This window comes from Flavobacterium hercynium (assembly GCF_002217285.1).
Taxonomy (GTDB): Bacteria; Bacteroidota; Bacteroidia; order Flavobacteriales; family Flavobacteriaceae; genus Flavobacterium; species Flavobacterium hercynium.
In genome coordinates, this window is the sequence record NZ_MUGW01000022.1 from 1 (window position 1) to 57,671 (window position 57,671).

At 33.5% G+C, this 57,671-nt stretch carries 50 protein-coding genes (1 of these 50 running past the window's edge); 34 read left to right on the forward strand and 16 right to left on the reverse strand.

What is annotated here, in order from left to right; translation table 11 throughout:
* Positions 1-18 precede the first annotated feature (18 nt).
* Complete coding sequence (locus B0A66_RS11165; RefSeq protein ID WP_089049923.1) at positions 19-1,119, reverse strand: DNA alkylation repair protein; 1,101 nt, start codon at positions 1,117-1,119, stop codon at positions 19-21.
* Positions 1,120-1,312: 193 nt separating this feature from the next.
* Here B0A66_RS11165 and nadC point away from each other — a divergent pair, with 193 nt between their 5' ends.
* The 5 genes from nadC to priA all read left to right on the forward strand — a co-directional run bounded on the left by nadC (position 1,313) and on the right by priA (position 6,874).
* A complete protein-coding gene (gene nadC / locus B0A66_RS11170; protein WP_089049924.1) occupies positions 1,313-2,170 on the forward strand; it encodes a carboxylating nicotinate-nucleotide diphosphorylase in 858 nt (285 codons plus the stop codon).
* Between the two features lie 81 nt (positions 2,171-2,251).
* Complete coding sequence (locus B0A66_RS11175; protein WP_089049925.1) at positions 2,252-3,178, forward strand: YihY/virulence factor BrkB family protein; 927 nt, start codon at positions 2,252-2,254, stop codon at positions 3,176-3,178.
* On the forward strand, positions 3,175-3,606 hold the full coding sequence (locus tag B0A66_RS11180) for a DUF2147 domain-containing protein (RefSeq protein ID WP_089049926.1): 432 nt from the start codon (positions 3,175-3,177) through the stop codon (positions 3,604-3,606). The genes B0A66_RS11175 and B0A66_RS11180 overlap by 4 nt, the downstream gene beginning before the upstream one ends.
* A 16-nt stretch (positions 3,607-3,622) precedes the next feature.
* Complete coding sequence (gene bla-B1-FLAV / locus B0A66_RS11185; RefSeq protein WP_089050054.1) at positions 3,623-4,369, forward strand: subclass B1 metallo-beta-lactamase; 747 nt, start codon at positions 3,623-3,625, stop codon at positions 4,367-4,369.
* A 24-nt stretch (positions 4,370-4,393) separates the two neighbouring features.
* Positions 4,394-6,874, forward strand: coding sequence for a replication restart helicase PriA (priA, locus tag B0A66_RS11190; protein ID WP_089049927.1), 2,481 nt, complete (start codon positions 4,394-4,396; stop codon positions 6,872-6,874).
* Between the two features lies 1 nt (position 6,875).
* On the opposite strand, the gene B0A66_RS11195 is transcribed toward priA, so the two are convergent.
* Positions 6,876-7,574, reverse strand: a complete 699-nt coding sequence (locus B0A66_RS11195) for a LytR/AlgR family response regulator transcription factor (RefSeq protein WP_089049928.1) — start codon at positions 7,572-7,574, stop codon at positions 6,876-6,878.
* Between the two features lie 178 nt (positions 7,575-7,752).
* Between B0A66_RS11195 and rpsF the strand changes: the two genes are divergently transcribed.
* The 10 genes from rpsF (at position 7,753) to B0A66_RS11250 (ending at position 28,075) form a co-directional block, all read left to right on the forward strand.
* On the forward strand, positions 7,753-8,094 hold the full coding sequence (gene rpsF, locus B0A66_RS11200; RefSeq protein WP_089049929.1) for a 30S ribosomal protein S6: 342 nt from the start codon (positions 7,753-7,755) through the stop codon (positions 8,092-8,094).
* Positions 8,095-8,099: 5 nt separating this feature from the next.
* Positions 8,100-8,396, forward strand: coding sequence for a 30S ribosomal protein S18 (rpsR, locus tag B0A66_RS11205; protein ID WP_002987043.1), 297 nt, complete (start codon positions 8,100-8,102; stop codon positions 8,394-8,396).
* Between the two features lie 65 nt (positions 8,397-8,461).
* The gene (gene rplI / locus B0A66_RS11210) at positions 8,462-8,902 is read left to right on the forward strand and encodes a 50S ribosomal protein L9 (protein WP_007810573.1); all 441 of its coding nucleotides are present in this window, start codon (positions 8,462-8,464) and stop codon (positions 8,900-8,902) included.
* Positions 8,903-9,002: 100 nt separating this feature from the next.
* Positions 9,003-12,173, forward strand: a complete 3,171-nt coding sequence (locus B0A66_RS11215) for a TonB-dependent receptor (protein ID WP_089049930.1) — start codon at positions 9,003-9,005, stop codon at positions 12,171-12,173.
* Between the two features lie 123 nt (positions 12,174-12,296).
* Positions 12,297-12,770 (forward strand): DUF6495 family protein, encoded by a 474-nt coding sequence (locus tag B0A66_RS11220; protein ID WP_089049931.1) that lies wholly within the window; start codon positions 12,297-12,299, stop codon positions 12,768-12,770.
* 1,166 nt (positions 12,771-13,936) lie between these two features.
* Positions 13,937-22,210, forward strand: a complete 8,274-nt coding sequence (locus tag B0A66_RS11230; protein WP_089049933.1) for an Ig-like domain-containing protein — start codon at positions 13,937-13,939, stop codon at positions 22,208-22,210.
* Between the two features lie 46 nt (positions 22,211-22,256).
* Complete coding sequence (locus B0A66_RS11235; protein ID WP_089049934.1) at positions 22,257-23,189, forward strand: PorP/SprF family type IX secretion system membrane protein; 933 nt, start codon at positions 22,257-22,259, stop codon at positions 23,187-23,189.
* A gap of 11 nt (positions 23,190-23,200) precedes the next feature.
* The gene (locus B0A66_RS11240; protein ID WP_089049935.1) at positions 23,201-25,141 is read left to right on the forward strand and encodes an OmpA family protein; all 1,941 of its coding nucleotides are present in this window, start codon (positions 23,201-23,203) and stop codon (positions 25,139-25,141) included.
* Between the two features lie 248 nt (positions 25,142-25,389).
* Entirely contained in the window at positions 25,390-27,396 is a 2,007-nt protein-coding gene (gene ligA / locus B0A66_RS11245) for an NAD-dependent DNA ligase LigA (protein ID WP_089050055.1), read from the forward strand.
* Positions 27,383-28,075 carry a hypothetical protein gene (locus tag B0A66_RS11250; RefSeq protein ID WP_089049936.1) on the forward strand — a complete coding sequence of 231 codons (693 nt, stop codon included), beginning with the start codon at positions 27,383-27,385 and terminating at the stop codon, positions 28,073-28,075. The genes ligA and B0A66_RS11250 overlap by 14 nt, the downstream gene beginning before the upstream one ends.
* Here B0A66_RS11250 and B0A66_RS11255 read toward each other — a convergent pair.
* Both B0A66_RS11255 and B0A66_RS11260 read right to left on the reverse strand, forming a co-directional pair.
* Complete coding sequence (locus B0A66_RS11255) at positions 28,065-28,976, reverse strand: bifunctional metallophosphatase/5'-nucleotidase (RefSeq protein WP_089049937.1); 912 nt, start codon at positions 28,974-28,976, stop codon at positions 28,065-28,067. The genes B0A66_RS11250 and B0A66_RS11255 overlap by 11 nt on opposite strands.
* Before the next feature lie 54 nt (positions 28,977-29,030).
* Entirely contained in the window at positions 29,031-29,810 is a 780-nt protein-coding gene (locus B0A66_RS11260; protein WP_089049938.1) for a 5'-nucleotidase C-terminal domain-containing protein, read from the reverse strand.
* Between the two features lie 62 nt (positions 29,811-29,872).
* Between B0A66_RS11260 and B0A66_RS11265 the strand changes: the two genes are divergently transcribed.
* The 17 genes from B0A66_RS11265 (at position 29,873) to B0A66_RS11345 (ending at position 46,612) form a co-directional block, all read left to right on the forward strand.
* On the forward strand, positions 29,873-30,370 hold the full coding sequence (locus B0A66_RS11265) for a DUF6913 domain-containing protein (RefSeq protein ID WP_394335252.1): 498 nt from the start codon (positions 29,873-29,875) through the stop codon (positions 30,368-30,370).
* Positions 30,371-30,385: 15 nt separating this feature from the next.
* Positions 30,386-31,279, forward strand: coding sequence for a 4-hydroxy-tetrahydrodipicolinate synthase (dapA, locus tag B0A66_RS11270; RefSeq protein ID WP_089049940.1), 894 nt, complete (start codon positions 30,386-30,388; stop codon positions 31,277-31,279).
* A 125-nt stretch (positions 31,280-31,404) separates the two neighbouring features.
* Complete coding sequence (locus B0A66_RS11275) at positions 31,405-32,199, forward strand: outer membrane protein assembly factor BamD (RefSeq protein WP_089049941.1); 795 nt, start codon at positions 31,405-31,407, stop codon at positions 32,197-32,199.
* Between the two features lie 9 nt (positions 32,200-32,208).
* Positions 32,209-32,526, forward strand: a complete 318-nt coding sequence (locus B0A66_RS11280) for a DNA-directed RNA polymerase subunit omega (RefSeq protein WP_007807938.1) — start codon at positions 32,209-32,211, stop codon at positions 32,524-32,526.
* A gap of 9 nt (positions 32,527-32,535) precedes the next feature.
* Positions 32,536-33,744: a bifunctional phosphopantothenoylcysteine decarboxylase/phosphopantothenate--cysteine ligase CoaBC gene (gene coaBC, locus B0A66_RS11285; RefSeq protein ID WP_089049942.1), complete on the forward strand. Its 1,209-nt coding sequence runs from the start codon at positions 32,536-32,538 to the stop codon at positions 33,742-33,744.
* A gap of 73 nt (positions 33,745-33,817) precedes the next feature.
* Positions 33,818-34,705 carry a type IX secretion system protein PorD gene (gene porD, locus B0A66_RS11290; RefSeq protein ID WP_089049943.1) on the forward strand — a complete coding sequence of 296 codons (888 nt, stop codon included), beginning with the start codon at positions 33,818-33,820 and terminating at the stop codon, positions 34,703-34,705.
* 53 nt (positions 34,706-34,758) lie between these two features.
* The gene (recN, locus tag B0A66_RS11295) at positions 34,759-36,411 is read left to right on the forward strand and encodes a DNA repair protein RecN (RefSeq protein ID WP_089049944.1); all 1,653 of its coding nucleotides are present in this window, start codon (positions 34,759-34,761) and stop codon (positions 36,409-36,411) included.
* A 10-nt stretch (positions 36,412-36,421) separates the two neighbouring features.
* Positions 36,422-36,949, forward strand: a complete 528-nt coding sequence (locus B0A66_RS11300) for a tetratricopeptide repeat protein (RefSeq protein ID WP_089049945.1) — start codon at positions 36,422-36,424, stop codon at positions 36,947-36,949.
* Positions 36,950-36,960: 11 nt separating this feature from the next.
* The gene (gene fabV / locus B0A66_RS11305; RefSeq protein WP_089049946.1) at positions 36,961-38,151 is read left to right on the forward strand and encodes an enoyl-ACP reductase FabV; all 1,191 of its coding nucleotides are present in this window, start codon (positions 36,961-36,963) and stop codon (positions 38,149-38,151) included.
* A 126-nt stretch (positions 38,152-38,277) separates the two neighbouring features.
* Positions 38,278-39,276, forward strand: coding sequence for a glycosyltransferase (locus tag B0A66_RS11310; RefSeq protein ID WP_089049947.1), 999 nt, complete (start codon positions 38,278-38,280; stop codon positions 39,274-39,276).
* Position 39,277: 1 nt separating this feature from the next.
* Complete coding sequence (coaE, locus tag B0A66_RS11315; protein ID WP_089049948.1) at positions 39,278-39,874, forward strand: dephospho-CoA kinase; 597 nt, start codon at positions 39,278-39,280, stop codon at positions 39,872-39,874.
* Between the two features lie 59 nt (positions 39,875-39,933).
* Positions 39,934-41,520, forward strand: a complete 1,587-nt coding sequence (locus B0A66_RS11320; protein ID WP_089049949.1) for a sensor histidine kinase — start codon at positions 39,934-39,936, stop codon at positions 41,518-41,520.
* Positions 41,521-41,523: 3 nt separating this feature from the next.
* Positions 41,524-42,240, forward strand: coding sequence for a response regulator transcription factor (locus B0A66_RS11325; protein WP_089049950.1), 717 nt, complete (start codon positions 41,524-41,526; stop codon positions 42,238-42,240).
* A gap of 916 nt (positions 42,241-43,156) precedes the next feature.
* Complete coding sequence (locus tag B0A66_RS11330) at positions 43,157-43,903, forward strand: hypothetical protein (protein ID WP_089049951.1); 747 nt, start codon at positions 43,157-43,159, stop codon at positions 43,901-43,903.
* Positions 43,904-43,906: 3 nt separating this feature from the next.
* On the forward strand, positions 43,907-45,298 hold the full coding sequence (locus B0A66_RS11335) for an RtcB family protein (protein ID WP_089049952.1): 1,392 nt from the start codon (positions 43,907-43,909) through the stop codon (positions 45,296-45,298).
* Positions 45,299-45,310: 12 nt separating this feature from the next.
* Positions 45,311-46,000 carry a peptide chain release factor H gene (gene prfH / locus B0A66_RS11340; RefSeq protein WP_089049953.1) on the forward strand — a complete coding sequence of 230 codons (690 nt, stop codon included), beginning with the start codon at positions 45,311-45,313 and terminating at the stop codon, positions 45,998-46,000.
* Positions 46,001-46,075: 75 nt separating this feature from the next.
* Positions 46,076-46,612 carry a tetratricopeptide repeat protein gene (locus tag B0A66_RS11345; RefSeq protein WP_089049954.1) on the forward strand — a complete coding sequence of 179 codons (537 nt, stop codon included), beginning with the start codon at positions 46,076-46,078 and terminating at the stop codon, positions 46,610-46,612.
* A 79-nt stretch (positions 46,613-46,691) separates the two neighbouring features.
* Here the strand turns inward: B0A66_RS11345 and B0A66_RS11350 are convergent, their stop codons facing one another.
* The 8 genes from B0A66_RS11350 to B0A66_RS11385 all read right to left on the reverse strand — a co-directional run bounded on the left by B0A66_RS11350 (position 46,692) and on the right by B0A66_RS11385 (position 53,963).
* A complete protein-coding gene (locus B0A66_RS11350; RefSeq protein WP_089049955.1) occupies positions 46,692-47,438 on the reverse strand; it encodes an acyl-[acyl-carrier-protein] thioesterase in 747 nt (248 codons plus the stop codon).
* 79 nt (positions 47,439-47,517) lie between these two features.
* Complete coding sequence (miaA, locus tag B0A66_RS11355) at positions 47,518-48,441, reverse strand: tRNA (adenosine(37)-N6)-dimethylallyltransferase MiaA (RefSeq protein ID WP_089049956.1); 924 nt, start codon at positions 48,439-48,441, stop codon at positions 47,518-47,520.
* A gap of 154 nt (positions 48,442-48,595) precedes the next feature.
* Entirely contained in the window at positions 48,596-49,435 is an 840-nt protein-coding gene (locus B0A66_RS11360) for an ion transporter (RefSeq protein ID WP_089049957.1), read from the reverse strand.
* A gap of 22 nt (positions 49,436-49,457) precedes the next feature.
* Entirely contained in the window at positions 49,458-50,825 is a 1,368-nt protein-coding gene (locus B0A66_RS11365; protein WP_089049958.1) for an exonuclease domain-containing protein, read from the reverse strand.
* 101 nt (positions 50,826-50,926) lie between these two features.
* Positions 50,927-51,274 carry a four helix bundle protein gene (locus tag B0A66_RS11370; protein ID WP_089049959.1) on the reverse strand — a complete coding sequence of 116 codons (348 nt, stop codon included), beginning with the start codon at positions 51,272-51,274 and terminating at the stop codon, positions 50,927-50,929.
* A 59-nt stretch (positions 51,275-51,333) separates the two neighbouring features.
* Complete coding sequence (locus B0A66_RS11375) at positions 51,334-52,005, reverse strand: YggS family pyridoxal phosphate-dependent enzyme (RefSeq protein WP_089049960.1); 672 nt, start codon at positions 52,003-52,005, stop codon at positions 51,334-51,336.
* Between the two features lie 13 nt (positions 52,006-52,018).
* Entirely contained in the window at positions 52,019-52,912 is an 894-nt protein-coding gene (locus B0A66_RS11380) for a 3-hydroxyacyl-CoA dehydrogenase family protein (protein ID WP_089049961.1), read from the reverse strand.
* A gap of 85 nt (positions 52,913-52,997) precedes the next feature.
* Positions 52,998-53,963 (reverse strand): Gfo/Idh/MocA family protein, encoded by a 966-nt coding sequence (locus B0A66_RS11385; protein ID WP_089049962.1) that lies wholly within the window; start codon positions 53,961-53,963, stop codon positions 52,998-53,000.
* Between the two features lie 143 nt (positions 53,964-54,106).
* Here B0A66_RS11385 and B0A66_RS11390 point away from each other — a divergent pair, with 143 nt between their 5' ends.
* Complete coding sequence (locus tag B0A66_RS11390) at positions 54,107-54,748, forward strand: protein-L-isoaspartate(D-aspartate) O-methyltransferase (protein ID WP_089049963.1); 642 nt, start codon at positions 54,107-54,109, stop codon at positions 54,746-54,748.
* Between the two features lie 111 nt (positions 54,749-54,859).
* On the opposite strand, the gene smpB is transcribed toward B0A66_RS11390, so the two are convergent.
* Positions 54,860-55,315 (reverse strand): SsrA-binding protein SmpB, encoded by a 456-nt coding sequence (gene smpB / locus B0A66_RS11395; protein WP_089049964.1) that lies wholly within the window; start codon positions 55,313-55,315, stop codon positions 54,860-54,862.
* Positions 55,316-55,484: 169 nt separating this feature from the next.
* Between smpB and B0A66_RS11400 the strand changes: the two genes are divergently transcribed.
* On the forward strand, positions 55,485-55,712 hold the full coding sequence (locus tag B0A66_RS11400; RefSeq protein ID WP_089049965.1) for a VF530 family protein: 228 nt from the start codon (positions 55,485-55,487) through the stop codon (positions 55,710-55,712).
* Positions 55,713-55,718: 6 nt separating this feature from the next.
* Here B0A66_RS11400 and B0A66_RS11405 read toward each other — a convergent pair whose 3' ends face one another.
* From B0A66_RS11405 to B0A66_RS11415, 3 genes are all read right to left on the reverse strand, one after another.
* Positions 55,719-56,273, reverse strand: coding sequence for a DUF3575 domain-containing protein (locus B0A66_RS11405; RefSeq protein ID WP_089049966.1), 555 nt, complete (start codon positions 56,271-56,273; stop codon positions 55,719-55,721).
* 134 nt (positions 56,274-56,407) lie between these two features.
* Complete coding sequence (locus B0A66_RS11410) at positions 56,408-56,956, reverse strand: GNAT family N-acetyltransferase (protein WP_089049967.1); 549 nt, start codon at positions 56,954-56,956, stop codon at positions 56,408-56,410.
* An 8-nt stretch (positions 56,957-56,964) separates the two neighbouring features.
* Positions 56,965-57,671, reverse strand: the 3' portion of a protein-coding gene (locus B0A66_RS11415; protein ID WP_089049968.1) for an aldose 1-epimerase family protein. It continues 145 nt past the right edge of the window; only the last 707 of its 852 coding nucleotides appear in the window; its start codon lies beyond the right edge, outside the window; it ends in the stop codon at positions 56,965-56,967.

A 57,671-nucleotide genomic window follows, 5' to 3' on the forward strand; every position in this document is an offset into this window, starting at 1 on the left:
AATTCGTGAAATTCGTGTTTAATTTACCAATTCAAAATTCAGAGGATCACTTTCCGTTCCGTTAATAATAATGGATACCTTATGGATTCCGGTATGAAAAACGCGGGTTGTAATAATTTTAAAAGACTGGTTTCTTTCGATCTTAGTTAACTGATTGGGCTGATATATTTTTTCACTTATTTTGAAAACTTTTTTTGCCAGATGTCCTTTTGATTTTTTGTAATGAATAGCATATTCTAAGCGAATGGTTTTTGCTTCGTCATTTTTATTGTTCAAATGAAATTGAAACTGTAAATAATCACCAATTTTCACAATCGGTGTTTTAACTTCAAAAGAAGAAAGCTCAATGTTGGTGCTTTCCAGTCCGTAATGACTTAAGATTTCCGGATGTCCTTGTTTAAGCAAAGTTCGACAGCCATGTTTAATGATTGCATCAGTTTCTTTGCTGATACCACGCCATTTTGAAGCTATCTCTAAAACGATCTGGGGATTGTCTTTTACAATATCATTTAAGTTATTGGCAACACTTCTGCGGACATATTCTGAAGGATCATTTTTAAGGTTTTCTAAAATAGGCAGGATAGAAGCGGGGTCTTTTTTTAGAAACGGAATCGCCATTGCCCAGGGTAATCTTGGTCTTGAACCTTCGCTTGCTAATCTGCGTACGTGATGGTTTTTATGCAAAGACCATATTGTCATTTCTTCGATCATTTGTTCCTTGTACTTTAAAATAAATGGACGAACAGCAAATTCACAACTTATAAATTGAGTAATAGAAACAAAGGCTTTTGCTGAAGTTTTAAAATCATCTAAACCATACATTTCGATATAATCAGCAAAGAAAATAAAAGCCAGATTGCCATCTGTAAATTTGTTTTTTCTAAGATTTATAATGATTTTGTCAATCAAAGCAACAGCTTCGGGAAAGTTTTGAGGCATAAATTGATGCAAAACTACTGTTGTATGTTTCATGCGTTCTTTCCACTCTTTTTGAGCAAAATTGCCTTCGTAAATCGTTGCAATAAATTGCTGCTTGTCAAAAGCCGGATGGACTTCGGCTACAGTCTGACCAAAATTTTCGTAAAAAGCAACTGAGTAAATATCTTTTATTAATCCCATGATTTAGTTTGAATGAACTTCAAAGATATTTAATGTTCTTTAATTATCTGAACCATTATGATATTAAGTTTTATTAAGAGTAAAAGCCTGATTTTGCTCTCTATTTTAATGTTTTTTAAATTTTAAAATCAAAGCGAAACTTTTAAATCCACAAAATATATCCTACTTTAGCATCTTATAAAAAAATAATAAAATGATTAGCGAAGTACAATTTCAAACCGAGTTACAACTGTTAATTAGTAATGCAATTCGCGAAGATGTGGGCACAGGTGACTACAGTTCATTAGCTTGTATTCCTGAAACGGCACACGGACAAGCTAAATTATTAGTAAAAGATCAGGGAATTATTGCGGGTGTTGCACTGGCAAAAATGATTTTTGAATATGTTGATCCAAAATTAAAAATCACAAATTATATAGAAGACGGAACGCATGTAGAATACGGAGATGTTGTATTTGAAGTTTCCGGCAGTTCTCAATCTATTTTGAAAGCAGAACGTGTGGTTCTGAACACCATGCAGCGTATGTCTGCTATTGCTACAAAAACAAATCAGTACGTGCAGCTTTTAGAAGGAACAAGTGCTAAAATATTAGATACCCGAAAAACAACACCTAATTTTAGAGCTGCTGAAAAATGGGCTGTAAAAATTGGAGGAGGCGAGAATCATCGTTTTGCACTTTACGATATGGTGATGCTAAAAGACAATCATATCGATTTTGCTGGAGGCATTACGCTTGCCATAAAAAAAACAAAAGAATATTTGAAAGCCAATAATTTAGATCTTAAAATTATTGTAGAAGCAAGAGATTTAGACGAAATCCGTGAGATTCTTTTGAGTGATGGTGTACACAGAATCCTGATTGATAACTTTAATTATGAAGATACCAAAACAGCAGTTCAATTAATTGGAAGCAAATGTCAAACGGAATCTTCCGGTAACATCAACGAAAAAACAATTCGTGAATACGGTTTATGTGGTGTAAATTATATTTCATCAGGCGCTTTGACGCATTCTGTTTATAACATGGATTTGAGCTTGAAAGCTTTTTAATTTAGTTGTGAATTGTGAATTGTTAGTTAGTTGGATCTAAAATCTAAAGTCTAAAATCTAAAATCTGAAATAAATAAATATATGTCTAAAGAGATAGAAGATCGGATTGAAAGAATTCCTGTTGTACGTTCTTTTGCTAAGTTTTTAAAGAGAATACATTTGCCTTGGTTAGAAGGTTTTTCGCTTTATGACTTGGTAGAAATGTATACGCTTGGTATTCTGGAAGGAGCTTTTTCCTATCATGCCAGTGCGGTTTCGTTTAGTTTTTTCATGGCCTTGTTTCCTTTTGCATTATTTATTCTGAATTTAATTCCTTTTATTCCAATAGAAGGATTTCAGGCTGATTTTCTTTTGTTTGTTCAGCAGGGAGTTCCTCCAAACACTTACGATGCAATTAATAAAATTATCAGTGATATTTTAAATAATAGTCACTCGGGATTATTATCATCTGGTTTTTTGCTTTCTATTTTTTTGATGGCAAATGGAATTAACGGGATTTTAAGTGGGTTTGAATCTTCTAAGCATGTTTTTGATAAACGTGGTTTTTTTAGTCAATATCTGGTAGCCTTGGCGATTTCGTTATTAATGACAGTTATATTGTTTGTGACGGTTGCAACCATTGTAGTTTTTGAGGTATTTATTCAAAAAACGATTATTCAGGATGTTTTGAGCGATCGTATTCCGCTGATTATTTTGGGTCGATATTTGTTTGTTGTTTTGATGATTTTGATCACAACTTCAATATTATTGCGTTTTGGAACAAGGCAGTATAATAAAGTACCATTTATAAGTATCGGATCTGTTTTTACGACTATTTTAATTGTTATATCTTCGTTCTTTTTTGGAATTTGGGTAATAAAATTCTCAAAATATAACGAACTTTATGGTTCTATTGGGACATTATTAATTCTAATGTTTTATATTTGGATAAACTGTATGATTCTGCTTTTAGGATTTGAACTGAATGCCAGTATCAGAAAATTAAAACAAAAAAAAAATAAAGTATGAAAAATTTAATGTTAACGGTTGGTGTTTTTTTCCTTACGCTGGGTTCAATTCAGGCTCAGGGTGTTCTTGGAAAATGGAAAACAATCGATGATGCAACCGGTGAAGCGAAATCAGTTGTAGAGATTTATGAAAAATCAGGGAAATTATATGGTAAAGTAGTAGAGATACTTCGTGCCGATCATAAAAAGGATGTTTGTGTTAAATGCGATGGAGCAGATAAAAACAAACCAATCCAGGGTTTGGTAATCATTAACGGTTTGCAAAAAGACGGAGATGAATATAGCGGAGGAACAATTTTAGACCCTACAAACGGTAAAAAATACAAATGTTATATTACACTTGAATCTGCAGATAAGTTAAAACTTCGTGGTTATGTAGGGATCTCTATTATGGGAAGAACTCAATATTGGACCCGAGTAAAAAATTAAATTTATAAGTATGAAAATACGAAAATTAGCTTCGGTACTTTTATTCTTAGTAGCATTATTACCAGGCTTTGCACAATCAAAAAAATCGCCATTACAAATAAGTCATCTTACGGATGACTTTTATGTTTATAAGACGTTTCATGATTATAAAGGACAATTAATTTCAGCAAACGCTTTGTATCTTGTTACTAATGAAGGTGTTGTTTTGTTTGATGCTCCTTGGGATGTATCACAGTTTCAGCCATTATTAGACAGTATAAAAGCAAAACACAATAAAGAAGTTGTGATGCATTTTGCTACGCATTCTCATGAAGACAGAGCGGGAGGTTTGGGTTTCTATAATCAAAAAGGAATTAAAACCTATACGATACAATTAACCGACGCTATTCTTAAAAAAGAAAATAAAAAAAGAGCTAAGTTTGTAATTCCTAATGATACCACTTTTACAGTTGGTCAGCATAACTTTGAAGTTTTTTATCCTGGTAAAGGACATGCTTCAGATAATATCTTAGTTTGGTTCGACAAAGAAAAAGTGCTGTATGGCGGTTGCTTTATTAAAAGTACCGAAGCAACAGATCTTGGATATTTAGGAGATTCAGATGTAAAAGAATGGGCGAAATCAATTAAAAAAGTTCAGGCAAAATTTAAAAATCCTAAGTATATCATTACGGGTCATGATGACTGGAAAGATTTAAACTCTTTAAATCATACTTCAAAATTGGTTCAGGAATATAATACTGCAAAGGCTTCGGCTAAAAAATAATTTTCAAATCTTATAAGTAATTACATGTTTTTTGTCGAAGTAGTGCTGCCTCTTTCTCTGGCTAAAACCTTTACGTACCGTATTTCAGAATCTGAATTTCATTTTATTAAAAAAGGAATGCGGGTAGCTGTACCTTTTGGAAAAAACAAAATTTACACCGGTTTGGTGATTGATATTCATCAGAACGAACCTGGTTTATACGAAGCTAAAGAAATACATCAGATACTGGACGAAAAACCAATTGCAACCGAAGTTCAAATAAAACATTGGCTTTGGGTGGCTAATTACTATATGTGCGGTATTGGTGATGTATATCGTGGTGCATTTCCAAGTGGGTTGTTGTTGGAAAGTGAAACTATTATTTCGCACAAAACAGATGTTTCTGTAAACCAAAATGAACTCTCCGATGATGAGTTTTTGGTGTATGAAGCTTTACAGCATCAGAGTTCTTTAAAAGTTCAGGATATTATTTCGATATTAAATAAAAAAAATATTTTTCCCGTTCTTCAAAAAATGATAGCTAAAGATGTTATTGTTTTAGAAGAAGAAATAAAAGAAAGTTATAAGCCAAAATTGGTTCGTTACGTACGATTGCACTCTAAATACGAATCGAATAATGGTTTAAGTGAATTGCTTGAAGTATTGAAAAATGCTGCTAAGCAAAAAGAAATTGTAATGACCTATTTTCAGATTACAGCTTCTGAAAAAACAAGAGATGAAAACGGTCAAAGCGCACCTAAGCCTGTCACGGTAAAAAAACTGGTTGAGGCTTCTAATTCTACTTCGGCTGTCGTAAAAGCTTTAATTGACAAAGAAATATTTGAAGAGTATCTTTTACAGCAAGACCGCGTTTCGTTTAGCGGACAAGCAACGGACAAACAATTAATTCTGAGTGAAGCGCAGGATGCTGCTTTTTCGGCAATTAAGAACAGTTTTTTAGAAAAAGAAGTTTGTCTGCTTCATGGTGTTACATCAAGTGGAAAAACTGAAATTTATATTAAGTTAATTGAAGAATACTTAGTCACAGGAAGACAGGTTTTGTATTTGCTTCCTGAGATTGCACTTACGACACAATTAGTAACCAGATTGCGACTTCACTTTGGTGATAAAGTAGCTGTTTTTCATTCTAAGTACAGTAATAACGAAAGAGTTGAGGTTTGGAAACAAACGCTTGAAAGAGCAGAGAAAGCACAAATTGTGATAGGAGCCAGGTCGGCCTTGTTTTTACCTTTTAGTGATTTAGGTTTGCTGATTGTTGATGAAGAGCATGAACAAACATTTAAACAAACAGATCCTGCGCCAAGATATCACGCAAGAGATGCGGCTATTGTTTTGGCTAATTTTCATAATGCTAAAGTGCTTCTGGGGTCAGCTACACCAAGTATTGAAACTTACTTTAATACCCAAGCCGATAAATATGGTTTGGTTACGATAACGGAACGTTATAATAATGTTCGCATGCCTGAAATTGTTTTGGTCGATCTAAAAGACAAGCATTTCAGAAAAAGAATGACGGGACATTTTAGCGATCTTTTAATTGAAGAAATTGCTGAAGCAGTTGCATTGGGGGAGCAAGTAATTTTGTTTCAAAACAGACGAGGTTATTCTCCGGTAATCGAATGTATTACCTGTGGTCACGTGCCGCACTGTCAGCAATGCGATGTGAGTTTAACTTTCCATAAACATAAAAACCAGCTGCGATGTCATTATTGTGGTTATTCGATTGCAAAGCCTACGCATTGTCATAAATGTTCCAGTATTGATCTGACTACTAAAGGCTTTGGAACGGAGCAGATTGAGCAGGAATTGGCGTCTCTTTTTCCGAATGTAAAAACCGGAAGAATGGATCAGGATACAACGCGTGGGAAGTTTGGTTTTGAAAAAATTATAGATTCATTTAAAAATCGGGAAATCGATATTTTAGTGGGAACGCAAATGCTGGCTAAGGGATTAGATTTTGATAATGTGAGTCTGGTTGGAATTATGAACGCAGATAATATGCTTCATCATCCTGATTTTAGAGCTTTCGAGCGTAGTTTTCAAATGATGACACAAGTAGCAGGAAGAGCAGGAAGAGCAGAGAAACAGGGTAAAGTTGTGATACAAACCTATAATCCAAATCACAATACGATTCAGCAGGTTACAATGAATAATTATATAGGAATGTATAAGGAGCAATTGTATGATCGCCAGATTTACAAATATCCGCCTTATTTTAGAATTATAAAGCTGACATTGAAACACCGTGAATTCGAAAAATTAAAAGAAGGTTCTATGTGGTTGTATCAGGTTTTAAGTCAGAACCTGAATGTTCCGGTTTTAGGACCGGAAGAACCCGCAATCAGCAGAATCAGAAATGAATATATCAGAACGATATTGATTAAGATTCCAAACAATCTGCCTTTGGGGGCAACAAAAAAAACTATTCAGAAAATGTTGAATAGTTTTGAGGCTGTTGCTCAGTACCGAGCGATCAAAGTTGTTGCCAACGTTGATTTTTATTAATTTATGACGATGTCGAAAGTGCGCGCACTAAATCTTCTTTTTTGTTTCGGCTTAATGGAATTTTTGTAATTCCTATTTCAGCAAATTTACTGTTGAAGCGTTCTACTTTATCGATGTTGATAATGTAGGACTTGTGAACACGAATAAATTTTTCTTTAGAAAGATCGTTTTCAAAAGACTTCATAGTCGAAAGTACTAAATTACTGTCGTCTTCTGTGACAACTCTCACATAATCTCCAAAAGCTTCAATCCATTTGATTTTAGCCGTAAAGATTTTTAGTTTTTTAAGATTGCTTTTAATGAAGATGTGTTCGCCTTCTTCTTCTTTTACTTCTTTTTTAAGCAAATGCATGTCTATTGCTCTTTTTACAGAAGCATTAAAACGATCTACAGCAATAGGTTTCTGAAGGTAATCTGTAGCATCATAATCAAAAGCTTTTAAAGCGTATTCGGCTTTAGAAGTAATAAATATAATCTGCGGTTTTGATTTTAATCCGTCAAGAAAATCAAATCCGTTGATGACAGGCATTTCAATATCAAGGAAAATTAGATCAACATTATTTAGAGAGATACAACTTTTAGCTTCGATTGCGTTAGAAAAGTCACCTATTAAATGCAAACCTGGGTGATTATTGACTAATTTTGCAATAATTGTCCTCTGTATAGAACTATCATCTACAACAACACAATTTAGTTTCATAACATTCAAATTTAAAGTAAATTCAGGATAGCAATAGTAAATATATTATTTTTTTAGAACAAAAAGCTAAATTTGAACTTTATTTTTTACCATACATCGAATAAATGTAAAAAAGTGTTGTGTATATAAAAATTATCACTACTTTTGCACCCAATTTTAACAAATAAATATTGTATTTATGAATCATTATGAAACTGTTTTCATTTTAAATCCCGTTTTATCTGAGGTTCAGGTGAAGGAAACAGTAACGAAATTTGAAGAATTTCTTACTAGTAGAGGAGCTGAAATGGTATCAAAAGAGGATTGGGGTCTTAAAAAAATGGCTTACGAAATCCAAAACAAAAAAAGTGGTTTTTATCACTTATTTGAATTCAAAGTAGCTGCAGAAGTTCTGCTTGCTTTTGAAACTGAATTTAGACGTGACGAAAGAGTTATGCGTTTCTTAACTGTAAGTTTAGATAAACATGCTATTTCTTGGGCTGAAAGAAGAAGAGCCAAATTAAAATCTACTAAAGCTTAATTATTATGTCTACAATAGAGCAATCTGCAAAAGGAAAAAAAGACGGGGATATCAGATATCTTACGCCTTTGAACATTGAAACTAACAAAACTAAAAAATACTGTCGTTTCAAAAAATCAGGAATCAAATATATCGATTATAAAGATGCTGATTTCTTATTGAAATTCGTTAATGAGCAAGGAAAAATTCTTCCTCGTCGTTTAACTGGAACTTCATTAAAATACCAAAGAAAAGTTTCTGTAGCTGTGAAAAGAGCTCGTCACTTAGCTTTAATGCCATACGTGGCCGATTTATTAAAATAATATTAAACTAAAGTTGTTGGTTTCCCGTCAAAAGGAACCTAACTTCTAAATATAAGGACAACAACATGGAACTTATTTTAAAACAAGACGTACAAAACCTAGGATTTAAAGATGATGTAGTATCTGTAAAACCTGGTTACGGTCGTAACTTCTTAATTCCTCAAGGTTTTGCTGCTTTAGCAACTCCTTCTGCTAAAAAAGTTTTAGCTGAAAACCTAAAACAAAGAGCACACAAAGAAGCTAAAGTTGTTGCTGATGCTAAAGCATTAGCTGAAACTTTAAAAGCTCTTGAAATTAAACTTACAGCAAAAGCTGGTGGTGAGAAACTTTTTGGTTCTATCACTAACATCGACATCGCTGAAGCTTTAGAGAAATCAGGTAACGCTATTGATAGAAAATTCATCACTAGTGGTATCGTAAAACGTACAGGAAAATATTCTGCTAGCATCCGTTTACACAGAGATGTTATCGTTGATTTACCATACGAGATTATCGCTGAAAAATAATATTTTGTTAACTTATTGTTAATAAGATTTGAAAATCACTCCTAGGAGTGATTTTTTTTTGACTAATTTTGAATGAAATAACTCACTCAAAATCAGTAAAATGAAAAAAATCTTTGTATTACTATTATGTGTCTTTGGTCTTACTGTTGCTGTAGGACAAAGTACCACCTCTAGTATTAAGGGAATAGTAAAAAGTTCATCAGGAGAACTTCTGCCAGGCGCAACCATCTTGGCAGTTCACACCCCTACCGGTTCAAAATATTCTTCGCTCTCCAACGAAGATGGCAGGTTTAATATTCTTAATATGAGAATTGGAGGGCCTTATAAAATTGAAGTTACTTTTGTGGGATATCAAAATCAGGTATACGATGATGTATATCTTGATCTAGGAAAGGTCTTTACACTTGATGTTGTCATGAATGATGCAAGTCAGACCTTAGAAGAAGTAAAAGTAGTTTCAAAAAATAAAATTTTCGAAAGCGGAAGAACGGGTGGCGAGACAACGATTGGAAGAAAAGAACTAACAGCTTTACCAACCATTTCAAGATCAGCTGAAGATTTTACCCGATTAGATCCAACTGCAAGTGGAGGTTCTTTTGGAGGTAGAAATGATCAATACAATAGTTATTCTTTAAATGGAGCTGTATTTACCAATCCGTTTGGATTAGATGCTGCTACTCCGGGCGGGCAAACAGGTTCTCAGCCTATTTCTTTAGATGCAATCGAACAAATTCAGGTAGCTACTGCACCTTATGATGTTACTTTATCCGGTTTTACAGGAGCTTCTGTAAATGCCGTTACCAAATCCGGAACAAATGAAATTCACGGAACTGCTTATGCATTTTACCGAAATCAGGATTTGACAGGAAGCAAAATAAAGGGCGAAAAAATATTTGTACCTTCATTAGAGCAAACTCAGGCAGGATTTAGTTTAGGAGCACCTATCATTAAAGATAAATTGTTCATTTTTGGAAACTTTGAAATTGATAAAAGAAGCGACTTAGGCTCTAATTTTGTTGCGAATAATAATGATGGTATTATAGGAATAAATGAATCACGCGTTTTAGAATCTGATTTAATTGCAGTTTCTAATGCTTTAGCAAATTTAGGATACGACACGGGTGGGTATCAAGGGTACAAACACGAATCAAATTCGACTAAAGGGATTATTAAACTAGACTGGAATATCAGTGACGATCATAAATTAGCGGTTATTTATAATTTTCTGGATGCTTCAAAAGACAAACCAGCGCATCCTACAGCTTTAGGTTTTAGAGGTCCAAATGCTTCTATTTTACAATTTAGAAATTCAGGTTATCAAATTAATAATAAGCTTAGCTCATTTTTGGTAGAATTGAATTCAAAGTTTAGCGAAAAAGTATCCAATAAACTACAGGCAGGATATACGCATTTTGATGACTTTAGGGTTCCGTTCTCTAGTCCGGCTCCGGTAATTAATATTCAGGATGGTGCGGGCGCAAATTATATTATTGCGGGTCACGAACCTTTTTCGGTTAATAATACATTGGATCAAAAAGTGATTCAGATTACAGATAATTTGACTTATTCTGTAGGGAAACATGCTTTTACCTTTGGAACTGCTTTCGAAAAATTTCAATTTGCTAATTCCTTCAATTTAGGAGGTTATGACAATTTTGGAAATCCAAATGGTTATGCAGGAACATTTTTTACACCTTATTTTACAACACAGGATTTTCTTAACGATGCTGCGCAGCCTTATGCAACAAGTATGATAGCTCAAAACCTGCAATATGCACAAGATGTTAATGCAGCGAGAAATAGCAATGGTGTTGGTGCAGATAACGGATGGAAATTATCAGAACTAAATGTTGGGCAAATTGCACTTTATACTCAGGATGAAATTAGTGTAAACGACAATTTCAAATTGTCTGTAGGTTTAAGAGTAGATAAGCCTTTGTATTTTAATACTCCTGATTTAATTGAAAAATATATCGGTACGGCCAATGGTGGTTCCGGAAGAGATAATGCAGTAGATTATTTTGATCCTAAAACGGGTCAGGCGGTAAAATTAATTTCTACTGATATGCCAAGTAACAGAATATTGTGGTCGCCAAGAGTTGGTTTCAACTGGGATGTGACAGGTAATGCTACTTCTCAGCTACGTGGAGGATCAGGAATTTTTACAGGTAGAATTCCGTTTGTATGGTTAGGAAATCAGGTAAGTGGTGCAGATGATAGCTTTTTTCAAATTATGGATCCTAATTATAAATGGCCACAGGTTTGGAGAACAAGTCTGGGATACGATCATAAATTTGAGAACAATTATATCGTAACTGTTGATGTGTCTTATAATAAAGATATTAATGCGGTACATGTACAGAATTGGGGTTTAAAATCGCCTACCGGAGTTTTAGGTGGTGTGGATAACAGAGTTATTTATACAGCGGCAGACAAAGGAGCGAACAATGCTTTTGTAATGTCAAATTCTGATAAAGGAAGTGCTTTTAATTCTTCTGTAAAAGTGCAAAAGACATTTGATAATGGACTATATGCAAGTTTAGCTTATAACTATTTAAAATCTCAGGATGTTAACTCTATAGAAGCAGAAATTACAGGTGATGCATTCGCATTTAATCCTTCGTTAGGAAATGTAAATAACGATGTTCTTTCGAATTCTAAATATGGCGATAATCATCGTTTTATTGGTGTAGGTTCCAAAAAATGGAAATACGGAAATGATAAGTGGGCAACAACAGTTTCTACTTTTTTCGAATATGCAAGAGGAGGTCGTTTTAATTATACGTATGGTGGAGATATTAATGGAGACGGTTCTGCTGTAAACGATTTGATTTACATTCCAACAAAAGCAGAAATTGGTCAAATGGCATTTAGTGGTGCAGGACAGGCTGAAGCTTTTGACAGATATATTGATCAGGATGATTATATGAAAGACAGAAGAGGGCAGTATGCAGAGCGTTATGGAGCTGTATCGCCATGGAGAGGCAGATGGGATATAAAATTATTACAGGATTATAATTTTAAAGTATCATCTGCATCTGAAAAAAAGAATACAATTCAATTTAGTATCGATGTTTTGAATTTCGGAAATTTATTAAATTCTAATTGGGGAGTTGTGCAAGTGCCTACAAGTGTACAGCCAATTGGTGTAACAGTTGTTGGAAATACGCCAACGTATACTTTTACGAATACAGAAACCAAAACCTTTAGTTATGATGCCAGTTTAAATTCAAGATGGCAGGCGCAATTTGGTATACGATACATTTTCTAGTAAAGCAAAAAAAGTTATAAATTTGCCCTCGCATTCGTGAGGGCTTTTTTTATGGATTAACGGAATGAATTAAGGTACATTCCTGTTCGTTTGAAGCTTCTTTTAATTAGAAAAATAATAATAATGAAATACGCAAGATTAACAAAAGAGCAATTTGATGAATTGCATGCAGAATTCTCTAATTTTTTGGCAACCCAGGCAATTGATAAAGGAGAGTGGGATTCTATTAAAATAAACAAACCAGAAGTAGCAGAACAGGAGTTAGATGTATTTTCAGATCTAATTTGGGAAGGAGTTTTGTCAAGAGCAGAATTTTTAGAGCATTTTTCTAAAAACCATATATTTTTATTTCAATGTTTTGAATCACATGTTCAGTCTATTGTATTAAAATCATTAGTTCCTGAAACGGATTTTTTGACTAAAGAAGGATTACAATGGTTAAGTGATAATATGTTCACGGAAACTATTGAAATGAAAGTTGGAAAGAAAGTGTTTACTGAAGAAAGAAATACTTCAATTTTTGAATTGATTCAGCAAGGTGCTTTTTTGAGCGATGGTCAACTTTTCAAACAAATTAACACTATCATAGAATCATAATAAGAAAATAAAACTTTTAAAAAGGTAAATAGCTTATTTTTAGTTGTTTGCCTTTTTTTAGCCTTTTTAACATTTGTTTAAACTTTTATGTTTTTTAGCACCCGTATTTTTACCCGTTTTTTTGGAATTCTCTAAAGAAATGCCTTTTCTACACTTTTTTATAAGTTTTGTATGGTATTTTATGATTTTTATACTGTTATTAACTTAATTTTGGCTTATTTGTGTAGGTTAAATATTACTTTTTAATATTTAGTCTAAAATACAATTTTTATTTTTTTGTAATTCTAAATGCTCTTTTCACTTGTAAAATGTTGTTTTACCTGATATTCAGGCAGTTTTTTAAGTTTTTATTTTTTGCTTTATTTTAAAAAATAAGAATTTTACATTTGTTTTATATTCTAGTTTTTTATAATTTTAGGTAAGGAAGTTAAACAAAACGATTTCTTGATTTTAAAGTTAATAAGATATATAGAACCTCAAATTATGCTGCTTATGGAATTGACAATTACTTTTTTCGTCAAGTTTGTATTAGGTGCTAAAATACTTTTAGCTTTTCATTATTTTACTTTTAATAAAATACTAAAATTTAATTCTAAATTGAATTTCAGTTTGTTTAATACTTATTTGTATAAATTTCAAAATTCCAAGATTATTTCTTTTTCATTATCAAAATCAAGTCAATTGATGTTTGTTAATGAAAAATTTTCTTGTGATTGAGTCTTGTGAAATTTATAAAGTAGGTTGAAGTAAAAAAATTATAAATCAATTTTTAGTTGGTAATTCTAAATAAAAAGAAACAGCAGAGCGCCTAATCAACATTCTGTAACTATTAATTGATTCGACTAAATATATAAATTTTCTGAAATCCCTCATTTTCAGATTTTAATTTTCGATTATGAAAATTGATTACTACAAATCATACTACATCGAATATTGACTTAAGTTAATATTCTTCAAAAGTTTTGGAACAATTATTTATCCGAATGGGATAACTATTTTTTATAACAAAGCAAAAAAATATTTTTTAAGAAATCTACTTAATTGACTTATTGCCGAGTCTTTAAGTTTAATTCTAACCAATTGATTATTAACGTTTTTTTAATTGCCTAAGTATTCGTACTTATCGCAACAAGTATTTTATTGTCCATTTTCTAATCTTCCAAATTATGAAAAAAATCTTTACTTTTTCTAATCTCAACTTTAAGGAGAGATTGTTCGGACTATTATTTTTAATGTTTTTATCTGGTACTTCATTTGCGCAAACTGTTTGTAGACCAAGTTCTCAAACTAATTCGCAAGGTGGATTGCTATGTGTGGGCTTAAATGTAGATAGTCCCGGGAATGCCTTTGATACCGGAGGCTTAACCACTTTTGCTACACTGACTAATGCAGTTGGAGTAGGATGTTTCGTAGAGGAAACATTGACACTAGGTCAAACTGCGAGAGCAGGCGATCAGATTGTTATTTACTTTGGTACAGGAAATTCTGTACTGGATGTAGGATTACTGTCAAATGCAACTATTCAACCTAAATTGTCATCAGTAAATTCAGGTACTAGCTTAGCATTAAACAGTCCGCTCCTGAACTTAAATCTGTTATCCGGAAATAATATTGCTGAGGCAAGATATACGTTGACCGGAGATACCAATCAGGTTCAAATTCAGGTAGGAGGACTTTTAAGCTTATTAGTTAGTTTAAGGATATATGATGTTCGTTTAGAATTTGCACAACCGACCGTAACAGGAGGATTAAATCAGACAATTTGCGCTGGTACTTCAACAACACTTGTAGCTACTCCGTCAGCAGGAACTACCTTAGCATGGTATAGTTCACCAACTGCTACAACTGCTTTACAAATAGGAAACAGTTATCCGACACCAATTTTAACAGCTAATACTACCTATTATATTGGGGTATCAAGAGGCGGAACTTGTGAGAGTAATTCACGAGTACCTGTTGTAGTAAATGTTGCAAATCCTGTTGCACCTAGTTTAAGTACTACAGGAACTGCAATATGTTCTACAGGAGCTACGCAACAAACAACTTTATCTGTTTCAAATCCGGTTGCAGGAACAACATACAATTGGTATTCAGTTGCAAGTGGAGGCGTTTCATTGGCATCTGGTACAACTTACTCGCCTACTGTTTCGGTAGGAACAACTCCATTTTTTGTAGAAGCTGTAATAGGTGGCTGTGTTAGTCCGGCTCGTACAGGAATTAGTGTGGTATCTGTGGCAGTGCCTGCGTTACCAACTTTATTAACTCAAAGCGCTACTATTCAGGCTGGGCAAAACGCTACTTTAAGTGCTGCTGCTTCTCCGCCGTCTTCCGGAGCAACTTTAAACTGGTATGACGTCCCTACTGGCGGAACGGCTCTTGCTACAAATTCACCAACATTTACTACACCTATATTAAACGCTACAAAAACATTTTATGTTGAGGCTCAAAGTACTACAGGAAATTGCGTAAGCGCAACAAGAGTTCCTGTAGTAGTTACAGTTTTACCATCTCCATTAGGAGGATGTTTAGAAGCCAATAGCCAGCAAACAGCTCAAAATGGTTTATGTTTATTGTGTAGCACAACAACACCTAATAATTCTGTTGATGGAAATCCGACTACGGCAGCCAGACTTACTGTTCCTGCCGGGTTATTAAATGCAGGAATAGTACAAACATTACAATTTAGTAATCCTGGTAAAGCAGGAGATATTGTAGATGTAGATTTAGGCTTGCCAGGCGGCATTGCTGATGTTGTGTTATTAGGAGGAGTAAGTTTAGCCACTTATAATGGAGCTACTTTTAATAATGATAGAGTTTTAATTACTAATCCTTTAGTAACATTACAAGTATTATCAGGAGATCGTTTTAGAGCCAGTATAGTTGCTGGTGCGAATTTTGATCGTGTCGAAATACGATTTGGAGGATTAGCCACGCTTTTATCAAATTTAGATATTTATCAGGCAACGTACAGATATAAAGCGCCAACAATTACGGGTAATACAACTATTTGTGCAGGAACTGCCGCTACAGTAGTGGCTAGTTTGGGAGCAGGTGAAACAGTGGGCTGGTATGCTGCTCCGGCAGGAGGTACAGCCATCGTTAGTACAGCTTCTTTTACCACTCCAAATTTAAATGCTGCAACAACATATTATGTTCAAATTACCAGAAATGGATGTGTAAACAGTGAGAGAACTCCCGTTTTAATAAATGTTACCAGTCCGGTAACGCCGGTTATTAGTCCGGCTTCTGCAACTATTTGTAGCGGACAAGGTACTGTATTTGCGGTTCAGGCACCCGTTACAGGTACCGTTTATAATTGGTACGATGCTGCTACGGGAGGAAATTTAGTTTTTACAGGTACTTCATTTTCAGCACCAGCTTTGACAGCAAATACGACATATTATGTTGAAGCTTCAATAGGAAGCTGTATTAATGCTACCCGTACTCCTGTAAGCATTACAGTAAATCCTTTACCAGCAACAGCAACACCGGTTTCTTCCAATGTAATTATTCAATCTGGACAAACTGTTGCGTTGCAGGTTTCAAATTCCGTACCTGATGTAACGTATGATTGGTTTGATGTACCTACAGGAGGAACAGCTATAGCTACCAATACAGCGACATATACGCCAAATCCGGCGCTGATGCAAAGTAAAACATATTATGTGCAGGCGAGAAATACAATAACAAATTGTGTAAGCGGTACAAGAGCCGTTATAGACGTAACTGTTATTACTACCGTTAATGGTTGTTTACAGCCTAATTTTCAGGCTACAAGTCTTAACCCTGTTGTAATATGTGTTGGGTGTACAAGTACAAATCAAAATGGTTCTGTTGACAATGATATAAATACATTTGCTAATCTTTCTATGCCGGTTGGCGTGGGAAGTTATATTCAACAGCGTTTAACATTTCCTACTCCTGGTCAGGCTGGGGATATTATAGATGTAGAATTAGAAGTTCCTGTTGGAACTCTTGATATCAGTCTTGTGTCTAATATTACCTTAGCGACTTATAGTGGTGGAGTTTATAATAATGACCGAACTGCAGTTAATAACAATGTATTAAATGTTCAGTTATTATCAGGAAATAGATTTAAAGTTAGCTTTACTGCAGCAGCTTCATTTAATGAACTTGAAATCAGATTAAGCGGCTTAGCTACAGTTGTAGCCAGTGTAAATATTTATGGAGCTTCTTACAGATTTCCAAATGCTGTTATAACAGGAAATGCAACTCCAATTTGTGCAGGAGGAAGTGCGACATTGGGAGCAACAGCTTCGGGAACAGAAACTTTTACCTGGTATACTGTCCCAACAGGAGGTACTCCGGTATCTGTAACTCCAACAGCGCAATTGAATGCTACAACAACATTCTACTTGCAGGCGACGAGAGGAACTTGTGTTAATACTATTAGACAGGCTGTTACAGTAAATGTTTTACCAGTTCCAACGGCAGCAAATATTATTATTGCAAGTCCTGTAGAAGCTACTTGTACCGGTGGTGCTGTTTTAACTCCGACATCTACTATAGCCGGAGCAACATTCAGATATTATACAAGTCAGACAAAAGCTCAGGAAATAACCACCGGAACTATTGGAGGAGTAACGTATGTAAAAGATGCTACAACGGGAGCACTAACAATTAGTGGTCTTACCCTTTCATCAGCACCATTCAGTTATTTTATTTCAGCTACTAATGGTGGAATTTGCGAAACTGCAGCTCAGGCATTAAAAGAAGTTGTTATAAATGCTCCGGCTCTAACACCTTTAACAGTAATACCAACTCCGTTAGCAGGTTGTGGAACTGTAGATTTAAGAAATGCAATTTCTCCTTTGGATACTACAGGAAATACAACGTATACTTTTTACGATTCATTAAATAATGTTATTCCTCCGGCTGCGGCAGGAAATATAAATACAAGTGGTGTTTACTTCATTCAAGCTCAAGGTAACGGTGTTACATGTCCATCTGCAAGACTTCAGGTGACAGTTAATGTTAATCCGTTACCAAGTTTGACTGTACCGCCATCTATCTCAGTAAATGTGGGTACATCTGTTCCGCTTACTGCAACATCAAACGGAACGGTAACCTGGTATGATCCAGCAGGTAATCAGGTAGTAGGTTCTACAGGAGCATTAAATACTCCGGGAGTTTATACCTATACAGCCGTTGCAACAAATGCAAGTTGTTCCATAACTGCTACTTTCTCGATCAATGTAATTTCAGTAACTGCTTGTCAGTTATTAACAGAAAGAGTATATGCTACAACACAAACTTCAGGCTCGCTTTTAACAGGTACTGTAACCAATGGCGGAAACGCTGTTGATGGTAATACGAGAACTTATTCTACAATTACAACAGGAATTGGACTTTTAGGAATTGGAAGCGCGTGGCAAAATTTACAATGGCCAACAACTATTCCAAAAGGAACTCCAGTAAAAGTAAAATTAGGTTCTGAATACAGTGCAGTAGCCGTAGGTCAAAATTTAAGTGTGATTGGAACTAAACGTGACGGATTAGGAAATCCAGTTGATATTGGAGTTTTACAATCTGTTTCAGGATCATTATTGAATTTATTATCTGGCGAGAATGCTTATGAATTTACTTTTGTTCCTTCAAATACAGGAGGACCTCAGGATTATGACGGAATAAGAATTCAATCCGCAGCTATTGTTGGTGTTCTTCAAAACACAAGAGTTTACGATGCTCATTACAGCATTCAGGTACCAACTATAGCTTGTACACCGGGAGATATTCAGGATATTTACCATGGTGCGACAGATTTAGGTCTGCCTATAGGAGCAGTAACAGCAACAGTAGGTGTTACAGACCCTTATAACGTATCAGATAATGATATTGCAACTTTTGCAACCATGTATAGTGGTATTAATGCACTTGCTGCAGCAGATTTGACTGTGGTATTCAAAACGCCATCAATAGCTACTGATAGTATAAAAATTGTGATTTCTAAGCCTGCTGTGCTTTTAGATGTAACAGCACTTACAGGATTAAGTATTCAGCGATATCTTGGTAATGTACCGGTTGGAGCTCCAATATTAAATACAGATTCATTATTGAGTATTAGATTATTACCGGGAAATACTATGGCAACAGTACTTATAGAATCTCAACCAGAACCTTTTGATCGCATCAGAATTCGTTTAGGAGGTGCTGTAGGAGTATTGGATTTTTTAAGAGTTCATACTGTAGAGCGAGTAGCCAACACGAAAGTCATAGATAGTGATATTAATAATAACATAACAGTTTGTCCTGGCAGTAGTGTTATACTTGAAGTCCCTGCGGAAAGCTGCTCGACTTATGTATGGTATGATGCACCTACAGGTGGTAATGTTGTAGCAAATGGCGGAACATTTAATATTCCGGCTACATTAGCACCAGGAACGTATAAATATTATATACAACCGGTACGTTATGACTGTGAAGTTTATGCAAGAGGAGAAGTAACCGTTACTATTGATGATTTAAGCCCTGCAACAACTTTAACAGATATAACTTTAAACGGAGGATCAGATACAAGTATTTGTTCTCCAACAGGTGCAGTAACTTTAGCAACAAGCTTAAGTGGAAATCCAGCATTGACAAATCCAATTTATTACTGGTATGTTTTTGATGGAACAACAGATCAGTTAGTTGCAGGACAAACTAATTCTCAACTGCCTTTAACAGGTTTGGCTCCGGGAACTTATACTTATTCTGTTGGCGTTAGCGGAACTGAGTTTTGTCAGACTGCAGAAGCAGATAGAAAAAAAATAACATTTACTATACTTAAAGCATCAATCGCAAGTGATATTACGGTTAATGATGTAGCGGTATGTCACGATGTTCCGGCTACTTTAACACCAACAGCATCGGTTACATTTACCAATCCGGTTTTTACCTGGTATTTTGATGCTGCTAAAACACAACCTATAGTAAATGGAGCTGTTGTAGGTACTGTAACGTATAACATAAGTGCTACAGGTGCTTTAACAGTAACTGGATTAACTCGTGCAATGAGCCCAAGTACTTATTATGTAGCGGTTGCAAGTGATGTTTCATGTGAGAATCTTGCAGGAACACTTGAACCTGCAACCATATTAATAAATGATCCCGCTACACCAACGACTACAGATGATACTCCGGATTTCTGTTTGATAGATGCACCAACAGTTTCTGATATTGTTGTAAACGAAACAAATGTAGTTTGGTATATTGCTGCAACAGGCGGAAGCCCTCTTGCACCAACAACCGCTTTAATAGACGGAACAATTTATTATGGTGCTTTTGTTGATCCTTTAACAGGATGCGAAAGTTCAGGAAGATTGGCCGTTACAGTAAATATTAATGATGCGTTACCACCAACAACTACAGATACTACTCAGGAATTTTGTTTAGAAAATGCACCAACACTTGCTAATATTGCAGTAGATCAAACTGGTGTAATCTGGTATGCTGCAGCACAAGGCGGAACACCTCTTGCAGCAAATACAGCTTTAGTAAATGGAATTACATATCATGGAGCATTAGTTGATCCATTAACAACTTGTGAAAGCTCTGCAAGATTGGCCGTTACCGTAACAATTAATGATCCGGGAACACCTAGTACGACAGATATAACTCAGGACTTTTGTTTAGCCAATGCACCAACAGTTGCTGATATTGCAGTAAACGAAACCGGCGTAATCTGGTATGCTGCACCACAAGGAGGAGCTCCACTTGCAGCAAATACAGCTTTAGTAAACGGAACAGTTTATTACGGAGGTTTTACAGATGCTTCAACAACTTGTTCAAGTGCTGTACGATTAGCTGTTACCGCAAATGTTACAGATCCTTTGCCACCAACTACAACAGATACTACACAAGATTTCTGTATTACAGCTGCACCAACAGTTGCTAATATTGCAGTAGATCAAACTGGTGTAATTTGGTACACAGCTGCACAAGGCGGAACTGTTATCGCACCAACAACTGCGTTGGTAAATGGAGGAATTTATTTTGGAGCATTGGTAAATCCTATTACAACTTGCGAAAGTTTAGGAAGATTAAGAGTAGATGTAACGTTACTTAATGCAAGTGCAACACCAACGACGAATGAGAATCCTCAAAATTTCTGTTTAATAGATGCACCAACAGTTGCGAATATTCAGGCGAATGAAGCAAATGTAGTTTGGTACAGCGCTGCAACAGGAGGAACTGCTCTTCCTGCTACAACAGCACTTGTAAGCGGAATATATTATGGAGCTATTTCAGGTGCAGTGCCTTGCGAGAATCCTTTAAGATTGCCTGTAACAGTAAATGTAAATACTCCAGATATTATTAATTCACCAACAGCAGTACAGGTATTCTGCGCTTCGGCAACACCAACTATAGAAGATATAGTAGTAAGTCAGCCAAATGTTGTCTGGTATACTTCAGCAACGGGAGGTACTCCATTACCACCAAATACGCCACTTACTGCAGGAACCTATTATGCTACAACAGATAATAATGTATCAATTGGCTGTACAAATGCTGCAAGATTAGGAGTAGGTATAGAATTTCAAAACGATGCTTTATTTCCATTGGTTTCTACAGACGATACACCATGTGTGTTTCAGGGAATTAGCTATTCAGTTGCCAATGGAAAATCAGATTATGTTTGGTCTGTTACAAATGGAACCATTACATCTGGTGGAGGAAATGCAGATGGAACAGCAACGATTTCATGGTCAGATGTAGGTCCGGGAAGAGTTGAGGTAACGTATCTTAATAATTGCGATGAAACCACAACAAAATCATTAGACCTAACTGTTGCAACATGTTCAGACTTAACAATTACCAATACAGTTAGTAACCCTAAACCTAGTTTTGGTGAAATCATTGTCTTTACCATTACAGTAAACAATGTTGGACAAGGAACAATTCTGAATACAATTGTAAGTGAATTAATTCCGAGTGGATATGATTTAGTATCCTTCACTACAACAGTAGGAGTATATGATCCTGTAACACAGCTTTGGACCATTCCAACATTAAATCCTGGAGATAGCCAAATATTAGAAGTTAGACTTTTAGTATTACCAAGTGGTAATTACAACAATGTTGCAACGATTGAAATTTCAACTCCTTTAGATGTTGATGCTGCTAATAATTCAGCAACAGCTTTTGTGGAACCAGTTTGTTTTACAGTTTATAATGAGTTTACGCCAAATAATGACGGAGCTAACGATTTATTTAAAATTGACTGTATCGAAGCTTATCCAAACAATGAATTGAAAGTTTTCAATAGATATGGTTCATTAGTATACAGTAAAAAAGGTTATGAAAATGATTGGAACGGTACAGCTAATGTATCAGGAGTTCTAAGTAGAGGAGATATGTTGCCAACAGGTACTTATTTTTATGTGATAGACATTGGAGACGGAACGATTAAAAAAGGATGGTTATCTATCATGAGATAATTAACTGATCTAATCATCTAACTAATTTAACTTAATAAGTATCGTTATGAAACTATATATAAAATCATTAGAATCATATTTTATTATAATATGTTCTTTTATTACGTTTTGCGCAAATGCGCAACAAGATCCACAGTATACACAATATATGCACAACACAATGTCGATAAATCCTGCTTATGCAGGATCTACCGGCGGTGTAGAAGCAGCGCTATTATATCGTTCACAATGGATCGGAATTCCGGGTGCTCCGCAGACACAATCATTCTCTATTCATACGCCACTCCGCAATGAGAATATAGGTTTAGGATTTAGCGTGGTGAATGACAAAATCGGGCCATCAAATGAATTGTACATCGATGGAAATTTTGCTTATTCAATTCCACTTGGTTATGAAAAAAGATTGGCATTTGGTGTAAAAGCAGGTATGCGAATGCTAAATGTTGACTGGTCAAAAGGGAGATATTACGATCCTAATGATGTTTTGTTAAATCAAAATATCAACAATCAGGCAAAATTAGCTGTTGGAGCCGGAGTTTATTACTATACCGATAGATGGTATGTAGGTTTATCTATTCCTAGTTTTATAGAAAGCAACTATTACGATGATATTCAGGAATCAATATCTTATGACCGATTGCATTACCATTTAATGGGGGGATATGTATTTGATTTAACTCCAAGTTTAAAATTTAAACCGGCCTTTTTAATAAAAGCCGTAACTGGAGCTCCTATTAGTGGTGATATTTCGGCAAACTTCATGCTTTATGAAAAATTGGTTCTTGGAGGTGCTTACAGAACAGATGATTCTGTAGCATTCCTGGCGGGTTTTCAATTATCAAGAAGTTTATACATCGGATATGCCTTCGATTATACAGTAAGTCAATTAAACAAATACAACGACGGTTCACATGAAATTATCCTTCGTTATCGATTTAACGAGAGAGAAAGTAAAATCAAGTCACCTAGATTCTTTTAAAATGTAAACCTATGAAAAAATTATATGTCCTAAGTTTAGTTTTGAGTCTTACGTTTGGTTTTGCTCAGACTAATTTGAAAAAAGCGGATGCCTTGTTTAAAAATTATTCTTATCAGGATGCTTCAAAAGCCTACGAGGAAATTTTACAAAACATTAAAAATCCATCTGCTCAAACGTTAAAGAATGCTGCCGACTCGTACTATTTTATTTCAGATGCGCAAAATGCACTCAAATGGTATCGAAAGCTCTATGAAGTACAAGGCAACAATTTAACCGATATTTACTATCTGCGGTACATTCAGTCCATGAAAGGAATGATGGATTACGAGGAAGCGAATAGAGTTACCAAAGAGTATCTGGATAAAAAAGGAGATCAAAAGGAGATCAACAGATATGTAGCCCAGAAAAAAATCTTAGATAGTTTGTCTAAAGCAAAGTCACTTTATTCAATTAAAAATCTGGAGATTAATACTAGTAAATCTGATTTTGGAGCTACTTTTTTTGGAGACAAAGTAGTGTATACATCAGCAAGGGATACGACAAAATTTGCTGAAAAGCTGTATAACTGGAATAATCAGCCGTTTCTGAATTTATATGTTGCGGAAAGAAATCCAGCTGATAATACACTTTTTAATGAAGAAATGTTTCTGCCAAATGTAATGACAAAATATCATGAAGCAACAGCAACGTTTGATGATAAAGGGAAGACAATTTATTATACGACCAATATTGTAAAGAAAAACAAATTGGTTGTTGATGATACCAAAACCAATAATTTTCATCTCGTAAAAGGTGAAATTGTCAACAATAAATTAGAAAACCCACAAGATATTTTGTTTAATAAAAGTACAGAATATTCTGTTGGACATCCATCCTTAAGTGAAGATGGTAAAATGCTTTTTTTTGCATCAGATATGCCAGGTGGATATGGCGAAACGGATTTGTATTATGTGAAAATTGCCAGTGACGGAACAATCATGAGTTCTCCTCAAAATCTGGGACCGCAAATCAATACAATTGGTAATGATGTTTTTCCTTATTTTAATAAAGGAGTACTTTACTTTTCTTCCGATGGGCATTATGGTATGGGAGATTTAGATATTTATGAAAGTACATTTTTAGCAGATGGAAGTTTTTCGACACCAAAAAATTTAGGAGCACCGATTAACAGTAATAAAGATGATTTCGCTTTTGTAATGGACAGAGCAGGTACTTATGGTTATGTTTCCTCTAATAGAGCCGGAGGTAAAGGCGATGATGATATTTATTCTTTTCTAAAAGCCAAACCAGCTTGTAATCAAAGTATATCAGGTAAAGTTATTGATAGAAGATCCAAATTGCCAATTACAGAGGTAACCATTATTGCGTATGATTCTTTTGATGAAGTTTTAGCCGAAACCAAATCGAATTTCGAAGGAAAATATGCTGTTGTGATACCATGTAACAAGCAGGTTAGATTAGAGGCTACAAAGATGAACTACAGTCATGATGAAAAAAATGTTGAAACGACGAAAGAGAATCAAAGAGAAATTGTAGATGTAGATTTTGAACTTAGTAACTATGACGATTTGGTAGTTAAAAAGAAAGGAGTCGAAAAAGTAGATGTAAATCCAATTTATTTTGATTATGATAAATCCGATATAACACCGCAAGCAATTGAAGAATTATCTAAAGTGGTTTTTGTCATGAAAAACTTTCCGAATATCAGAATCAAGATAGAAGCACATACAGATTCTCGCGGTAAAGATTCCTATAACCTTAAACTTTCTGATAACAGAGCTAAATCGACACGAGACTACATAGTTTCGCAGGATATAGACGCTTCAAGAATAGAAAGTGCTATTGGTTACGGAGAAAGCAGATTAATAAATAAATGTAAAAACGGAGTGAAATGTACAGAGCAAGAGCATTTGTTAAATAGACGTTCCGATTTTATCATTATCCAAAAATAGTTTTATATTTGCATGCTAATTTATTGATAATCAGTATTTAAAAATATACAACGTAGAAACCATTTGGAAGTTGGTTTTGTTTAATTCTTTTTTAAGAATATTGGACAAGAAGAAAATCAAGTTGCATCATTTTGCAACTTGATTTTTGATTTTAAAACTTTTTGCTTTTACTGTTTTTCAGCAAAAATTATCCTAATTTTGATGTACAGTTATTCCAAATTACAATAAGCATCATTTTAGTATCTTTTATGAGTATTCAAGACACAATTCAAACCCTACGAAACGAACTTAATCAGCACAATTACAATTATTACGTACTTGATAATGCCACAATTTCAGATTATGATTTTGATGTAAAATTAAAAGAACTGCAAGATTTAGAGAATAAGCATCCTGAATTTTTTGATGCACATTCGCCAACACAAAGAGTGGGAGGTACTGTTACCAAAAACTTCAAAACTATCGCGCATCAATACCGTATGTACTCTTTAGATAATTCCTATTCTAAAGAAGACTTATTAGATTGGGAAAATAGAATTCAGCGCGTTTTAGGAAATGTTAGTTTGCAATATACCTGTGAACTAAAATACGACGGAGCTTCTATTAGCATAACCTATGAAAATGGAAAATTAGTTCAGGCACTTACACGCGGAGATGGTTTTCAGGGTGATGAGGTTACCAATAACATCAAAACCATCAAATCAATTCCTTTACAACTAAAAGGAAATTATCCGGATAAATTCGATATCCGAGGCGAGATCATTTTGCCTTTTGCCGGTTTCGAAAAAATGAATCAGGAATTAATAGAAATAGGAGAAACGCCTTATTCAAACCCAAGAAATACAGCTTCCGGAAGTTTAAAATTACAAGACAGTGCTGAGGTAGCCAAACGTCCGTTAGAATGTTTATTATATTTTGTTACAGGAAATAATTTACCGTTCTCTTCTCAAATTGAAGGATTAGAATCTGCCAGAAATTGGGGATTCAAAGTTCCTAACGAAGCAAAATTAGTCAATAATATGCACGAAGTTTTCGATTTTATTGATTACTGGGACGTGCACCGTCATACATTACCTTATGAAACAGATGGTGTTGTTATAAAAGTAAACAGCATTCAGCATCAGGAGGAACTTGGGTATACATCAAAATCACCAAGATGGGCAATTGCCTATAAATTTAAATCAGAGCAGGTTTCAACCAAACTAAATTCGATTACGTATCAAGTAGGACGAACAGGTGCTATTACACCAGTCGCCAATTTAGCACCAGTTCAATTGGCAGGAACTATAGTGAAAAGAGCTTCTTTACATAATGCAGATCAAATTGAGAAATTAGATATCAGGATAAATGACACCGTTTTTGTAGAAAAAGGAGGAGAAATTATTCCGAAAATTATCGCCGTTGATTTAGAAAAGCGTCCAGAGAATTCAGAAGTAACGCATTATATCACACATTGCCCTGAATGTCATACCGAATTAGTTCGAAATGCAGGTGAAGCCAATCATTATTGTCCTAATTTCTATGAATGTCCTCCACAGATTATTGGTAGAATTCAGCATTATATTTCCAGAAAAGCGATGGATATCGAAGGACTTGGTGGGGAAACAGTTGCTTTACTTTTCAAGCACGGTCTTGTTCACAATTATGCAGATTTATACGAATTGAAGGTGGATGATATTTTGCATTTAGAAAGAATGGCAAAAAAATCGGCTGAAAACCTCGTGAATGGTGTTGAAAAATCAAAAGAAATCCCGTTTGAGAGCGTTCTTTTTGCACTCGGAATACGTTTTGTTGGAGAAACAGTAGCCAAAAAGTTAGCCAAGCATTACAAAAATATCGATGCTTTAAGCAAAGCTACTTTAATGGAACTGATTTTAGTAGATGAGATAGGAGATCGTATTGCGAGAAGCGTAATCGAGTTTTTTGAAAACGAAGAAAATATAAAAAGTATTGATCGCTTAAAAACATACGGTGTTCAGTTTGAAGTCGTAGAAAAAATTAATCCCAATGCAACCGAAAAATTCCTTGGTAAAACATTTGTAGTTTCGGGTGTTTTTGCTCAATTCTCGAGAGATGAGTTGAAAAAAGCAATAGAAGATAACGGTGGAAAAGTAGGAAGTTCAATTTCTGCCAAAACTGATTTTGTCGTTGCCGGCGATAATATGGGACCCGCTAAGTTAGAGAAAGCCAATAAATTAAACATTCCGATATTGTCCGAAGAAGATTTTATAACCAAACTGAATGAAAGCGAATAAACCATCGTTGATTTTGTATTTTTTAGCCCTGATTTCTGCAATATTTTTTGATTGCATGAAAGAGGATATTTTAGCAACGTACGCTAAATCTATTGTCCTTCCGGCGATTTTTTTCTACTTTCTAACAAGTAATAATTTTAAAATACAAAAAACAGAAGCGTTTATTTTCTTATTTTGTTTTATAGGTCAGGTATACGATTTAATGGGTGTAGAAACCTCTGAAATAGGAGGTGTTCTTTGTTTTTTTATAGTATATCTGTTACTCTTAAAGCTTATCGTTTTTGATCATAAAAAAATAAGACTACGTAGAAAGGATATTTTACCTCTTTCTATCGTAGTCATATTTATAATTTATCTGCTAATCTCAGTGCTGGGACTGCAATCTGCGAACATGAAGAAGTATAATTTTATTTATACGTCTTATGGAATCATACTTAGTATTCTTTGTTACTTCTCGTATGCCAACTACATCACCAAAGGATCTAATGTTACATTATTAATGACTTTGATGACGACTTGTTATATGTTTTCTGATATATTCTATATCTTCAATGTATACTTTTCGTATTCCATTGTTCTAGTTTTAATTCGTGATGCAACACAAATTCTGGCTTACCTTTTTATGGTCGTATATTTTTTAGCAAAAAGAAGAACCACTAAAAAAAGAATTACACAATAATAGATCTTCCTTGATTAGTATGAGCTTTATTTTTATCAAAATAAAAATCTATTCTTCCCAAATTAATACCATAACATCCCACTTGATTCACCAGGACTTTTTCGCCCGCTTTATTTTGTACAATAGTAGGTTTATCTAAGAAAGTATGTGTGTGTCCGCCAATAATTAAATCAATATCCTGAGTCAATTCTGCTAATTTAAGATCAGAAATTTTAGTATCATTATCTCTGTATTTGTATCCCAAGTGCGAAAGACAAATAACCAAATCACATTTTTCCTGCTTCTTCAATAATTGCGTCATATCCTGAGCAATTTCTACAGGATCATTATAAACAGTTTCTTTATACAATTTTTTATCAACCAAACCGCTCATTTCAATTCCTAAACCAAAAACACCTACTTTAATTCCGTTTTTATTGAAAATTTTATAAGGTTTAACCAATCCGTTCATCACAGTATTAGTAAAATCGTAGTTAGAACAGATAAATTCAAAAGTAGCATGTGGCATCTGAGCATATAAACCGTCAAGACCATTATCGAAATCATGATTTCCTATAGTTGAAGCATCATATTTCATTGTACTCATTAACTTAAATTCGATTTCTCCACCGTAATAATTAAAATACGGAGTTCCCTGAAAAATATCTCCGGCATCTAATAAAAGAACATTCGGGTTTTCTTTACGGATCGATTCAATTAGTGCTGCTCTGCGAGAAACACCACCTTGGTTAGGATTACGAGGATCATCAGCAGGAAAAGGATCAATATGGCTGTGAACGTCGTTAGTATGTAAAATAGTTAAGTGTTTAATATCGTTAGTTTCAAAACTGCTCAAAGACAAGCCTAAGCTTAATAAAGCAGTACTTGCAGCCGTTTTTTCGATAAATTCTCTTCTTTTCATTTTGTATTTTTTGTGCGGAACGCGAATAGTATTTTTGATTTAAATCTAAGTAGGTTATTCTTCTGTAATTCGAATGTCCTTTATAACCGGAATTGTATCGACTTCTTTAAAGTAATCAATCAAGACATTACGAAGTTTATATTCTAAATCAAATTTCTGAGTATGTTTTAAGAAAAAGTTCATGCTGTCTCCTCCGTTTGCCAAATAGTCATTTGTCGCAACATAATAGGTTTTATTGCTATCAAGCGGTTTTCCCTGAACAAGAATATTTTTAGCTGTATTATCTTTTGAAATTGTAAAAGTCATTCCGGCTAACGGATGAGGTTTGTTCTCCTTAATTATATAGGTAGCCATTTCTAAGATTTGTTCTCCCTTTAATGCCAGTACAACAAGGTTATTTTCAAAAGGCATGATTTCAAATGCAGTTCTTGTTGTAACATTTCCTTTTGGAAGGATTGCTCTGATTCCGCCATGATTTAGAAAACAAATGTCCAGATCTTTCTTTTCACGGGCTTTGAAAACAGCATTTCCTCTTTGTAAACAAACATCAGCCATTAAATTACCAATAGTTGTTTGCCATTTTCCGGTACTTTTTTCTAAGGTTTCAGGAGAATAGGCCAAAACATTATCCAGATCTTTATTGATATGCTCGCGATATGGAGCGATAAATTTTTCAATTTCAGGTGTTTCTGCAACTTTTTCGTTTACTGGAAGTTGCTTTCCTTCGATCTTTGTTAGAGTATAATTTTTTTGGCTACAGGAAACTGTAAAAAAAAGTGTTAAGAATATAACAAAAAGTTTTAAAACCCCGTTATACTTTTTTAGATTTACCATCTTAAATGCGACTTAAATAATTAATTTTGTAATCTGGTAAAAATACTATGTTTTTGAATTATATGAGGGATTTTTTTGTAAAAAAAACATTAAATAATAACTTGAACAAGTTCAAAAACGAAGTCTTTACAAGTAACGTGCAAACAATTGGTTTACTGGTCGATGAAAGCGATTTTCAAAATTCCGAAGCGTTAATAAACGAATTGGTTTTACAGGGAATAGCTCCTGAAAACATAAAAATTGTAGCGTACAAAAGTAAATTTAAAGAGAAAGAAACGTATTCGAAACCAACATTTGGTAAAAAACATATCAATTGGAAGGGAAATATTGAAGCCGATTTTTTACTTGAATTTACGGAAACAAAATTTGATCTTTTGATTAGTTACTATACTATTGAAAATAATATTTTAATGATGGTAACAAGTGAGTCAAAAGCTAAATTTAAAGTTGGTTTTTCATCAGTCGATCCAAGATTAAATCGATTAATGATTGATACCACTCTGGAAAATTATAAACTTTTCATTTTTGAACTGTTTAAGTATTTAAAGAACATTAAATAAAATACAAATTATAATATGCAATCATTAATAGGTACTGGAGTTGCGCTTGTAACGCCATTTAAGAAAGATTTCTCAATTGATATTGAAGCATTACAGCGAATAGTTAATTTTTCGATAGACGGAGGAGTTGAATATCTTGTAGTTATGGGAACAACAGCAGAGAATGCTACCCTGACACAAGCCGAAAAAGAATTAGTTATCCAAACAGTAATTGATACTAATAAAGGAAGATTGCCTTTAGTACTTGGTGTTGGAGGTAATAATACAATGCAGGTTGTAGAAGAGTTAAAGACAAGAGATTTTTCAGCTTTTGAAGCAATTCTTTCTGTTTCTCCTTATTATAATAAACCAACACAAGAAGGAATTTATCAGCATTTTAAAGCCGTTGCAGAAGCGTCGCCAATTCCGGTGATTTTATATAACGTTCCGGGAAGAACATCAAGTAATATGCTTCCTGCTACAGTAATTCGTCTTGCAAAGGATTTTGATAATGTTGTAGCCATAAAAGAAGCGGCTGGTGATGTTGTACAGGCGATGCAAATAATAAAAAATGCACCAAAGGATTTTCTTGTAATTTCAGGAGATGATATGATCGCATTGCCAATAGTTTTGGCGGGTGGAGCAGGTGTAATATCTGTAATCGGACAAGGTTTTCCAAAAGAATTTTCAGAAATGATTCGTTTAGGTCTCAATAAAAAAGTAAATGAAGCGTTTAAAACGCAATACTTTTTAGCAGATTGTATCGATATGATTTTCGAGCAAGGAAATCCTGCCGGAATCAAACAAGTGTTTCAATCCCTTGGTATCGCTGATAACACAGTGCGTTTACCATTAGTAACAGTCGATGATTCGCTGGCAAACAGATTAAACGAATTTGTAAAAAGCAGCATAAGAGTAGAGCAGGATTAAGGGTGTTTTAATATACCAAAAAAATATTTTGTAGTAGCTAAATTAATAACTAAATTTGCCACCGGAACTTCGGTGTGATTTTGCTTAGGCATAATTGTCTAAGAAATCATAATAAAAGTAATAAAATGAAAAAAATAGTATCTCTATTAATTGTTATTGTCCTTTTTTGTTCTTGTAGTGAATACCAAAAAACATTGAAAAATGAAGATGTTGCTGCGAAATTTGAAATGGCAACAAAAATGTACGATGCAGGTAAATATTCAAAAGCTATTCGTCTTTTTGAGCAATTAGCAACGAGTTATAGAGGTAAACCTCAGGCAGAAAAATTATTTTATATGTTTGCCCAGTCTTACTATAAAACAAGACAATATTATTTAGCAGGTTACCAGTTCGAAAGCTTTGCTTCAGGATATCCACGAAGCGAAAAAGTACAGGAAGCAGCATTTCTTGGTGCTTACAGTTATTCAAAGTTAGCACCGGTTTACAGTTTAGATCAAACAGATACTGTAAAAGCTTTAGAGAAATTACAGGCATTTATAGACAATTATCCAAATTCAGAATACATCCCACAAGCAAATGAGGTTGTGAAAGTATTGAGTGGGAAATTAGAGAAAAAAGCATACGAAAACGCAAAAGGATATAACACAATTTCAGATTACAAATCAGCTTTAGTAGCTTTTGATAATTTTATTGCTGATTATCCGGGTACTCCATTTAAAGAGGATGCGTTGTTCTACAAATACGATTCAGCCTATAAATTAGCAATTAATAGTATTAATTCAAAAATGCAGGATCGTTTAAATGTTGCTAAAGTAGCTTATAACAATTTGATTAAGTTTAACAGCAACACAAAATACAAAAAAGAGGCAGACGAAATGAATGCCAGAGTTGAAACAGATTTACAAAAATTTACTAAATAAAATAAAGTCATGGATTTAAAAAAGACGAATGCTCCTGTAAATACAATAACATACAATAAAACTGTTATTGAAGAGCCAACAGGAAATGTGTATGAAGCAATTACCATTATGGCTAAAAGAGCAAATCAAATTAATTCTGAAATTAAAAAAGAATTAACTGAGAAATTAGAGGAGTTTGCTACTTACAATGACAGTCTTGAAGAAGTTTTTGAAAATAAAGAACAAATTGAAGTTTCTAAATTTTACGAAAAATTACCTAAACCACACGCTTTAGCCGTTCAGGAATGGTTAGATGGTAAAACTTACCACAGAGGTTCAAACAAATAATACAGTATAATGTCAGTTTTAAACGGAAAGAAAATTTTACTGGGGGTTTCTGGTGGAATTGCAGCGTATAAAACAGCCTCATTAGTACGACTTTTTATAAAAGCAGGTGCACATGTCCAAGTGATAATGACACCTGCTTCTAAGGATTTTGTAACACCACTTACATTATCAACCTTATCAAAGAATCCAGTACATTCCAGTTTTTTTAATCAGGATGATGAGGATGCTGTTTGGAATAATCATGTTGAATTAGCACTTTGGGCTGATATCATGTTAATTGCTCCTGCAACAGCAAATACGTTGTCAAAAATGACAACAGGAAACTGCGATAATCTTTTAATAGCTACCTATTTATCAGCTAAATGTCCAGTTTATTTTGCTCCGGCAATGGATTTGGATATGTACAAACATCCTTCTACAATAGCAAGTTTTACAGCCTTAAAACAATTTGGTAATGTTATGATTCCTGCAGAAAGCGGAGAATTGGCAAGTGGCTTATCCGGAGAAGGCAGAATGGCAGAGCCGGAAAATATTGTTGCTTTTCTTGAAGCTGATTTAGAAAGTAAATTGCCATTAAAAGGAAAAAAAATCTTAATTACAGCCGGACCAACATACGAAGCAATAGATCCTGTACGTTTTATAGGAAATCATTCCTCAGGAAAAATGGGTTTTGATATCGCAAACGAAGCAGCAAGTTTAGGAGCAAGTGTAATTTTAGTTTCCGGACCAACACATTTTAGGCCTAAGAATTCTGCTGTTGAAGTTGTAGATGTTGTTTCTGCACAGGAAATGTACGATGCTTGTCATTTGTATTTTGACACCGTAGATGTTGCGATTGCAGCAGCAGCAGTTGCAGATTACAGACCAAAAGTCGTAGCTTTACAAAAGATTAAAAAAGTTTCAAGTGAATTTTCAATTGAGCTCGAGAAAACCAAAGATATTTTGTCTTCATTGGGAAGTATTAAGAAAGAGCAATTTTTAATTGGATTTGCATTAGAAACAGAAAATGAAATTGAAAATGCTAAGTTGAAAATTCAGAAAAAAAACTTAGATTTGATAGTTCTAAATTCCTTACAAGATGAAGGGGCTGGTTTTAAAAAAGCAACGAATAAAGTAACTTTTATTGATAAAGATTTTAAAATCGAACCAATGGAATTGAAGAGTAAAGAATCTGTAGCTACTGATATTTTAAATAAAGTAGTGGCACATTTTTTATAATACCACAAAGTTTTTAAATTAGAGCTGCATTCTAAGTAGTGAAAGATTTTCGCTAATAGCAAATAGTATTTTTATGAATAATAAAATAGTTACTCTCTTCGTATTTTTAATTTTTGGCTTTTCACAAGCGCAACAGCTAAATTGTACCGTAACTATAAATACAGACAGGCTTACAAATCCTAATCAGCAGGTTTTTAAAACCCTGCAAACTGCATTATCAGAATTTGTAAATAAGACAGACTGGACAGGAGTTGCTTTAAAGCAAAACGAAAGAATAAACTGTTCGATGTATGTTACTTTAGCCTCTAATAATTCAGATCAGTTTACAGGAACAATCCAGGTGCAGTCCTCAAGAGTTATTTATAATTCAACGTATTCTTCGCCAATTTTCAATTACAACGACAAAGATTTTAATTTTAGGTATACAGAAAACGAACCGTTACTTTTTAATCCAAGTGTTTTTGAGTCTAATTTAGTATCTGTAGTTTCTTTTTACAGTTACATCATTTTAGGTATGGATGCAGATTCGTTCTTGTCCGGTGGAGGAAACACCTATTTTGAAACTGCACAAAGTATTGCAAGTGTTGCGCAACAAGGAGGTTTTAAAGGTTGGGGACAGGCAGATGGACTTCAGAATCGTTATTTTTTGATTAATGATATGATTTCTCCAACATATTCAGATTTTAGACAGGTCATGTTTTTATACCACACAGGTTTAGATTTTATGGGTACTGATTTAAAACAGTCCAAAGAGAAAGTTAAGAATTCACTATTACTTTTTAATAAATTGTATTCGGTTAAGCCCAATGCGTTTTTGACTCGTATATTTTTTGATGCAAAATCAGATGAAATAGTTTCTGTTTTTTCAGGAGGACCAAATGTTCAAATCAGTGATTTAACAGATGTTTTGAATAAAGTTTCTCCGTTAAATAATACGAAATGGACTCAAATTAAATTTTAAAGCATTCACAATTTACATCTTCTCCATTAATTTTATATTTACACATTTATTATATGATTACTTCGCTGTCAATTAAAAACTATGCCCTTATTGAAAAATTAGCAATTGATTTCTCAAAAGGTTTTTCTATAATTACAGGTGAAACAGGTGCAGGGAAATCTATTATTTTAGGTGCTTTAGGATTGGTTCTAGGGAAAAGAGCAGACTTGACATCACTCAAAAATAAAGAAGAGAAATGTGTAATCGAAGCACAGTTTGAAATTTCAAAATACAACTTAAAAGAATTTTTTCAGGCGAATGATTTAGATTATGAAGATGAAACTATTATTAGACGTGAAATTCTGCCTTCAGGAAAATCGCGAGCTTTTATTAATGATAGTCCTGTAAATCTTCAGGAATTACAAGAGTTAAGTCTGTTTTTGATTGATATTCATTCACAACAGCAAACTCAGGAGCTATCAGACGAAAATGTTCAGTTCAAAATTATCGATGCTATTGCTAATAATTTTGACACTATTTCAGCATATCAAAAACTACTTAAGGTTTATAAAGCAGAGAAAACAAAATTAAATGCTTTATTAAAAAAACAAAGCGATTCAGGTAAAGAGCAGGAATACAATACTTTTTTACTGAATGAGCTTGTTACTGCAAAACTTAAATCAGGAGAGCAGGAAGAATTAGAGGCAGAGTTTGAAAAGTTAAACAATGTTGAAATAATCAAAGAATCGATTGATAAGTCTCTGGTAATTGCAAACGAAGAACAATTTGGTGTTTTTCATAATTTGAATGAGATTAAGGCCTCATTGCAGAAAATAGCACCCTTCTCGGTAGATTATCAAAATTTGCTTGAAAGAGTTACAAGTGTAGCAATAGAATTTGATGATGTTTCAAAAGAACTGCAAAACGTTTCTGAAAAATTATTAAATGATCCTGAGAGATTAGAATTAACCAATCAAAAGTTGCAGTTAATTTACAATTTACAAAAGAAACACCAAGTAACAACCGTTGATGAATTGCTTCAAGTTCAGGCTAATTTAGAAAATGCTGTAATTGAGTTAGGTAATATCGAAGAAGAAATTGCGACTTTATCAGCTTCAATAGAGCAAAAAGCAATCGAGTTAGATGCTTTTTCAGCAACAATTCATGATAACAGAACAACTGCTATTCCGGTTTTGTCAAATCAGTTAATTACCATTTTAGAGACTTTAGGAATGCCAAACGTTCGCTTTAAAATGGAGCTTTTACCATCTGAAACTTTTTTCCAAAACGGAAAAGATGAATTACAGTTCTTGTTCTCAGCAAATAAAGGAACTGATTTTGGTCTGCTTAAAAAAGTGGCTTCAGGAGGAGAGATGTCTCGTATTATGCTGGCTGTAAAAGCTATTTTGGCACAATACTCTAAATTGCCAACCTTGATTTTTGACGAAATTGATACAGGAGTTTCCGGAGAAATCGCCATAAGAATGGGAGAGATAATGAAAGAAATGAGTGCAAAAATGCAAGTTTTTGCTATTACACATTTACCTCAGATAGCGGCAAAAGGAGATTCGCATTTTAAAGTGTTTAAGTCCACCATACAAGATGCTACTCAATCAGAATTAAAATTATTGTCTCAGGAAGAAAGAATTACTGAAATTGCACAAATGCTTTCAGGAGCAAATATTTCTGATTCGGCATTAAATCACGCAAAAGAATTATTAAACTAAGAATATAGATATGGAGAGTTTGAGTTTTTATGAAAACCAATTTATTAAGGCAGATTCGCTAATTTCTGATGGCAATATCGCTGACGGAAAAGAATTGCTTGAAGATATATTGTCTCAATATCCGGATTTTGGAAAAGCACACAATCACTTAGGCTGGATTTATTATAATAAGCTAAGTAATCATGATAAAGGTATTTTTCATTATAAACTGGCAATGAAATTTGAGCCTAAATACCCGGCTCCTTACATAAATTACACCTATTTGCTTATTGATTTAGGAAGATATGCAGAAGCAAAAGAGCATGTAGAATTTACAAAGCAACATCTTGAAAACTTCGATGATTCTTCGTATAATAGCGAATTAGGAAGAATGGCAGAGTATGAAAGTCAGTACACCCTTGCTTATAATTATTACAGGTTAGCAAAGAAAAATGCATTAAACCCAAATTTTATAGACAATATGAATGCGAACATGAAAAGGGTTAAAGATAAAATGTCTATTTTTGAAAAATTAAAATTGAAATTGAATAAACAATAAATAATTACAAAATGATCATAGAACCTAGAATGAGAGGATTTATTTGTTTGACATCACACCCTAAAGGATGCGAACAAAATGTAAAAAATCAAATTGAATACATTAAATCAAAAGGACCAATTGCCGGGGCAAAAAAAGTACTGGTTATTGGTGCGTCTACTGGTTTTGGGTTAGCTTCAAGAATAACAAGTGCCTTTGGATCTGATGCTGCTACAATTGGAGTATTTTTTGAAAAACCACCATTAGAAGGAAAAACAGCTTCTCCAGGCTGGTACAATTCTGCAGCTTTCGAATCTGAAGCTCATAAAGCAGGATTATATGCAAAAAGTATTAATGGAGATGCTTTTTCAAACGAAATCAAAAGACAAACATTAGATTTAATAAAAGCTGATTTAGGACAAGTAGATCTTGTAATTTACAGTTTGGCTTCACCAGTTCGTGTACACCCTACAACAGGAGTTACACATCGTTCAGTTCTTAAACCAATCGGACAAACTTTTACCAATAAAACAGTTGATTTCCATACAGGAAATGTTACTGAGGTTTCTATTGCACCAGCTAACGAAGAAGATATCGAAAATACAGTTACGGTAATGGGCGGTGAAGACTGGGCTATGTGGATGGACGCTTTAAAAGACGAAAATCTTTTAGCAGAAGGCGCTACAACAGTTGCTTATTCTTATATAGGGCCATCATTAACAGAAGCTGTTTATCGTAAAGGTACAATTGGTCGCGCAAAAGATCATTTAGAAGCGACAGCATTTTCTATAACAGATAGTTTGAAAACTATTGGTGGAAAAGCATACGTATCTGTAAACAAAGCTTTAGTTACACAAGCAAGTTCTGCAATTCCGGTTATTCCTTTATATATTTCACTTTTATATAAAATTATGAAAGAAGAAGGAATTCACGAAGGCTGCATCGAGCAAATTCAGCGTTTGTTTCAAGACAGATTGTATACTGGAGAAGCAGTTCCTACAGACGACAAAGGAAGAATCAGAATCGATGATTGGGAAATGCGTGATGATGTTCAGGAAAAAGTAGCAAAACTTTGGCTGGAAGCAACTACAGAGACATTACCGGAAATTGGTGATCTAGCTGGTTACAAAAATGATTTTTTAAATTTATTTGGATTTGAATTTGCAGGAGTAGATTACAAAGCAGATACAAATGAGGTAATAAACATAGAGAGTATCAAATAAGGACTTTATTTTAATAAAAATCAAAACCATCAGCCAAAAGTTGATGGTTTTTTTGTGAATATAACATATCTTTGTTAAAATTTTGAAGTTTAAAAAAAATCCACTTTAAATATCGCATAACGCATTATGATTTTTTCTTTAATTATACCCGTGTATAATCGCCCGGATGAAGTAGATGAACTATTAGAAAGCTTAGTTAAATCTGATTATAATGAAGCTTTTGAAATTGTTTTAGTCGAAGATGGTTCGTCAATTCCTTGTAAAGATGTTGTAATGAACTATCAGGGAAAACTAAATATATCCTACTATTTTAAAGAAAACTCAGGACCGGGAGATTCGAGAAATTTTGGAATGCAAAAAGCCAGAGGAGATTATTTTTTAATTTTTGATTCAGATTGTATTATTCCGCCAAATTATCTGACTGAAGTTCGTAAAGAATTGGATAAGAAATACGTAGATTGTTTTGGAGGTCCTGACAGAGCATTAGCTAGTTTCTCGGACATTCAAAAAGCGATTAATTTTGCAATGACCTCATTTCTTACTACAGGAGGAATACGTGGAGGATCTGAAAAGATTAATAAATTTCAGCCAAGAAGTTTCAATATGGGAATTTCAAAGAAAGCTTTTATAGTTTCGAAAGGGTTTGGTAATATTCATCCAGGTGAAGATCCTGATTTATCAATTCGCCTATGGAATTTAGGTTTTGAAACAAGATTGTTCCCGGAAGCCTTTGTGTATCACAAACGCAGAATAGATTGGGAGAAATTTTCTATTCAGGTAAATAAATTTGGAATTGCAAGACCAATCTTAAATAGTTGGTATCCAGAGCATAATAAAGTAACTTTTTTCTTTCCTACAGTTTTTATGTTAGGATTATTGTTAGCTTTAGTATTGTTAATTTTTAACATTCATTATTTATTACAATTATATTTTGTATATTACATAATAATATTTCTAACATCAACTGTACAGAATAAAAGCATAAAAATTGGATATCTTTCTGTTATAGCAGTGTGGAAACAGTTTTATGGTTATGGAACAGGTTTTTTAGAATCGTTTGTAAAAGTTATTCTGTTAAAGAGAAAACCGCAAGAGGCTTTTCCTCGTATGTTTTTTAAGATATAATATGACAAAAATTATTGGCTTGACAGGAGGAATTGGCAGTGGTAAAACAACTGTTGCAAATTATTTTCAGGAAATGGGAGTGCCTGTTTACATAGCAGATGATGGAGCCAAAAAGGTTATGCAGTCGGAAGAAGTCATTGAAAAAATAAAAATAACTTTCGGTGAAAATATCTTTGAAGAAGGTGTTCTTAATAGAGCAAATTTGGCTGACATTGTTTTTAATAATGCTGAAGAGTTAAAAAAATTAAATGCAATAGTGCATCCGGCTGTAAAAAAGGATTTTCAGGCCTGGTTATTGCAACATAAAAAGTATACATACGTTATATATGAAGCTGCAATTCTATTCGAAAGCGGTAGTTATAAAGATTGTGATGTTATCATAACAGTTACTGCACCAGAAGAGATTAGAATTGAAAGGGTTTTAAAACGCGATAATACCACAAGAGCGCAAGTTTTAAGCCGCATGAATATGCAATTGAATGACGAAATTCGAATTTCAAAGAGCAATTATGTTATTAATAACGATAATCTTAAAAAAGCTAAAGAAGAAATTGTTGAAATTGTTAAAATTTTAGGTATAAAGCAAAATCAGTCTTAAATGTTAATATTTGGTTAATGTATTATTTAGTATATTGTTAAAATATTAATTTTGTTTCGATGAATAAATTATTTTTTAGAATACTGGTTTTACTTATGAGCTTGTCCTTAATCGGGATCATTTTAGTTCAGGTATATTGGTTCAATTCTTCATTTAAAAACAATGACGAGCAATTTAAATACCACGTTACGCAAGTCATTGGAAATGTAGCTGATAAATTAGAGCAGCAAGAAGAGTATAGCTTTTACGATAAATACAATCGAATAAAAGATAGTACGGGTAAAATTCCAAAGAAAGAAGATTTACTGGAGGTATTATACGTTCAAAGAAATACCAAAACTAATAAAACAATTGTATATTCAAATACACTTACTTCTGAGGATTACGATATAAGCGGATCATTGTTTAATAAAAAATTTAGCAGTGAAAGATTTAAAAATTTTAGTTCAAAAAGAGTAACAGAAATTTACAATAATAACAATAATATTGACAATAATGCTTTAGGACAAAGTATTATACCAGATATTAAAATTGAAAAATCTGGAAGTTTAGATATTTTAAATAAAGTACAGCAACAAATTCAATATAAAGATATTGCGTCGCTGACACCTATAGAAGGAAGGATTACAAAAGATAAACTGTATAAGTTATTACGTAAAGAATTAGAAGAATATGGCGTAAAAACCAAATTTGAATTTGGAATTTACAGCAGTGGATTAGCAACGAAAATAAAATCAGACGGTTTTCATTTTGATAACGATGCTACCTACAATATTCCAATTTATACAGATAATGAGGGAAATAGCAGATACGAACTATTAGTAACGTTTCCTCATAAAAAGAAGTTCTTATTGTCGGAATTACTGAGTATTACAATACTGTCAATAATTTTTACATTAATTATAATAGTGGCATACACAAGTGCATTAAATCAATTGTTGCGTCAAAAACATATTTCCGAGATCAAAACAGATTTCATTAATAACATGACACACGAGTTTAAAACTCCAATTGCGACAATAAATTTAGCGCTTGATGCGATCAAGAATCCTAAAATTATTGAAGATAAAGAAAAAGTGTTTCGATATCTGCAAATGATCAGGGATGAGAATAAGAGAATGCATGCTCAGGTAGAAAATGTACTTCGAATCTCTAAATTAGAAAAAAGAGAACTCGATATTACAAAAGAACCAACTGTAATTCATGATATTATCGATGATGCAATTGAACATGTAAATTTAATTTTAGAAGATAGACAAGGAACTGTTGTTAAGCATTTTAATGCTGCAAGAACAACAAGCTTAATAAATGAAGTTCATTTTACAAACGTCTTGGTTAATATTTTAGAAAACGCAATAAAATATTCACCTGATAGACCTGAAATTGAGATTTTTACAGAGAATGTAAAAGACATGATTTTAATAAAAGTAAAAGATAATGGTCTTGGTATGAGTAAGATAGCTCAAAAAAGGGTTTTTGAGAAATTTTACAGAGAACATACCGGAGATCTACATAATGTAAAAGGTCACGGCTTAGGTCTGGCTTATGTAAAGAGGATAGTAGAAGACCATAACGGTCAAGTGTATGTTGAAAGCGAAAAAGGAAAAGGTAGCACCTTTATAATAAAAATACCATTAATAAATTAAAATATGGAAAATAATAACAAAAGAATACTTTTAGTAGAAGATGACCTGAATTTTGGGGCGGTTCTTAAAGATTATTTAATGTTAAATGACTTTGAAGTTACTTTAGCTAAAAACGGTATGGAAGGTTTCGAAAAGTTCAAGAAGGACGTATATGATTTATGTATTCTTGACGTAATGATGCCGTATAAAGATGGTTATACTTTAGCAAAAGAAATTAGAGAAAAAAATAGCGAAGTGCCAATTATATTCTTAACAGCAAAATCTATGAAAGAAGATGTGTTAAAAGGATATAAAGCAGGTGCAGATGATTACCTTAATAAACCTTTTGATTCAGAAGTTTTATTAATGAAAATCAAAGCCATTATTCAAAGAAAATCTGCTGATACAAAAGCAGAACAAGTTCAGTTTGAATTTAACATTGGTAAATTCCATTTAAATTCTAAACTTCGATTCCTAACATTCGAAAGCGAAGATCCAATCAAATTGTCTCCAAAAGAGAACGAATTGCTTAAAATGTTAATTCTGCACGAAAATGACTTAATGCCAAGAGAATTAGCATTGACTAAAATTTGGAGAGATGATAACTACTTTACTTCAAGAAGTATGGACGTTTACATTGCCAAACTTAGAAAATATCTAAAATCTGACGAAGATGTAGAAATCCTTAACATCCACGGTGAAGGATTCAGATTAGTAGTAAAAAGCAAAGTTGCAGAATAAATTAGTTCCACACTAAGACACTAGTTCACACAAAACAAAATAGAAGCTCTGAGAAATCAGAGCTTTTTTTATGCTCTCATTTTACCTTTGACAAAAAATAAGGATTGGTTTTGCTTACTTATGTAACGCGGATCTTACTGATTCGCTATGCAAAAACGCGGATTAAAACGGATTTTTTATACTTTTTTTATAATAGGCTCATTATAGGCGCCTATTTTATACGCCCTTTTTTGTCCTTTCTAGGTACGAGAAATCTTCGCAAGAAACTCTACTAAGGGGTAGACTTTCATTGCGGAGCTACTAGCGAAAATTTACTTCGTCAGTCATTTTCGCTCTAGTCTAATAAGACAAAACTGTGGTTGTTTCCTTTGTTTATGTTCCAAAAAAAATCACGGTTTTAAAATTGAATTCACTCTTTTTAATCATTTGAAGCTTAATCCTGCTGTCCGCTATATCTTTTTTTGGCTGAAAAAGCCAAAAAAAGGATGCCGCTTCCATCAGGGCTATTATCTTGGTTATTAATTAGATAATTCCTTTTTTAAATATTATTTTATTTCTTGTTTTGTTTTTAATCTAAATTTTCTCAATAATTATTTGGAAAATAGAAAAAGTATTTTGAATATTTGCAGACGAAAAAAATAATAACCCTTTAATAAACGAAGAACAATGTTTGTATTTACATCAACATCTCAAAGCTTCACATCAAACAAATTTGGTGTCATGCTTCTTCGTGGCCTATTTCAATCTTAGAAAATCATTTTTAGATATACAAAAAGCCCGAAGACATTTAGTTTCGGGCTTTTTTTTATTCTAGACACTTCAAATCTTCCCGAATAAACGATTTTAAAATTTGTCCTCACGGATAAAATGGTATAGCCTCTTTTTGGCTATTAATTTAATGCACTATAATTTTTTTATGGAAAATTATACAGCAGAGGAGTATGCTTTGTGCTCTCGCTTTAAAAATAAAAGAACAAAGAAAAGATTAGTAAAAGAAGATTTTGAAAAACAATTAAGACAGTTAAGAAAACAGGAAGTTGAACTCTGGAAAAAACGACAAAATTTGCCATTGGTTCCTTTAGCAACACCTTATCAAAAAGGTTGGGAACGCAGTTTTGTGCTAAGAGAAGATATAGCAAGATCAAATGACGCTTCTTTTTATAAAACATTGTTGGAAAAGATCAATACATGGCAACATTCTCCTGAAAAATCTTTCAAGAAAAAGAAAAAAAGGAAAAGAAAACATGTATATGTCGAAAAGCTTCAAACAGTTAAAGAGTTTTCTGAATCAGAATGGAGAAGTCCAAAATTAACATTAACCGAAAAAGAGAAAATGCATTTTTATAAGAGGGAACGATGGTGTTCTAATTGTAAACGCTATAAAATTCATTATGTATTTAATGAGCCATGGCGCTATGTATTTCGCGTTAAACCGTACATGATAACGCATACTAAAATGGTTGATGCAGATTTCGAAAGCGAAATTCAGATTCTTGACAATTACATTACTAATCTTGATTTAAGACATAAGATAAACAAATTAGTAGATGGCTTTTCTTACCATTGGAGTTATTATCAAAAAGAAAATCCAAGGGAGATAAGCCCAATTAAAAATAAAAGCCTACATGTATTGTATCAGCAATATGTAGACGAAATGATATAAATCATGGGAAATAAATTATCAGGAAAGGACCTTATTAAGATAGGTTTTCCAAAGAACAATTCAATAAATATAGCCTTAGGGCAAATAAACAGATATAGAAAAAGAGATAAAAAAGAATCTATTCTAACAGAAGCCAAAGAGGTTTTACTTCATCCTGAAAAGTTTGAAGGACACGGAACATGGGGAAAAGTTGCCGAAGGTTTGATAAAACCAGTTCAGGTAAGAATGCATCAGCTAAAGACAACACGAGTTCCTTTTACCATTTTTGGAGAAAACGAAATAGACGATCAGGCTAAATTTCAATTGTATGATTCTTTAAAATTACCAATTTCAGTAGCAGGAGCATTAATGCCAGATGCACATTCAGGATATGGATTACCCATTGGTGGTGTGCTTGCAACAGATAATGCGGTTATTCCTTATGGAGTAGGTGTTGATATAGGATGTAGAATGAGCTTGTCAATTTTTGATTTGCCAGCTTCTTATTTTAAAGGAAAAGAACATCAGTTACAGGCAATTTTAAAAGACAATACCAAATTTGGAATGAATGAAACGCATCAGGTAAAAGCAGATCATGACGTTTTTTACAAGAGTGAGTTTCAGGATATACCGTTGTTAAAGAATTTACTGCCAAAAGCTTACAAACAGTTGGGGAGTTCTGGCGGAGGAAATCATTTTGTTGAATTTGGAATCGCAAAAATCGACAACCCTGAAAACGAATGGAAATTAGTTCCAGGTGAATATTTTGCCGTTTTATCACACAGTGGATCACGTGGCTTGGGAGCTAATATCGCGAAACATTACACCTATCTGGCAACCAAGCAATGTCCATTACCAAAGAATGTACAGCATTTGGCATGGTTAGATTTGAATACTCATGATGGTCAGGAATATTGGCTGGCAATGAATTTAGCCGGTGAATACGCGAAAGCCTGTCATGATGATATTCACAGAAGAATTGCTAAAGCGATTGGTAAAAGAGTTGTGGTTACGATAGAAAATCACCACAATTTTGCCTGGAAAGAAATGGTAAACGGTCAGGAATGTATTGTGCATCGAAAAGGAGCTACTCCGGCTGCAGAAGGTCAATTAGGAATTATACCAGGATCTATGACTGCTCCGGGGTATATTGTAAAAGGTAAAGGAAATCCGGAGAGTTTAAACTCAGCATCGCATGGAGCAGGACGCTTGTTTTCAAGAGCCAAATGTAAAAGTACTTTCACGCAAAGTGAGATTAAAAAGGTACTAAAAGCCCATGATGTTGCTTTAATCGGAGGAAATATTGATGAAGCACCAATGGCGTACAAAGACATTACAAAAGTAATGGGCAATCAAACTGATCTGGTGGAAGTTTTGGGAACTTTTACGCCTAAAATTGTTAGAATGGATCGCTAAAAGGAAAAAATTATGGAAAAAATAATTCAAATAACAGCAGGTCGCGGACCTGCAGAATGCACCTGGGTTGTGGCTCAGGTGCTTAAAAAAATACTAGAAGAAGCACAGGACAAAAATATTGAAACAGTTTTGCTTCAACGAGAGGTTGGCGAAGAAAACGGAACAGTAGAAACAGCTACAATATCTTTAAAAGGAAAAGATGCGGTAGTATTTGCCAATTCTTGGATTGGAACGGTACAATGGATAGGACAAAGTCAGTTTCGGAAAATGCATAAACGTAAAAACTGGTTTATAGGCATTTTTGAAATAGAAGCACAAAAGAATGCTTCTATCTCGCTAAACGATATTCAATATCAGGCAATGCGCAGTTCCGGTGCGGGAGGACAACACGTCAATAAAGTAAGTTCTGCCATACGTGCAACGCATATTCCAACAGGAATTGCGGTGGTTTCAATGGACAGCCGTTCGCAGCATCAAAATAAAAAACTGGCGACAGAACGATTATTAAAAAAATTGGAAGAAGAAAACCTTCGACAGCTTAAGAATCATGTAGGAAGTCAATGGGAAAATCAGTTGAATATCCAGCGTGGTAATCCTGTTCGGGTTTTTACAGGAAGTGACTTTAAAAAAAATAAAGTTCAGCAAAGCTACAAAGGAGTTCGTCAGAAACTAAAAAACGATTTGCGAAATGAGCGTAATTAAAAACTTGGTCGCAAAAAAACAATGGTGATATGCGAATTATATGCGACCAAAAAACAATTAATATAGACACATAAAATGAAAACAATAGATAAATACCTCTTTCAGGCAATGGATAATTATCCGTATTCGCTTGAAGAAACAATTGAATCTTTAGACTATGCTTTTTCTTATGATTCTAAAAACACGATGGTTTTGTGCCTGTACGGAAGAATTCAAGCGGAGCAATTGTGGAATTATGAAGAAGCAAAGTCTTATTTTCAGGAAGCATTGGCTATTAATATTCATGCTCTTGAAGTTTATACACATTATTTACAGACTTTAATTTTGAATGAAGATTATGCGGAAGCAGAAAAACTTGCTGATTTTGCTTTGACAATAAAGGGAATCAATAAAAGTGAAATCTTTGTGAAGAAAGCTATTCTCTTCGAAGCACAACAAGAGTTTAAAAAAGCTTTAAAAGAAATCAAAAAAGCTAAATTAACTACGTTGCAATTTGCTTACGATTCTGATATTACGGAAGTAGAGAAGAGAATCAATGGAAAAGTTGACTTACTTAAAAAGAAAAAGAAGTCTGGGAAAGCGAAAAAAGATTCGAAAAAGAAATCAAATTAATTTTTGAGCAAAATAAAAAACGATGCAATTCAAGATTTGAATGCATCGTTTTTTTATAATTAGATACGAATTGCGTAAATTATTTCCAGTGTAATTCTAATGCAAAGCAGGTTTTTTCTCCTTTTGTAATGCTAAAAGTAGCCGTTGTGTGATCATCGTCTTCGCTTTCATGAATGACTACCTGATCTTTTAGTGAAAGTTCTTTCATAAAATTCATTTCGAAGCTTTTTACTTCTTGTTTCAGAATTCTTTTTTCATCAACATGATCCAGACACCATTCTAAATACTTTACATTATTAACATGATTTACAATATCAAGATCAGATAAATAAACTGTTTTTTCGAACACAGCTTCTTTTTCATGATTGATGTTTATTTTTGAAAATCCTTCAGTGGTAGCACGATTTTCGGGAAACAATTCAAAATGTTCGTATGGCAAAGCCAAAGCTTCAGGACGACGTAATTGTGTATTGAAAACAGCCCAATAGGTTTCGCAGCCTACTATTTTTTTACCATTTACATACATTTCCAGTGCACGAACAGAACGGGAGTTTTCCAGACTGTTGATCCAGGTTTTAACCGTTACAACATCTTGCCATTTTGGTAAAGCGGTAATTTCAACTCGCATACGGCTTAAAACCCACGCCTGATGAAATTCCTGCATGTCAAAAAAGCTAATACCGCCAACTTCAGAATGAGCTGCTGCTGTAAGTTGCAGCATGTTGCATAAATCGGTATACTTTAAATAACCGTTTGGAGTGCATTGTGTAAAATTGATTTCCCAGTCTTTGCTTAAAACTGAAGTGAAATTAGGTGATATGGGCATTTTTTAATTTTAGATTTTAGACTTTAAATTGTTGATTTTAGATTTTAGATTGTGAGTATGCGCTTTTAATGCCTAAAGCTTATTGCCTAATGCTTAAAGCTATATGCTGAATTACTTCTTTTCTATCTGTTGCGTAATCAAACCATTGTGTGTTTTCGTTTCTTTTGAACCACGTTAATTGTCTTTTAGAGAATCTACGGGTGTTTTTCTTGATTTCGTCGATTGCGAAGGGCAAAGAGAAATCGCCGTCAAAATAACTAAATAATTCTCTATATCCGACCGTTTGAAGCGCATTTAACGCTTTGTTGGGATATAAAGATTCTGCTTCTTCTGGTAATCCTGCGTTCATCATAATATCGACACGCTGGTTGATTCTGTTATAAATAATTTCGCGATCTGCTTCTAAACCAATAAGAATGGGAGTGAAGTTTCTGTTGTTTTTCTTTTGATTCAGAAAAGAAGAATAGGGCTTTTGTGTTCCAATACAAACTTCTACAAAGCGCATCATTCTTTGTGGATTTTGTAGTGTTTGCGGATTTTCTACTTCTATTTTTTCGTAATAAGCAGGATCTAAATTTTGCAATTGCTCCTGAAGATATGCTATTCCTAATTTTTCGTAATTAGAGTTTACTTCAGCGCGTACTTTCGGATCGATTTCGGGAAATTCATCGAAGCCTTTTAAAATTGCATCAACGTATAAGCCTGAACCGCCAATGAGAATGGCGTAATCATTGTTTTGAAATAATTCTTCTAATTTTTGAAGTGCTTCTTTTTCATAATCTCCAACCGTGTAATTTTCAAAAATTGATTTGTTTTGAATAAAATGATGTGTTGCGGCTTTTAGTTCTTCTTGATTTGGTACGGCAGTTCCTATTGTCATTTCTTTGAAAAACTGTCTGCTGTCGCACGAAATTATTTCGCACTTGAAATGTTGAGCCAAAGCAATACTTAATGCTGTTTTGCCTATTGCTGTTGGTCCGACTATTGTAATTAAATATTTCATGTTTTTTTTAGCCCAGATAGAAATGAAAACCCCGGACTTATATTTGTTTGTTTTTTTTGGAGTAAAAGAGCGACTTTAGAAGCTCCTTTTATGACTTTAAAAAACAACAAAGATAAGGAGGAGTTGGAGTGTATAGCTGGAATAGCTCCTAAAATTAATTAATTGGTAATTCTGTTCCGCATTCGTAGCAATATCTGGCGTTGTCAAAATGAAGTTGGGCGTTGCATTTTTTGCATGTTTTCTTTGTTCCGACTACATTATTTTTTAAACTGCTTTTTGCAAATTCTGCTGTTACGATACCAGTTGGAACGGCTATAATTCCGTAACCTAAAATCATTACAAAAGCGGCTATAAATTGTCCTAAAGGTGTTTGAGGTGAAATGTCGCCATAACCAACAGTGGTTAATGTAACAATTGTCCAGTAAATACTCATGGGAATGCTGCTAAAGCCGGATTCTTTGCCTTCGACAAGATACATTACGGTTCCGATTATGATGGTGCTAATGAGAACAAAGTAAATAAAGACAAGTATTTTTTCTTTGCTGGCCTCAATAGCTTCACGTAATTGTGAGGATTGATGTGAAATTTGTGGTATGTGTAAAATCTTAAACAACCTGAAGAATCGAAGAGCCCTCACAACAGAAAGAATACTTGCTCCAGGAAAAAATATGGATAAATACATGGGTAAAACCGCTAGTAAATCTATAATTCCGTAAAAACTAAAGATGTATTTTACTGGTTTTTGAATTGAAATTACCCTTAAGATGTATTCGATAGTAAAAAATACTGTTATAATCCACTCGAAAATAAGCAGTTGGGTGTGAAATTTTTGACTGATTCCCTGAACGGTATCCATCATGACCAAAAGGACACTTAGTAAAATTAGTCCAAGAAGAACTAAATCAAACATTCGTCCCATAATGGTGTCAGTGCCGTAGAGGATAACTTTGATTTTCTCTCTGAAAATTTCGTATTTTGATTTCATTCGTTTCATATTTACAAAGATGTTAAAGCTCTTATTTATTGAAATAAATAATTTTTAGAGATTTGCTTTTGCGAATATAATTTTGAATAATGTTTTTAACATCACGATTGTGCTGCATTGGAATCAAAATATTTTTAAGGATCTCAATATTAGTGATTTGATAGTTCAGATCGTAATACGCATATCCTTTATAAATACCGTCTTCGATCAGGATGGCGCTTCGTTCATTGACGTTGCGGCCTCTGTCTAATAAAATCATGCTTTTGTTATCGAAGCTATTTTCGGTAATGAATTGTTGTACACGGGTATTGTATTCTTCGGGTGTAATTTCGCCAATACAGGCACCATCACATTCTTTGATTTTAAACTGAAAACATTCTTTTTTAGTTTGATATAATCCTGTATACTTTTGGCATAAGTGATATTTTGCCGTGTATTTGAAAAGGGCATTTTTGCCTTCCTGTAACGTTGCAAATGAAGTGATTTCTTTTTTTCTGCCGTCTGCTTTTTGAAGTTTTAGATTCAAATAACCGTTTGCATCTTTTTCAGCATATAAAGCAAAAGGAAAGAAAGATTTTTTTTGAGAACGATTATGTATTGGACGGTTTATTTTTATTTCTTCACTCTCTTTTAGCAAAGCTAATAACTCACTTCCTGTTTCGTCATAGGTTATCGTAAAAACTTCGGCTTGAATTCTTTTGCTTTTTGTAGTAATTCCGGTAAAATGCTGATTGACTCTCTTTTTTATATTTTGGCTTTTGCCGATATAAATTAGTTTTCCACTTTCAGTATAGATATAGTATACACCTGTTTTTGCAGGCATTTGCGCTATAAGGTCGAGGAATTTAGGTGCAATCCCTTTTTCAACTTCTAGCTTAATGAAATCTTTTACGATTGTTTTTTCTAAATCTTTTTCTAAAAGCATTTTGAATAACTTGGTGGTAGCCATAGCATCACCACTGGCACGATGTCTGTCTGCCATAGGAATTCCGAGCGCTCGCACTAATTTACCTAAACTATAAGAAGGCTGTTCCGGAATTAGTTTTTTGGCAAGTTCTACAGTACAAAGTGTTTTGGCTTCAAAATCATAGCCTAATCGTCTGAATTCTGTGCGTAGGATTCTGTAATCGAAAGAAGCATTATGCGCAACGATAATACAATCTGAAGTAATTTCGATTATGCGTTTTGCTACTTCGAAGAATTTAGGAGCTGAACGCAACATAGCATTGTTTATTCCGGTTAATTTAACCACGAAGGGCTGAATCGGAATTTCTGGATTAACAAGGCTAATGAATTGGTCCACAACTTCATGGCCATCAAATCTATAGATGGCTATTTCGGTGATTCCTTCTTCATTAAATTGTCCTCCGGTGGTTTCTATGTCTAATATTGCGTACATTTTCAATTTCAATTTCAAAAATCAATGGCAATATCAATTTTAAAAATCAACTTCAATTTTTGAAAATTGTTATTGTGATTGCCATTGTCATTGTAATTGAATTATTTTTTATTTATTATCATTTTTGATGAAATTGCAATAAGTTGTTCTACTTCAATTAAAAGCTTGCTTCGTTTATCGCTATTACCTTCTTTAATATAATCTAGAATTTTTAATGAGTTTCTTGATTCTTTTAACTCTTTTACAACTAATGAAACTTTGAAAATAAAATCTTTATCAGTAATTGTACCTTGTGCTTCTCCAAAATTTAAAGATGCACTTCCAGATGATCTAATTAATTGATTTTTATAATATTCATTTTCAAATAATCTTTCTAATTGTCTTGTAAAGAAAATGCATTCTCCGGCAAAACGAACCAATCGATCTTCAAAATTGAATATTTTTTCCATTTATATTATTGATTTACACTTTGAAATGTGATATTGATTTTGCAATTGATATTGAAAAATTATCGGCCTCCAAAAATGCTGCTTCCTATGCGTACCATTGTGCTGCCAGCTGTGATTGCTAATTGATAATCGCCTGACATTCCCATTGATATTGTAGAGAAGCGTTGTAGTGAGTCTTTACCGTATCCGTCACTATTTTTTATTGAATCAAAAATTGATTTTAAATGTGTAAATTCTTTTTTTATCTGATTTTTATTTTCTGTGAAAGTTGCCATTCCCATTAAACCTAAGATACGAATATTTTTCAACTCTTTGAACTCCGCAGAAGTTAAAAGTTCGTTTAATTCACTCTCATCCAAACCAAATTTACTTTCTTCTTCAGCAATGTAAATTTGTAGAAGACAATCAATTGTTCTGTTGTTTTTTAATGCTTGTTTGTTGATTTCCTGCAATAATTTCAGACTATCAACTCCATGAATCAAATTTACATAAGGCGCCATGAATTTAACCTTATTAGACTGAACGTGACCAATCATGTGCCATTGAATATCTTTTGGCATTTCTTCCCATTTATCAGTCATTTCCTGGATTTTGTTTTCTCCAAAAATACGTTGACCGGCTTCATAAGCCTGCATCAAATCTGAAACGGGTTTGGTTTTTGAAACAGCAACAAGAGTTACATGCTCAGGCAAACCTGATTTTATAATATCTAAATTCGATTGTATCGACATGGTATTTGTTTTTTTAGGAAAGGATAAACTGCTTCGAAATTTTCTCTGCTTTTTTACTTTCACTATAATCGTAAAATCCTTCTCCTGATTTTACACCTAATTTTCCTGCTCTTACCATATTTACTAATAGTGGGCATGGTGCGTATTTTGGGTTTTTGAAACCTTCGTACATTACATTCAAAATTGCCAGACAAACATCTAGTCCAATAAAATCAGCTAATTGAAGTGGTCCCATTGGGTGTCCCATTCCTAACTTCATTACTGTATCTATTTCGTAAACTCCTGCAACTTTATTGTATAACGTTTCAATTGCCTCGTTTAGCATAGGCATTAAGATTCTATTTGCGACAAAGCCAGGATAGTCGTTTACTTCAACTGGTGTTTTTCCTAATTTTACAGATAAATCCATAATGATTTTAGTAACTTCATCGCTGGTGTTATACCCTCTAATGATTTCTACTAATTTCATGATTGGCACCGGATTCATAAAATGCATTCCGATAACACGCTCAGGATGTGCTACTACAGCTCCAATTTGTGTAATAGATATTGAGGAAGTGTTTGTTGCTAGGATAGTATTATGCGAACAAGCTTCGTTTAATTGTTTAAAGATATTTAGTTTTAGCTCTACATTTTCTGTAGCAGCTTCAACAACTAAATCAACACCAACAACACCATCTTTAAGATCAGTATACGTAATAATGTTAGTGATTGTTTTTGCAACATCTTCCTGTGTAATGGTTCCTTTTGATAACATTCTATCCAGATTGGCAGCAATAGTCGCCATTCCTTTGTCTAATGATTTCTCTGAAACATCAATTAGTTTTACAACAAAACCACTTTGTGCAAAAGTATGAGCAATTCCATTTCCCATTGTTCCAGCACCAATTACAGCTATTGTTTTCATTTTATAAAGTGTTATTATATTTATGATTTAGCCACGAATCCAACAATTAGTTGTGAATTCGTGGCTAACTTATTTTTTGATAATTTTATTTGTCGAAACAGTCAATAATCTGGTAGGCCACTCTCAAAGCATCTGTTGCTTGTTCAAGGGTTACGATTGGAGTAGTATCTGTGTTTATAGCGTTTGCAAAAGATTCTAATTCATCTAAGATTGCATTGTTTTGCTCTACATCAGGATTTGTAAAGTAGATTTGTTTTTTAACGCCTTCAGCATTTTGCAGAATCATATCAAAATCCCCTGGAACTTCAGGAGCATCTTTCATACGAACTACTTCGCACTTTTTTTCTAAAAAATCAACTGAAATATAAGCGTCTTTTTGAAAGAAACGTGTTTTACGCATATTTTTCATCGAAATTCTGCTGGCAGTTAAATTAGCAACACAACCGTTTTCGAATTCAATTCTTGCATTTGCGATATCTGGTGTATCACTAATTACAGAAACACCACTTGCATTGATGTTTTTTACTTTTGAATTAACAACGCTTAAAATAGCATCGATATCGTGAATCATTAAATCCAGAACCACAGGAACGTCTGTACCACGAGGATTAAACTCTGCCAGACGATGTGTTTCTATAAACATTGGATTTTCGATCATGTTCTTTGTAGCAATAAACGCAGGGTTAAAGCGCTCCACATGACCAACCTGACCTTTTACGTTATATTCTTTAGCGAGAGCAATAATTTCCTCAGCTTCTTCAACGGTATTAGCGATTGGTTTTTCTATAAAGATATGTTTTCCTGATTTTATGGCAACTTTTGCACATTTATAGTGCGAAAGTGTTGGTGTTACAATATCTATAACATCCACAGCGTGGATTAGTTTTGCAATAGTGCTGAAGTTTTTATAGCCAAATTCTTTTGAAATTCTTTCGGCATTTTCTTGATTTTCGTCGTAAAATCCAACTAATTCATATTGGTTAGATTGTTGTAATAAGCGTAAATGTATTTTACCCAGATGACCAGCACCTAAAACTCCTACTTTTAACATGAGAATGTATTTTAAACAAAAATATAATTTATTTGTTGAAAGTAAAAGTTAATACAATAAAGATTTAGCGATTTAATAATTAAAAATCAATATTTGATTTCCTATTTAGTTTATTATTTTTGCCAAAATAAAATAAACCCATTTTGAAAGATACTGCCAAACATCAAGGACTTCGTAATCAATTAGTAAGCACTTTAGAACAAAAAGGAATTACAGATAAAGCGGTTTTGGATGCAATTAAGAAAATTCCAAGACACCTTTTTTTAAATTCAAGTTTCGAGGATTATGCTTATCAGGATAAAGCCTTTCCTATTGGAGCAGGACAAACGATTTCACAGCCGTATACTGTTGCTTTTCAGTCTCAATTATTAGAAGTAAAGAAAGAACATAAGATTCTTGAAATAGGCACTGGATCGGGTTATCAAACGGCAGTTTTATGCATGTTAGGAGCTAAAGTGTATAGTATCGAAAGACAAAATGAATTGTTTAAGCAAACGTCTAATTTATTTCCAAAATTAAATATCCGTCCTAAACACTTATCGTTTGGTGATGGTTACAAAGGGTTACCGGGTTATGCACCGTTTGATAGTATTATTGTTACTGCGGGAGCTCCTTTTATTCCGCAGCCTTTAATGGCACAGCTAAAAATAGGAGGAAGGCTTGTTATTCCGCTTGGTGAAGATGTTCAGATTATGACTTTATTAATTCGTAAAAATGAAACCCAATTTGAAAAGCATGAGTTTGGAGAATTTAGGTTTGTTCCGTTATTAGAAGATAGAAATTAGAAATAATAGTAGTTGCGCTAATTTTAAATAAAAGATTCGGTGTTACTTTTAGCCACAAAAAAAGCAATATTTTTTGAATATTGCTTTTTTTATACACTAGAATCTGCGGTGTTAGTTATATGCTTTTTTGATTCGATCCAAATCTCGCTTGGTATCTTGCTCTTTTAGAGATTCGCGTTTGTCGTAATTCTTCTTTCCTTTACAAAGTCCAATTTGCAATTTTGCAAGACCTTTTTCGTTGGTGAATAGCTTTAATGGAACAATTGTTAATCCTTTAGCCTGAACACTTTTGTGAAGACTTTTAAGTTCTTTTTTGTTTAAAAGAAGTTTTCTTTCGCTTCTGGATTTATGGTTGAATTGATTTCCAAATGAATATTCCTCTACGTAAGTATTTATAGCAAAAAGTTCCAGATTGCTAAATTCACAAAAACTTTCTGTGATGTTCGCTTTTCCTAAACGTATTGATTTGATTTCGGTTCCGGATAAAACAATTCCAGCAGTATAGGTGTCGATTATTTCATAATCAAATCGAGCTCTTTTGTTGAGTATGTTGACTGTTTTTATCATAACTGCAAATGTAAAACAAAATTGAAAAACTTTTGTAGAATCTAAAAATATTTATATTCTAATCCGTAAGTAATTGAGTTAAGATTCAATTTGCTAATTTTGCAAAAAAAAAGAAAGACCATACTTTTTTCTAGTATGGTCTTTTTAATATTATTATAAAAATGTAAAAATGCAAAATCAGTCAAAAGATCCTTTACATGGGATTACACTCCAAAAAATAGTTGAGGCATTAGTCGACTTTTATGGATTTGATACTTTAGGGGAATTAATTCCAATAAAGTGTTTTATTTCCAATCCAACTATTAAATCTAGTCTTACTTTTTTAAGAAAGACCGATTGGGCTCGTAAAAAAGTAGAAGATTTATATCTAAAATCTTTGCGTAAATTTTCTAGCTAACTAAATTTACAACTTATATGAAAGCATAACGCCTCCACGGTAAGGAAGCCATTCTCCACTTTTATTATAGTTAGGTGCTGTTTCGTAGCGTCCTGGTGTTCCATCGTTATAATATCCTTTGTAGAATCCTTGATGCCACCCACCGCCAGCATAAACGTCTAAAAGAAATCTGTCGTTTAATTTGAAATTGTATCCTACGGTTACTCCTAAACGATATCCAAAACCATCTTCATAACGATTACTGTTAAAATAGTTCCATTTTTGTATTTTATAAATGTCTGGTCCTGCATGTCCACCAACATACCAGCCTTTAAAATTTTCTTTAAAGTGGTAACGTAATTCTGGTGTTAAAGTTGTAAATTTCATTGGGTGATGTCCGTTGAAAGATTCCCAAAAAGATGACATAACATCTACACTAAAAGTGAAGTTTTTTCCAATACTAGTTTCAATACCTACATTTGGAACACCAACAAGCGCAGTAACAGCATTAAACTTCACATAAGTTTGACTTTGTGACTGAATAGTAAAGAATAGTACAGATAAAATTAAGATTTTTTTCATAAAGTATGTTTTCGTAATAAGAAACAAAGCTCTATTGCTTATTTCGCGTGCAAATATAACGCATTACCTTAGTATACTATTGTCAAAAAAAGACATTTAACAGCTATTATTTTGTATTGTAAGATAACAGTTTCTTATTTGTTTAATAATGAGTAAATTACTTTGTCTAAAAATTTCCCTTCATATAATTCCGATTCTTTGAAATGGGCTTCTTTAACAAAACCACATTTCAGAAGTACTGCTTCTGATGCAAAATTTTCAGGATCAATAAAAGCTTCAATAGAATGAAGTTTTAGATCTTCAAAACCATATTGAATTAAACGTTTCACGGCTTCTGGAATTATTCCTTTTCCATGAAATTCAGGTAAAAGCATATATCCAATTTCTGCTCGATGATTTTCGGGCTGCATTCTGTAATATCCTATAATTCCAAGTAATTTGTCATTTTCCTTCAGGGTTATTCCCCAGTTTATACCAACATTACTCTCGATTTTTTCTTCAATCATTGCAATATGTTCAAGTGCGTCTTCGGTATTTTTTACCAAAGGTCTTGGGATAAACTTCATTGTTTCCGGATTAGAACGCAGTTCAAAAATCTCGTTTACATCTTCAGTAGTAATTCTTCTTAAGACTAAACGATGTGTTTCTATGGTGGGAAATGGTGTAAAATTAAATGCTAACATTTTTTAAGTTATAATATTTGTATACTAAATTTTGAATGGAAACTTTGATTTTCATCTAGAACCAAACCCCCTTCTTTTTTGAATAAATCACCTGAATTTTCGGCTGTGTCTGAGTATCCGAGCCAAGGTTCGATGCAAATAAACGGAGCTTGTTCTTTTGTCCATATCCCTAAACTTGGAAAATCTTTAAAATCGACTTTAATATAGGGTTTTGAATTTTCGAATATAGTAAGAGAATTAGACTCTAATGTTTTAAAAATTAAAGCATCATTCTCAAATAATTGATAATTTAATGGAATAAGATTGTTTTTAGTTTCCAAAGTTTTAGTTTGATTTGAAATCAAATCATTCTCGAGAAGATAATATTTCAATTGTTCTTCTTTTTCAAACTGAATACTGTAATTTTCAAAATTTTCAGGTAATGCCAGAGCGGGATGAGCACCAATAGAAAAAGGTAATTTTGAATTTCCTTTATTGATTACTTTATATTCAATATCCAGTGTTGTTTCGTGAAGTGTGTATATAAGTTGTAATTCAAACTCAAAAGGATATTTCTTTAGCGTTTCGGCAGTAGATTGCAATGAAAAAACAGCACTATTTTCAGTACTTGAAATTAGATCAAACTCCATATCACGCGCAAAACCATGTCTTGGTAATTCATATTCTTTTTCGTTGATTGTGTATTTGTTGTTTTTTAAAGTTCCTACAATAGGGA

Excerpts from the sequence above, each read along its gene's own strand:
- B0A66_RS11165 (WP_089049923.1), bottom strand. The coding sequence starts at position 1,119 with ATGGGATTAATAAAAGATATTTACTCAGTTGCTTTTTACGAAAATTTT.
- nadC (WP_089049924.1), top strand. The coding sequence starts at position 1,313 with ATGATTAGCGAAGTACAATTTCAAACCGAGTTACAACTGTTAATTAGT.
- B0A66_RS11175 (WP_089049925.1), top strand. The coding sequence starts at position 2,252 with ATGTCTAAAGAGATAGAAGATCGGATTGAAAGAATTCCTGTTGTACGT.
- B0A66_RS11180 (WP_089049926.1), top strand. The coding sequence starts at position 3,175 with ATGAAAAATTTAATGTTAACGGTTGGTGTTTTTTTCCTTACGCTGGGT.
- priA (WP_089049927.1), top strand. The coding sequence starts at position 4,394 with ATGTTTTTTGTCGAAGTAGTGCTGCCTCTTTCTCTGGCTAAAACCTTT.
- B0A66_RS11195 (WP_089049928.1), bottom strand. The coding sequence starts at position 7,574 with ATGAAACTAAATTGTGTTGTTGTAGATGATAGTTCTATACAGAGGACA.
- rpsF (WP_089049929.1), top strand. The coding sequence starts at position 7,753 with ATGAATCATTATGAAACTGTTTTCATTTTAAATCCCGTTTTATCTGAG.
- rpsR (WP_002987043.1), top strand. The coding sequence starts at position 8,100 with ATGTCTACAATAGAGCAATCTGCAAAAGGAAAAAAAGACGGGGATATC.
- rplI (WP_007810573.1), top strand. The coding sequence starts at position 8,462 with ATGGAACTTATTTTAAAACAAGACGTACAAAACCTAGGATTTAAAGAT.
- B0A66_RS11215 (WP_089049930.1), top strand. The coding sequence starts at position 9,003 with ATGAAAAAAATCTTTGTATTACTATTATGTGTCTTTGGTCTTACTGTT.
- B0A66_RS11220 (WP_089049931.1), top strand. The coding sequence starts at position 12,297 with ATGAAATACGCAAGATTAACAAAAGAGCAATTTGATGAATTGCATGCA.
- B0A66_RS11230 (WP_089049933.1), top strand. The coding sequence starts at position 13,937 with ATGAAAAAAATCTTTACTTTTTCTAATCTCAACTTTAAGGAGAGATTG.
- B0A66_RS11235 (WP_089049934.1), top strand. The coding sequence starts at position 22,257 with ATGAAACTATATATAAAATCATTAGAATCATATTTTATTATAATATGT.
- B0A66_RS11240 (WP_089049935.1), top strand. The coding sequence starts at position 23,201 with ATGAAAAAATTATATGTCCTAAGTTTAGTTTTGAGTCTTACGTTTGGT.
- ligA (WP_089050055.1), top strand. The coding sequence starts at position 25,390 with ATGAGTATTCAAGACACAATTCAAACCCTACGAAACGAACTTAATCAG.
- B0A66_RS11250 (WP_089049936.1), top strand. The coding sequence starts at position 27,383 with ATGAAAGCGAATAAACCATCGTTGATTTTGTATTTTTTAGCCCTGATT.
- B0A66_RS11255 (WP_089049937.1), bottom strand. The coding sequence starts at position 28,976 with ATGAAAAGAAGAGAATTTATCGAAAAAACGGCTGCAAGTACTGCTTTA.
- B0A66_RS11260 (WP_089049938.1), bottom strand. The coding sequence starts at position 29,810 with ATGGTAAATCTAAAAAAGTATAACGGGGTTTTAAAACTTTTTGTTATA.
- B0A66_RS11265 (WP_394335252.1), top strand. The coding sequence starts at position 29,873 with ATGAGGGATTTTTTTGTAAAAAAAACATTAAATAATAACTTGAACAAG.
- dapA (WP_089049940.1), top strand. The coding sequence starts at position 30,386 with ATGCAATCATTAATAGGTACTGGAGTTGCGCTTGTAACGCCATTTAAG.
- B0A66_RS11275 (WP_089049941.1), top strand. The coding sequence starts at position 31,405 with ATGAAAAAAATAGTATCTCTATTAATTGTTATTGTCCTTTTTTGTTCT.
- B0A66_RS11280 (WP_007807938.1), top strand. The coding sequence starts at position 32,209 with ATGGATTTAAAAAAGACGAATGCTCCTGTAAATACAATAACATACAAT.
- coaBC (WP_089049942.1), top strand. The coding sequence starts at position 32,536 with ATGTCAGTTTTAAACGGAAAGAAAATTTTACTGGGGGTTTCTGGTGGA.
- porD (WP_089049943.1), top strand. The coding sequence starts at position 33,818 with ATGAATAATAAAATAGTTACTCTCTTCGTATTTTTAATTTTTGGCTTT.
- recN (WP_089049944.1), top strand. The coding sequence starts at position 34,759 with ATGATTACTTCGCTGTCAATTAAAAACTATGCCCTTATTGAAAAATTA.
- B0A66_RS11300 (WP_089049945.1), top strand. The coding sequence starts at position 36,422 with ATGGAGAGTTTGAGTTTTTATGAAAACCAATTTATTAAGGCAGATTCG.
- fabV (WP_089049946.1), top strand. The coding sequence starts at position 36,961 with ATGATCATAGAACCTAGAATGAGAGGATTTATTTGTTTGACATCACAC.
- B0A66_RS11310 (WP_089049947.1), top strand. The coding sequence starts at position 38,278 with ATGATTTTTTCTTTAATTATACCCGTGTATAATCGCCCGGATGAAGTA.
- coaE (WP_089049948.1), top strand. The coding sequence starts at position 39,278 with ATGACAAAAATTATTGGCTTGACAGGAGGAATTGGCAGTGGTAAAACA.
- B0A66_RS11320 (WP_089049949.1), top strand. The coding sequence starts at position 39,934 with ATGAATAAATTATTTTTTAGAATACTGGTTTTACTTATGAGCTTGTCC.
- B0A66_RS11325 (WP_089049950.1), top strand. The coding sequence starts at position 41,524 with ATGGAAAATAATAACAAAAGAATACTTTTAGTAGAAGATGACCTGAAT.
- B0A66_RS11330 (WP_089049951.1), top strand. The coding sequence starts at position 43,157 with ATGGAAAATTATACAGCAGAGGAGTATGCTTTGTGCTCTCGCTTTAAA.
- B0A66_RS11335 (WP_089049952.1), top strand. The coding sequence starts at position 43,907 with ATGGGAAATAAATTATCAGGAAAGGACCTTATTAAGATAGGTTTTCCA.
- prfH (WP_089049953.1), top strand. The coding sequence starts at position 45,311 with ATGGAAAAAATAATTCAAATAACAGCAGGTCGCGGACCTGCAGAATGC.
- B0A66_RS11345 (WP_089049954.1), top strand. The coding sequence starts at position 46,076 with ATGAAAACAATAGATAAATACCTCTTTCAGGCAATGGATAATTATCCG.
- B0A66_RS11350 (WP_089049955.1), bottom strand. The coding sequence starts at position 47,438 with ATGCCCATATCACCTAATTTCACTTCAGTTTTAAGCAAAGACTGGGAA.
- miaA (WP_089049956.1), bottom strand. The coding sequence starts at position 48,441 with ATGAAATATTTAATTACAATAGTCGGACCAACAGCAATAGGCAAAACA.
- B0A66_RS11360 (WP_089049957.1), bottom strand. The coding sequence starts at position 49,435 with ATGAAACGAATGAAATCAAAATACGAAATTTTCAGAGAGAAAATCAAA.
- B0A66_RS11365 (WP_089049958.1), bottom strand. The coding sequence starts at position 50,825 with ATGTACGCAATATTAGACATAGAAACCACCGGAGGACAATTTAATGAA.
- B0A66_RS11370 (WP_089049959.1), bottom strand. The coding sequence starts at position 51,274 with ATGGAAAAAATATTCAATTTTGAAGATCGATTGGTTCGTTTTGCCGGA.
- B0A66_RS11375 (WP_089049960.1), bottom strand. The coding sequence starts at position 52,005 with ATGTCGATACAATCGAATTTAGATATTATAAAATCAGGTTTGCCTGAG.
- B0A66_RS11380 (WP_089049961.1), bottom strand. The coding sequence starts at position 52,912 with ATGAAAACAATAGCTGTAATTGGTGCTGGAACAATGGGAAATGGAATT.
- B0A66_RS11385 (WP_089049962.1), bottom strand. The coding sequence starts at position 53,963 with ATGTTAAAAGTAGGAGTTTTAGGTGCTGGTCATCTGGGTAAAATACAT.
- smpB (WP_089049964.1), bottom strand. The coding sequence starts at position 55,315 with ATGATAAAAACAGTCAACATACTCAACAAAAGAGCTCGATTTGATTAT.
- B0A66_RS11400 (WP_089049965.1), top strand. The coding sequence starts at position 55,485 with ATGCAAAATCAGTCAAAAGATCCTTTACATGGGATTACACTCCAAAAA.
- B0A66_RS11405 (WP_089049966.1), bottom strand. The coding sequence starts at position 56,273 with ATGAAAAAAATCTTAATTTTATCTGTACTATTCTTTACTATTCAGTCA.
- B0A66_RS11410 (WP_089049967.1), bottom strand. The coding sequence starts at position 56,956 with ATGTTAGCATTTAATTTTACACCATTTCCCACCATAGAAACACATCGT.